The sequence below is a fragment of the Cellulomonas sp. GbtcB1 genome (assembly GCF_019091725.1).
Taxonomy (GTDB): domain Bacteria; phylum Actinomycetota; class Actinomycetes; order Actinomycetales; family Cellulomonadaceae; genus Cellulomonas.
This window is the reverse complement of record NZ_JAGXJG010000003.1, coordinates 1-56,821: the sequence shown is the minus strand read 5'-3', so window position 1 is coordinate 56,821 and position 56,821 is coordinate 1. Positions and strand designations below refer to the sequence as shown.

The following is a 56,821-nucleotide window of genomic DNA, read 5'->3' as shown; positions in this document are numbered from 1 at the left end:
GGCCGAGCACCACCCGGACGTCGACCTGCGGTACCCCGCCGTCGGCGTGCACCTCGTCTCGCACGACGTCGCGGGGCTGACCGACCGCGACCTCGACCTCGCCAGGCGGATCTCCGCCGCGGCCCGCGAGCTCGACATCGCGGCCGAGCCGGTCGCGGACGCCATCCCGGTCGTCGACGAGCAGGGCCGCACCGAGCCCGTCCCGGACGGCGACGAGGTGCAGACCCTGCTCGGCTTCCTCGACTTCCACCGCGCCACTCTGGAGTGGAAGACCCGCGGGCTCGACGCCGCCGGGCTGGCCGCCACCGTCGGCGCGTCGACCATGACCCTCGGCGGCCTGCTCAAGCACCTCGCGTACGTCGAGGACGACTGGTTCTCGCGGGCGCTGCACGGGCGCGACCGGGCCGAGCCGTGGGCCTCCGTCGACTGGTCGGCGGACCGGGACTGGGAGTGGCACTCCGCCGCGGACGACGACCCGGAGGAGCTCCGCTCGCTCTGGCTCGCGGCCGTCGAGCGGTCCCGCGCGGACGTCGCGGCGGCCCTCGCGGCGGGCGGGCTCGGGGCGGAGGCCGCACGCGCCTGGCCCGACGGCCGCACCCCGCACCTGCGGTGGGTCCTCACGCACATGATCGAGGAGTACGCCCGGCACAACGGGCACGCGGACCTGCTGCGCGAGGCCGTCGACGGCGCGGTCGGGGAGTAGCGACACCCGCCGTTCACCCCCGTTCACCGACCCCGGGTACCGTCGAGGGCAGCACACCACCCGCACGACCCCGGAGCCGCACGCCGTGAACGACGCCCGACCCGCCCTGCCCGCCGCCGTCCTCTGGGACATGGACGGCACCCTGGTCAACACCGAGCCGCTCTGGATGGCGGCCGAGACCGAGCTGGTCGAGTCCTGGGGCGGCACCTGGACGCACGAGGACGGCCTGACCCTCGTCGGCAACCCGATGAAGGTCTCCGGACAGATCCTGCAGGATCGGGGCGTCGGGCTGTCCGTCGACGAGATCGTCGACTTCCTCAACAAGCGGGTCGCCGCGGCCGTCGCCGAGGACACCCCGTGGCAGCCGGGCGGCCGCGAGCTGCTCGCCGCGTTGGCCGCCGCCGGCGTCCCGCAGGCGCTGGTGACCTCGTCCTACCTGGAGCTCGCCGAGCCGTTCGCACGGGTCGCGGGCGTGTTCGCCACCGTCGTCGCCGGCGACGAGGTCGAGCGCCCCAAGCCGGACCCGCAGCCGTACCTGCTCGCCGCCGAGCGGCTGGGCGTCGACATCGCCGACTGCGTGGTCGTGGAGGACTCGCCGACCGGCATCACGTCCGGCGTGGCCGCCGGGGCGCGCGTCCTCGCCGTGGAGGTGTTCCGCGAGCTGCCCGACATCGAGGGGCTGAACAAGACCGGGTCCCTGGTCGACGTGTCGCTCGACGACTTCGCGCGGATCCGCTCGGGCTCGGTGCTCGACCTGCTGGGCTGATCCGGCGGGGCGGCGACGCCCGCACGCGGGGCTGCGCGGCCGGCCGACGGGACCCGACCAGGCCGGCGGCGACCCCCGGCCCTACGGTCGTGCCATGACGGTGGGCCGCGACCGGCACTGGGCCGTACTCGGCGTGCCGTCGAGCCGGGCGGCGCACTGGCCCGGCCTCGAGAAGGGTCCCGCCGCTCTGCGGGCCGCCGGCCTCGTCGACGCCCTGGCCTCCGCCGGCGCGTCGGTCACCGACCACGGCGACCGACCCGTCGCCCGCTGGCGCGCGGCCGCCGACGGCGGGGGTCCGGCGGCCCGGGCGCTCACGGGAACGGCGGGCCTGTCCCGCACCTCGACCCGGGACGCGGCCATCGGACGGCCCGCGGCGCCCCATGACGTCGACGGCGTCGCCACGGTGCTCCGGGACGCCCGCGACGCGCTCGCCGGCGTGCTGGCCGCGGGGGAGACGCCGCTCGTGCTCGGCGGCGAGTGCACGCTGGCGATCCCCCTCGTCGCCGCGGCCGTGGCGGCGCACGGCGACGTCGGGCTGGTGTACCTCGACGGCGGCCAGGACCTACAGCTGCCCGCCGACCACCCCGAGGAGCCGATCCTCGACTCGATGGGCGTGGCGCACCTCCTCGACCTGCCGGGCACGGTCGACGCGCTCGCCGACCTGGGAGGGCGCCGGCCGCTGCTCGCGCCGGACGCGCTGTGCTTCCTGGGCTTCGCCGACGACGACGAGGACGTGCACGGCCTCGTGCCGAGCCCACGGATCCCGGCCGCCGACGTGGCCGCCGACCCCGATGGAGCCGCCGCCCGCGCGCTCGCGGCGGTCACCGGGCCGGGCGGTCGTCCGTTCCTGGTGCACGTGGACGTCGACGTGCTCGACGCGCTGCTGCTGCCTGGCGCCGACGTCCCGCAGTACGGCCGGGGACTCACGCTCGACGTGCTGGTCGCGGTGCTCGAGCCGCTGGTGGCGGACTCGCGGTTCGCGGGGATGACGCTCGTCGAGCTCAACCCGGACCACGACCCCGACGGCAGCGGCGCACGTGCGCTGGTCGCCGCGTTCGCGCCGGTGCTGGCCGCGCGCCGGCAGCCCTAGCGCCGCGCCGGGGTGCCCGGGCGTCGCGTCGCCGGACCCGCGCGGGCTCGCGGGGGTTCGACCGGGCTCAGGACGCCTGCGCCGTCGGCACGATCCCGATCGCCCGCTCCACGGCGCCCTCGGGCACCTCCGGCGGCGTCCCGCCCCAGGCGGGGCACACCGCGCGGTGCGCGCACCAGTCGCACAGCCGGGACTTCCGCGGCCGCCACTCGCCGGTGCGCGCCGCCTCCTCGACCTGCGCCCACAGCGAGCGCAGCCGCAGCTCCAGGGTCCGCATCTCGGCCTCGGACGGCGCGTGCCGGAGGATCTGCCCGTCGCCGAGGTAGACGAGCTGCAGCAGCTTCGGCAGCACGCCGCGCTCGCGCCACAGCACGTAGGCGTAGAACCGCATCTGGAACAGCGCCGAGCCCTCGAAGCCAGGGTTCGGCGACTTCCCGGTCTTGTAGTCGACCACCCGGAGCGCCCCGTCGGGCGCGACGTCGATCCGGTCGACGATGCCGCGCAGCTGCGGGCCGTCCTCCATCAGCGTCCGCACGGCGAGCTCGCGGTCGCCGGGCTGCAGCCGGTTCGGGTCCTCCAGCGTGAAGTACGTGTCCAGCAGCAGCCGGGCGCTGCCGAGCCACGCCTCGCGCTCGTCGTCCGTGGCGAACATCGTCAGCACCTCGGGCGACCGCTCCAGCAGCGCGTCCCACGCGACGGGGACGAGCCCGTGCGCGGCCGCGGGGGTGCGCTCGCCGAGCGGGAGGTCGTACAGCCGCTCCAGCACCGTGTGCACGAGCGTGCCGCGGGCGGCGGCGAGGCTGGGCGGCTCCGGCAGCCTGTCGACCACCCGGAACCGGAACAGCAGCGGGCACTGCTGGAAGTCGTTGGCGCGCGACGGCGACAGGCCCGGCACCCGCGGCTCGGGCGCGGCCTCGAAGTCGCCGGCGTCGGCGCCGTCGGCGGACACGGGGGCGAGCAGCTGGGGGTCGGTGGTCGTCACGGTGACGAGCCTAGGCGTCACCACCGACACGCCCGGCGCCCCGCGCCGCAGACCCCGGACGCCCGCGGACGCGCCGGTGCGGGTCGCACGGCCCGGCCACGTAGCCTTCCCCCGTGGCAGAGAGAACGCGGGGCTGGGTCGTCGGGCGCGTGGCGGGGACGCCGGTCGTCCTGAGCCCGAGCAGCCTGCTCGTCGTGGCGGTCATCGCCCTGGTGTTCGCCCCCTCCGTCCGGTACCGCGCGCCGGGCCTCGGCACGGGGTCGACCTACGTGGTGGCGCTCGTCGTCGGCCTGCTCCTGCTGCTGTCCGTCCTCGTGCACGAGCTCGCCCACGGCCTGACCGCGCGCGCCCGCGGGCTCCAGGTCCGCGAGTACGCCCTGACCCTGATCGGCGGCCACACCGCGTTCCACGGGCGGATCACGCCGTTCACCGAGGGGCTGGTCGCGGTCGTCGGCCCGATCGCGAACCTGGTGCTCGCCGGGGTCTTCTGGCTCGTCGCCGGCGTCGCGGACCCGTTCGGCCTCCCCGCGCTCGTGCTGTATGCCGCCGCGTACAGCAACGCGTTCGTCGGGCTGTTCAACCTCGTGCCCGGTCTGCCCCTCGACGGCGGCATGGTGCTCGAGTCGATCGTGTGGGGCGCGACGGGGGACCGGCGGCGCGGCGCGCTCGTCGCGGGCTGGGTCGGCCGGGTGTTCGCGGTGGGCTTCGCCGCCTGGGTGATCCTGCTGCCGATGGTGCGGGGCGGCAGCCCCGACCTGTGGGCCGTCGCCTGGGCCGCCCTCGTGGGCGCCTTCCTGTGGTCGGGCGCCTCGGCGGCGATCCAGGGCGCCCGCGCCGGGCGGGCGGTCGACGCGCTGCACGTCGGCTCCGTCGGCACCCGCGCCGTCGGCGTCCCGGCGACCGCGGTGCTGGCCCAGGCCGACGCCGCCCGCGGGCAGACCGGTGCCGACGCCGTCGTGCTGCTCGCCCCCGACGGCCGCCCCGCGGCGTACGTCGACCCGCAGGCGGCCAACGCCGTCCCCGCCGCGGACCGGGCGCACGTCCCGCTCACCGCCGTCGCCGTCACGCTGCCCGCCGGGGCGGTCGTCGACGCCGCGCTCCGCGGCCCGGAGCTCGTTCAGGCGGTCGCCGCGGTGTCCCGGTTCTCGCCCGTCGCGGCCGCCGTCCGGGACGGCCAGGTGGTCGCGCTCGTGCGCAGCGCGGACGTGGCGGCGGCGCTGCGCCCCTAGGATCGACCCCCGTGACCGAGCAGACCCCCGCGCCCGAGCCCGCCGCCGCCCCCACGCCGACGGGCGCCGACCAGCGCCGCGGCCTGCTCCGGGTGGGGGAGCGCGTCCAGCTGACCGACCCGCGCGGCCGGCTGCACACGATCACGCTCGCGCCCGGCGCGACGTTCCACACGCACAAGGGCTACTTCCGGCACGAGGAGCTCATCGGCGCGCCCGAGGGCACGACCGTGACGAGCAGCGGCGGCGTCGAGTACCTCGCGCTGCGCCCGCTGCTCAGCGACTACACCCTGTCCATGCCGCGCGGCGCTGCCGTCGTCTACCCGAAGGACGCCGGCCAGATCGTCGCGATGGCGGACATCTACCCGGGCGCCCGCGTCGTCGAGGCCGGCGTCGGCTCCGGCGCGCTCACCCTGTCCCTGCTGCGCGCGGTCGGCGACGGCGGACGGCTGCACTCCATCGAGCGCCGCGAGGACTTCGCCGCGATCGCCCGCGGCAACGTGGAGACCTTCTTCGGCGGCCCGCACCCCGCGTGGCGGCTGTCCGTCGGCGACCTGTCCGACGTGCTGCCCCTCGCCGAGGCGACGGGGGAGGTCGACCGCGTCGTCCTCGACATGCTCGCGCCCTGGGAGAACCTCGACGCCGTCGCCGCCGCCCTCGCCCCGGGCGGCGTGCTCATCGCCTACGTCGCCACCGCGACCCAGCTCTCCCGGCTCGCCGAGGACGTGCGCGCCGACGGCCGGTACACCGAGCCGCAGGCCTGGGAGTCGATGGTCCGCGGCTGGCACCTCGAGGGCCTGGCCGTCCGCCCGCAGCACCGGATGATCGGCCATACCGGCTTCCTGCTCACCACCCGCCGGCTCGCCGACGGCGTCCTGCCGCCGCTGCGCAAGCGCCGCCCCGCCAAGGGCTCCCAGCCGGGCGAGGCCGCGCTCGTCGACGAGGTCGGCGACGTCGTGACCAGCAGGTCCTTCCAGGAGGTGCCCGACGCCGAGTGGACCCCCGAGGCCCTCGGCGAGCGCGCCGTCTCCGACAAGAAGGTGCGCAAGGTCCGCCGCGACGTCGGCCAGGCACCCGAGGCCGACTGACCCGGCACCGCCGCGGCGGGGCGTCCCGGCTGCGATTGACACGTGTGGTTAGGGTCTCCCCACGACAGCCCCACAGCGCCGTGAGGTCGACCCGCGATCGGAGGTACCGGCGATGACGGAACCGACAGCCCGCGACCTGCAGCGCGAGCTCGCGCTCCTGGCCGCCAAGAACGAGCGGATGTCCGACGCGCTCGTGGCGGCGCGCGACCAGATCATCGAGCTCAAGCGTCAGATCGACGACCTCGCGAAGCCCCCGGGCACGTTCGCGACGTTCCTCGCCGCGCGCGAGGACGGCACCGTCGACGTCGTGTCGTCGGGCCGCAAGATGCACGTCGGCGCCAGCCCGGCCATCGACGTCCACCGGCTGCGGCCGGGCCAGGAGGTCATGCTCAACGAGGCGCTGACCGTCGTCGAGGCCGGCGGCTACGAGCAGGTCGGCGAGCTCGTGACGGTCAAGGAGCTCATCGGGCGCGAGCGCGCGCTCGTCGTCGGGCGGGGCGACGAGGAGCGCGTCGTGCGGCTCGCCGGCCAGGTGCTGGACGGCTCCGTCCGCGTGGGCGACGCCCTCACCGTCGAGGCCCGCAGCGGCTTCGTGTTCGAGCGCGTCCCGCGGGCCGAGGTCGAGGACCTCGTGCTCGAGGAGGTGCCGGACATCGACTACGCCGACATCGGCGGCCTCGGCCCGCAGATCGAGCAGATCCGCGACGCCGTCGAGCTGCCGTTCCTGCACCCCGACCTGTTCCGCGAGCACGGGCTCAAGCCGCCGAAGGGCGTCCTGCTCTACGGGCCCCCCGGGTGCGGCAAGACCCTCATCGCCAAGGCCGTCGCGCACTCGCTCGCCGCGACGTCCGCCCGCGCGCGCGGCGAGGAGGTCACCGAGGCCAAGTCGTACTTCCTCAACGTCAAGGGCCCCGAGCTGCTCAACAAGTACGTCGGCGAGACCGAGCGGCACATCCGGCTGATCTTCTCCCGGGCGCGGGAGAAGGCCTCGCAGGGGCACCCCGTCGTGGTGTTCTTCGACGAGATGGAGTCGCTGTTCCGCACCCGCGGCACCGGCGTGTCCAGCGACGTCGAGACCACGATCGTCCCGCAGCTCCTCGCCGAGATCGACGGCGTCGAGCGCCTGGAGAACGTCATCGTCATCGGCGCCTCCAACCGCGAGGACATGATCGACCCGGCCATCCTGCGGCCCGGCCGCCTCGACGTGAAGATCAAGATCGAGCGCCCCGACGCCGAGGGCGCGCGGGAGATCTTCGCCAAGTACCTCACCCCGGACCTGCCGATCCACGCCGACGACCTCGCCGAGCACCACGGCTCCACCGCCGCGGCCGTCGACGCGATGATCGCCCGGGCCGTCGAGCGGATGTACTCCGAGAACGAGGAGAACCGGTTCCTCGAGGTCACCTACGCGAGCGGTGACAAGGAGGTCCTGTACTTCAAGGACTTCAACTCCGGCGCGATGATCCAGAACGTCGTCGACCGCGCGAAGAAGTCGGCGATCAAGGACCTCCTCGCGACCGGCCAGCGCGGCCTGCGCGTCGAGCACGTGCTCACCGCGTGCGTCGACGAGTTCAAGGAGAACGAGGACCTGCCGAACACCACCAACCCCGACGACTGGGCGCGCATCTCCGGCAAGAAGGGGGAGCGCATCGTGTTCATCCGCACGATCGTCCAGGACAAGAAGGGCGAGGAGGCCTCGCGCCGGATCGAGAACGTGCAGAGCACGGGGCAGTACCTGTAGCGGTCCCGGCCGTCCGGGGACGGTCAGCGCGTGCTGACCGTCCCCGGACGCGCGGGCTCGAGGGCCTCCACCACCGCGCGAGCGGCCGCGCGCTTCACACCGAGGTTGAGCCGCACCACGGTGCCCCCGTCGGCACGCGCCGAGAGCGTCACCTCGGTCAGCGGGAACCCGCGCAGGCGTGCGGTCACCGACGAGCGGGGGGCGCTGACCAGCACCCGATCGTCCAGCGCGCCGCCCCCGCGGGCGATCAGGAGCACCCGCTCGGAGGTCGCCACGCACCAGACCGCCGGCGACGAGACGACCGCGCCGGCCTGCACCAGACCTCCGCTCAGGGCGATCGACGCCACGCCCAGCACCGTGCTCGCCACCGCCGTCTTTGCGACGTTCCCGATCGCCGACCTCTTGACCTGGGCGACCGTGACCGACCGCACCTGCTCGCCGGGCTCGAGGTAGGGGGCAAGGGCGGTGACGAGGGCGTGCTTGGTGTCCACCGGGTCTCCTGGGTCGAGAGGGCTCGCCCGACGCTAGCGACCGCCACCGCGTGCACGTGCCGGGTCGCGGAGGGTTCACCCGGACGGCGCCGGGGCCACGACCCACACCGGGGCCCTGCCGTGCGCACAGCGACCCCACAGCACCGCGCGGCTTGATGGATGCACCCGGTTCACCGGGCGTTCATCCCCGACCCGCGAGGTGCCCATGCCTGCCGCCGTCCTGTTCGCCGCCGATGTGGTGGCGATCGCCGTCCTGACCTTCGCCCTGTACTTCCCCCGGCACCGCCGGCGCGACCTCGTCGTCGCGTTCCTCGGCGTCAACGTCGGCGTCCTCGCCGTCGCCGGCGCCCTGTCGACGAGCACCGTCGGCGCGGGGCTCGGGCTCGGCCTGTTCGGCGTCCTGTCGATCATCCGGCTGCGGTCCTCCGAGATCGACCAGCGCGAGGTCGCGTACTACTTCGCGGCCCTGGCGCTCGGGCTGATCGGCGGGCTCGGCTCGTCCCTCGGCGCGCTGGCCCTCGTGCTCATGGCGATGGTCCTCGCGGCCCTGTACGTCGGCGACCACCCCCGGCTGCTGCGCGGGTACCGGCAGCAGGTCGTCGTCGTCGACCGGGCGTTCGGCGACCACGCCGCCCTCGTCGCGCACCTGGAGCAGCTGCTCGGCGCCCGGGTGCACGGCGCGACCGTCCAGCGGCTCGACCTCGTCGACGACACCACCGTCGTGGACGTGCGGTACGCCGCGCCGCCCACCGGAGCGCGGGGCGGGGCGGGCCCGCGGGTCCGGACGGGGGCGACGCCGTCCGAGCGCCGCGGGGGCGCTGCGCCCGCGAGCTCCGCGCCCGCCGACGACCCGGCGCGGGTCGGGTCGGCGCTGTCCGGGGCCGCACGATGAGCGGCGCCGGGCCCGAGGTAGCGGAGGTCGCCGTGCCGGCCCTGGACGCGTCGCGGGTCCCGCTCACCGCGGCCGGCGTCGCGCCCGTCGCCGCCGTCCCGCACCTCGCCGGCCTCGCGCAGCTCCCCGTGATCGACCTCGACGAGCTCCAGGCCACCGCCGCGCTCCAGACCCGGGTCGACCGCAAGTACGTCCTCCCGCTCGCCGCCCTGCCCGGTCTCGTCGCGGCCCTGCCGGCCGGCACCCGCCGGCTCGTCATCGCCGGCCGGGACGCCTTCGGGTACGAGTCGGTGTACTTCGACACCCCGGACCTCGAGGCCTTCCACCTCGCCGCGGGCCGCCGGCGCCGCCGGTACAAGGTCCGCACCCGCACCTACACCGACACCGGTGGCTGCTGGCTCGAGGTGAAGACCCGCGGGCCCCGCGGCACCACCGTCAAGGAGCGGCGCGAGCACGACGTGCGCGCCCGCGACGACGTCGGCGACGCGCTCGGCTTCGTCGTCGGCACCCTGCGTGCCCACGGCGTCGACCTGGCGCCCGCCGGGGACGGCGCCGAGCCGCTGCTCGCGCCGACCCTCACCACGCAGTACCGGCGCCGGACCCTGCACCTCCCGGACGGCGCGCGGCTGACCGTCGACACGGGGCTCGAGTGGCTGGGCGCGCGGTCCGTCGCGGCCGTGCCCGGGCACGCCGTCGTCGAGACCAAGAGCGTCGCCGGGGCGTCCGCCGCCGACCGCGCCCTGTGGGCCCTCGGCCACCGGCCCAGCCGCATCTCCAAGTACGCGACCGGGCTGGTCGTCCTCGACCCTGCCCTCGGCGGCCGGCCGTGGCGGCGCACCCTGCGCCGCACGCTCGCCGCCTGACCGGCCTGACCCGCCTGACCCGGGTCGGCCCCGCGCGGTCCCGACCCGCGCGACCCACGACCACCCACGCGACCCCGATCCCCACGAAGGAGCCCACCGTGCGCCGACCCCGCCGCATCGTCACCGCCCTCGCAGCCCCCGCCGTCCTGCTCAGCCTGCTGCTCACCGGCTGCACCGCCGACGCCGTGGCCGGCACGGGCTCCGGCTCGTCCGACGCCGCCGGCACGACCAGCACCACCGTCACCGACGTCGCCGCGGGGGCCACCGCCGAGGAGGTGCTCGCCGCGAACGCGGACGTGCACGAGGTCGCGGACGCCGGCACCGCCACCGGCACGATCACGCTCGACGGCGGCACCGCCACGTCCGACGCCGAGGGCGTCACGGTCGACGGGTCCGTCGTCACGATCACCGCCGGCGGCACCTACACGGTCACCGGCACCCTGGACGACGGCCAGGTCGTCGTCGACGCCGGCGACGCCGTCGTGCACCTCGTGCTGGACGGCGCGGACCTCACCTCGTCCACCGGCGCCCCGCTCGTGATCAGCAGCGCGGGCTCCGCGGTGGTCGAGCTGGCCGACGGCTCCAGCAACGCGCTGACCGACGCCGCGACCTACGCCGACGCCGACGCCGGGGACGCGCCGAACGCCGCCCTGTTCAGCACCGCCGACCTCACGATCACCGGGGACGGCGCGCTCACCGTGACCGGCAACGCGAACGACGGCATCGCGTCGAAGGACGGCCTGGTGATCGAGTCCGGGCAGATCACCGTCGACGCCGTGGACGACGGCATCCGCGGCAAGGACTACCTCGTCGTCTCCGGCGGCACCCTCGACGTCACCGCGGGGGGCGACGGCCTGAAGACGGACGACGACAGCGACGCGACCGAGGGGTTCGTCGTCGTCTCCGGCGGCGACCTGACCGTCGCGGCCGACGGTGACGGCGTGGACGCCGAGACCGACGTCGTGGTCACCGGCGGCATCCTCGACGTCACCGCGGGCGGCGGCAGCGGCACCGGGCCGACCGACGAGACCTCCACCAAGGGCGTCAAGGGCTCCGCGAGCGTCGTGGTCGGCGGCGGCGCGGTCACCGTCGACTCCGCCGACGACGCCGTGCACTCCAACGGCATCGTGTCGATCACCGACGGGGACCTGACCCTGTCCAGCGGCGACGACGGCGTGCACGCCGACGCGGCCCTCGACGTCACCGGCGGCTCGGTCGACGTGCGCACCTCGTACGAGGGCCTGGAGGCCGAGGCGATCACCCTCGCCGGCGGGGACATCACCGTCGTGGCCTCCGACGACGGGATCAACGCCGCGAGCAGCGCCACGGGGTCCACCGAGGACGCCCAGGGCGACTGGGCCGGACCCGGCGGCGAGTCCGCCGGCACCGCCAGCCTCACGATCACCGGCGGCACCGTCGCGGTCGACGCGGGCGGCGACGGCCTGGACGCCAACGGCACCCTCACGATGTCCGGCGGCACCGTCGTCGTGAACGGGCCGACGAACGACGGCAACGGCGCGATCGACGCCGACAGCACCCCGTCCGTCACCGGCGGCACCCTCGTCGCGGCGGGTTCCTCCGGCATGGCCATGGCGCCGGGCACCGACGGGCAGGGCTGGGTGTCCGCGACGTTCGACAGCGCGCAGACCGCGGGCACCACCCTCGCCGTCGTCGACGCCGACGGCACCGTCGTCGCGACCTTCACCCCGACGAAGCAGATCACCTCGCTCGTCATCTCGACCGCGGACCTCACGGCGGGGGAGCAGTACACCGTGGTCTCCGGGGCGGCCCCGTCCGGGGACGCGGTCGGGGGCTACACCGCGTCGGGCGACGCCGCGGGTGCGACCGAGGTGCTCACCGTCACCGCGGGCGAGCACACCTCCGGGATGGGCGGCGGCGGGCAGCCGGGCGGTGGGCAGGGCGCCGGCGGCCAGGGCGGCGGCCGGCCGGGCGGCAACGGCTGACCCGACCGGAGCCGCGAGTGGATCCCTCCGCACGGACACGCCCGGGCGTGGCGGTGCGGAGGGATCCACCCGCGCGCGGCGTCGCCGACCACCGGCCCCGACATAGGGTGGGCCGCGTGACCGTGCGCCGCGTGATGGGGATCGAGACCGAGTACGGCGTGCTGCAGCCCGGCCGCCCGACCGCCAACCCGATGCTCCTGTCCAGCCACGTCGTCGCCGTGCACGCCGCGGCCCGCCAGGGCGGTCGCGCCAAGGCCCGGTGGGACTACGACGACGAGGACCCCCTGCAGGACGCCCGCGGCTTCCACCTGCAGCGGGCCGCCGCGCACCCGTCGCTGCTCACCGACGACCCCGCCCGCCCCGCTCCCTCGGGCGACGGGTCCGTGTCCGACGGTGCCGCCCCCGGCGCCTCGGCCGACGGCCCGCAGGAGGTCGCCCGGTCGCTCGTCGAGGAGTACGAGGACCCGGGCGCGGCCAACGTCATCCTCACCAACGGCGCCCGGCTGTACGTCGACCACGCGCACCCCGAGTACTCCTCGCCCGAGGTCACCAACCCCCTGGACGCCGTCCGCTGGGACCGCGCGGGGGAGCTCGTCATGCTCGCCTCCGTCCGCGCGCTGGCGTCCACCCCGGCCCTGCCCGACGTCGCGCTGTACAAGAACAACGTCGACGGCAAGGGCGCCACCTACGGCACCCACGAGAACTTCCTCGTCGAACGGTCCGTCCCGTTCGTCGACCTGGCCGCGCGGCTCACCCCGTTCCTCGTCACCCGGCAGGTGTTCACCGGCGCCGGGCGCGTCGGCATCGGCCAGCGCGGCGAGGAGGCCGGCTTCCAGCTCTCGCAGCGCGCCGACTACATGGAGGCGGAGGTCGGTCTCGAGACCACCCTGCGCCGCCCCATCGTCAACACCCGCGACGAGCCGCACGCCGACCCCGACAAGTGGCGGCGGCTGCACGTCATCATCGGCGACGCCAACCAGCTCGAGGTCCCCACCTACCTCAAGCTCGGCACGACCTCCCTCGTCCTGTGGCTGATCGAGCGCATCGCCGACGGCTCCGCCGCCGACCTCGGCCGCACCCTCGACCGCCTCGCCCTGGCCGACCCCGTGGGCTCCGTCCACGCCGTCAGCCACGACCTCACCCTGACCCGGAGGCTGCACCTCGCCGACGGGCGGCTGCTCACCGCGATCGAGATCCAGCAGGAGTACCTCGCCGCCGTGCGGACCGCGCTCGGCCGCCCCGCCGTCGGGGGTGACGGACCCGACGCCCAGACCGCCGACGTCCTCGCCCGGTGGGGCTCCCTCCTCGGCCGGCTGGCCACCGACCCGGCGTCCTGCGCCCGCGAGGTCGAGTGGCTCGCCAAGATGCGGCTCCTCGAGGGCCTGCGTCGCCGCGACCACCTCGACTGGGACCACCCGCGCCTCGCCGCAGTCGACCTCCAGTGGTCCGACGTGCGCCCCGAGCGCGGGCTGTACCACCGGCTCGTCGACGCCGGCGCCGTCGAGCGTCTCGTCACCGACGAGGACGTGCGCGCCGCCGTCACCGCCCCGCCCGAGGACACCCGCGCGTACTTCCGCGGCCGCACCATCGCCCGGTTCGGCGCCCACGTCTCCGCGGCCAGCTGGGACTCCGTCGTCTTCGACGTCCCCGGCGCGCCCACCCTCCAGCGCGTGCCCATGCGGGACCCGCTGCGCGGCACGCGGGCCCACGTCGAGACCCTGCTCGAGACCTCCCCGGACGTCGCGAGCCTCCTGGCGGCGCTCGGCTCCTGACCTGCCACGGCGCGCGACGCCGCGACGCGCCAGGCCCCCAGGGGAATGCGCGCCGACCAGGGCCTAGGGTGGTGGCACTGCGGGTCGCACGCCCAGCGCGCGCGGCCCGTGCCCGACTACCGCCGGAGGTGCACATGGCTGGTCAGGAGCGCGCTCGGGACCGTCGCGAGGACGACGAGCCGGTCGACGAGCCCGACGTCGAGCAGGTGACCGCCGCCGCGCAGCAGCGCGACGCCGAGGTCGACGCCCTCCTCGAGGAGATCGACGACGTCCTCGAGACCAACGCCGAGCAGTTCGTGCGCGGGTTCGTGCAGAAGGGCGGGCAGTGACGCGTGCCGACGGACCCGCTGATCCCGGCGGGGCGGCTGCCCGGGGCGTTCACCACCCCCGGGTCGTCGTCCTTCGTCGATTTCCTCGCCCAGCACGCCCCGGACCTGCTGCCCGGGCGGCGCACCCCGCTGCGCGTCGGTGACGTGAGCCCCGGCACGAGCGCCCCGCACGCGACCACCATCGTCGCGCTGTCCTTCGCGGGCGGCGTCGTCATGGCCGGCGACCGGCGCGCCACCATGGGCTCGCAGATCGCCTCCCGGGACATCGAGAAGGTGTTCCCCGCCGACGACTACTCCGCCGTCGGCATCGCCGGCACCGCGGGGCTGGCCGTCGAGCTCGTCCGGCTGTTCCAGCTCGAGCTCGAGCACTACGAGAAGATCGAGGGCACCCTGCTCTCCCTCGACGGCAAGGCCAACCGGCTCGCCACCATGATCCGCGGCAACCTCGGCCTCGCCCTGCAGGGCCTCGCCGTCGTCCCGCTGTTCGCCGGCTTCGACCTCGACCGGGGCGCCGGCCGGATCTTCTCCTACGACGTCACCGGCGGCCGGTACGAGGAGCACCAGCACCACAGCGTCGGCTCCGGCTCCGTGTTCGCCCGCGGCTCCCTCAAGAAGCTCTGGCGGCCCGGGCTCGACGCCGACGACGCCGTGCGGGTCGCCGTCGAGGCCCTCGTCGACGCCGCCGACGACGACTCCGCCACCGGCGGTCCCGACACGTCCCGGCGGATCTGGCCCGTCGTCGCCACCGTCACCGCCGCCGGCTACCTCCGGGTGCCGCAGGACGACCTCGGCGAGGTGGTGGCGCGCGTCCTGGCCGACCGCGCCGAGCAGCACGCCCGCGCCCGCGCGCAGGAGGAGGCCGACCGATGAGCATGCCGTTCTACGTCTCGCCCGAGCAGCTGATGAAGGACCGGGCCGACTACGCGCGCAAGGGCATCGCCCGCGGCCGCTCCGTCGTCGTCCTGGCCTACGAGGACGGCATCGCCTTCGCCACCGAGAACCCGTCCCGCGCGCTGCACAAGGTCTCCGAGATCTACGACCGCATCGCGTTCGCCGCCGTCGGCAAGTACAACGAGTTCGAGAACCTGCGCGTCGCCGGCGTCCGGTACGCCGACCTGCGCGGGTACTCCTACGACCGGCGCGACGTCAACGCCCGCGGCCTCGCCAACGCGTACGCCCAGACCCTCGGCACGGTCTTCACGACCGAGTCCAAGCCGCTCGAGGTCGAGATCGTCGTCGCCGAGGTCGGCGTCGACGCCGCGACCGACCAGATCTACCGGCTGTCCTACGACGGCTCCGTCGCCGACGAGCGCGGGTTCGTCGTCATGGGCGGGCAGGCCGACCGCCTGCGCGAGGAGGTCGCCGGCGCCTGGACGCCCGGGATGCCCCTCGCCGCCGTGCTGCAGCTCGCCGTCCGGGTGCTCGGCGCGCCCGCCGACGGGGCCGACGAGGACGACCGCCGCGTCATCCCCGCCGCCCAGCTCGAGGTCGCGGTCCTCGACCGCACGCGCCCGCGCCGCGCGTTCCGGCGCCTGTCCGGCGTGGTCCTCGAGGACCTGCTGGGCTCGGCCGCAGCACCCGACCTGCCCTGAGGAGCCAGCCCATGGACCGACGCATCTTCGGCCTGGAGACCGAGTACGGCGTCACCTGCGCCGCCGAGGACGGCCGCGGCCTGTCCGCCGACGAGGTCGCGCGCTACCTGTTCCGCAAGGTCGTCGCGTGGGGCCGCTCGTCGAACGTCTTCCTGCGCAACGGCTCCCGCCTCTACCTCGACGTCGGCTCCCACCCCGAGTACGCCACCGCCGAGTGCGACGACTGGCGCCAGCTCGTCACCCACGACCGCGCGGGGGAGCGGATCCTCGAGGGCCTCGTCGCCGACGCCCAGCAGCGGCTCGAGCACGAGGGCCTCTCCGGGCGCATCCACCTGTTCAAGAACAACACCGACTCCGCCGGCAACTCCTACGGCTGCCACGAGAACTACCTCGTCCGCCGGCAGGGCGACTTCTCCCGGCTGTCCGACGTCCTGGTGCCCTTCCTCATCACCCGGCAGATCCTCACCGGGGCCGGCAAGGTCCTCGCCACCCCGCGCGGCGCCGTCTTCTGCCTGTCCCAGCGCGCCGACCACATCTGGGAGTCCGTCTCCTCGGCCACCACCCGGTCCCGGCCCATCATCAACACCCGCGACGAGCCGCACGCCGACGCCGAGCACTACCGCCGGCTGCACGTCATCGTCGGCGACTCCTCCATGTCCGAGACGACCACCATGCTCAAGGTCGGCTCCACCGACCTCGTGCTGCGGCTCGTCGAGGCCGGCCTGCCCATGCGCGACCTCACCCTCGAGAACCCCATCCGGGCCATCCGCGAGATCAGCCACGACGTCACCGGCATGCACCCCGTCACCCTCGTGAGCGGGCGCACCGTCACCGCCGTCGACCTCCAGGAGGAGTACCTCGGCCGCGTCCAGGACTGGGTCGCCGCCGAGACCGACGCCACCCCCGAGGTCAAGCAGGTCCTCGAGCTCTGGGAGCGCGGCCTGCGCGCCCTGCGCACCGGCGACCTGTCCCTCGTCGAGCGCGAGCTCGACTGGGTCATCAAGTACCGGCTCATCGAGCGGTACCGCGCCAAGCACGGGCTCGACCTGTCCGACGTCCGCGTCGCGCGCATGGACCTCGCCTACCACGACATCTCCCGCACCGAGGGCCTGTACAACCTGCTCGCCCAGCGCGGGCTCGTCGAGCGCGTCACCACCGACGTCGAGGTCTTCGAGGCCACCTCCGTGCCCCCGCAGACCACCCGCGCCAAGCTCCGCGGCGAGTTCGTCCAGGCCGCCCAGGAGGCCCGGCGCGACTACACCGTCGACTGGGTCCACCTCAAGCTCAACGACCAGGCCCAGCGCACCGTCCTGTGCAAGGACCCCTTCCGCAACGTCGACGACCGGGTGGAGCGGCTCATCGAGTCCATGTGACCGCGGCCCCGCCGGGTCTTCACCGGACCCGACCGAGGGGGCGTCCGGAGGGGGGTGCCGGGACCCGTACAGTGGGCGCGCACCTTGCAGGACCCTCGGAAGGAACGACGTGCGACGACTCGTGGCCGCCTGCGCCGCCGCGGCGATGCTGCTGCTCGCGGCCTGCTCCGCCCAGGAGCCGGAACCGCCGGAGGTCGTCGTGACCGGCGACGCCGGCGCCGCCCCCACCGTCACCTACCGCACCCCGCTCAGCATCACCGAGCCCAGCCACGAGGTCGTCTGGCCCGGCACCGGGCCCGACCTCGTCGAGGGGCGGCCCGTCCTGCTCGACTTCTGGCTCGAGGACGCGGCCGACGCCTCCCTCGTCAAGGAGTCGTACACCTCCAGCCCGACCCCGCGGCTCCTCACCGAGGAGGACCTCGGCAAGGACCTGTACGCCACCCTGTCCGGCCAGAAGGTCGGCGCGCGCCTCCTCCAGCTGAGCCCCGCCTCCGACGCCAGCGCCTCGTCCTACCCGACCGTCACCGTGCTCGACGTCCTGCCCATCCGCGCCGCCGGCGAGCCCGTCGCCCCGCGCGAGGGCATGCCCGCCGTCACCCTCGACGACGACGGCGCCCCGTCGCTCGCGCCCACCGGCACCGAGCCGCCGTCCGACCTCGTCGTCCAGCCGCTCCTGCGCGGCACCGGCGCCCAGGTCGCCGAGGGCGACGTCATCACCGTCCAGTACACCGGCTTCGTGTGGTCCACCGGCGAGGCCTTCGACTCCACCTGGACCAACGGCAGCCCCAACACCTTCCCGCTCGACGACGTCCCCGCCTGGTCCGAGGCCCTCGTCGAGCAGACCGTCGGCAGCCAGGTCATGGTCGTCGTCCCGCCGTCCTACGCCCTCGGCGCCACCCAGAGCGAAGAGCTCCAGGGGCAGACCATCGTCTTCGTCATCGACCTCCTCGCCACCCGCGCCCCCGCGGCCGACGGCGGCGACACGGGCGCGACCGACGCGCCGGAAGGGGAGTGACCGTGTCCGTCGCCCTGCGGGTCATCCCGTGCCTCGACGTCGATGCCGGCCGCGTGGTCAAGGGCGTCAACTTCGCGAACCTTCGTGACGCCGGCGACCCCGTCGAGCTCGCGCGCCGCTACGACGCCGAAGGCGCCGACGAGGTCACCTTCCTCGACGTCTCCGCCTCCTCCGGCGACCGCGAGACCACCTACGACGTCGTCCGCCGCACCGCCGAGGAGGTCTTCGTGCCCCTCACCGTCGGCGGCGGCGTCCGGTCCGCCGACGACGTCGACAAGCTCCTGCGCGCCGGCGCCGACAAGGTCGGCGTCAACACCGCCGCCATCGCCCGGCCCGAGCTCATCGCCGAGATCGCCCACCGGTTCGGCAGCCAGGTGCTCACCCTCTCCGTCGACTCCCGGCGCGTCACCGGCGACACCCGCACCGACTCCGGCTACGAGGTCACCACCCACGGCGGACGCCGGGGGACCGGCATCGACGCCGTCGCCTGGGCCGTGCGGGCCGCCGAGCTCGGCGCGGGGGAGATCCTGCTCAACTCCATGGACGCCGACGGCACCGAGGCCGGCTTCGACCTCGACATGCTGCGCGACGTCCGGCGCGAGGTGCGCATCCCGCTCATCGCCTCCGGCGGGGCCGGGGTCGTCGAGCACTTCGCCGCTGCCGCCGACGCGGGCGCCGACGCCGTCCTCGCCGCCAGCGTGTTCCACTTCGGGCAGCTCACCGTCGGCCAGGTCAAGGACCACCTGCGCGCCACCGGGCACACCGTGCGCTGACGCGCGGCCGACCTGCCGGCCGAACGCCTGCGCCGGCGCGGGCGGGTCTGGCAGGGTCGGGGCATGCGGAGCGCCGACGCCTCGACCAGCCGACTCCGGACCTCCCTCGTGGCCGCGGTGACCCTCGCCGCCTGCGGGGTGGTCCTCGCCGTCTTCGCCCTGCAGGACGGGCGGACGGTGCCCCTGGTCATCGCGTGCCTCCAGGTCGCCGCGGCGGTCTGGATCCTCGTGGACAACACCCGCGAGCTCCGGCGACGTGGGGCTGCGCGCGACCGGTGAGGTGCGGTGCTGCGCCCCGGCACGGCACGATGGGGCGATGCAGCGCATCGGACTGACCGGGGGGATCGCGGCCGGCAAGTCGGTCGCGGCCGAGCGCCTCGCCGCGCGGGGCGCCGTCCTCATCGACTACGACCAGCTGTCGCGCGACGCCGTCGCGCCGGGATCCGCCGGGTTGGCGGCCGTCGTCGAGGCGTTCGGGGACGGCGTCCTCCTGTCCGACGGCACCCTCGACCGGCCCGCGCTCGGTGCGGTGGTCTTCGCCGACGCCGACGCGCGCGAACGACTCAACGGCATCGTGCACCCCGTCGTGCGCCGGCTCGCCGCCGAGCGGGAGGCCGCCGCGGCGACCGCCGATCCCGGCGCCGTCGTCGTGCACGACGTGCCGCTGCTCGTCGAGACCGGGCGCGCCGACGCGTTCCACCTCGTCGTCCTCGTGCATACCCCGTCCGTCCTGCGCGTCGAGCGGCTCGTCCGGACCCGGGGTCTCGAGCGCGACGAGGCCGAGCGGCGCATCGCCGCCCAGGCCACGGACGACGAGCGCCTCGCCGTCGCCGACGTCGTCCTCGACGGCTCCGGCGCGCCCGAGGACCTGCAGCAGCAGGTCGACGCGCTGTGGGACCGACTCGCCGCCGAGCGGCACGACGAGCAGGAGGTGGACGCCCCGTGACCCGAGGCGCCGAGCAGACCGACGACGGGACGATGCCGGATCGCCTGGCGGGAGCGAACCGGGGTGCGGGCGGCGGGGCGGTGCCGACCGTGCTGCTCACCGGCTTCGAGCCGTTCGAGGAGCAGGAGGTCAACGCCTCCTGGGCCGCTGTGCGCGAGGTCGCGGAGTCGTGGGACCAGACCGCCGAGGGTGCTGCCCTCGTCACGGCCCTCCTGCCCGTCTCCTTCGCGCGTGCCCCGCGGCGCCTGGCGGAGCTCCTGCTCGACGTCCGGCCGGACCTCGTCGTGGCCGTCGGCGAGGCAGGCGGACGGTCGGCCGTGTCGGTGGAGCGCGTGGCCGTGAACGTCCAGGACGCCCGCATCGCCGACGAGGACGGCGCTGAGCCCGTCGACGTGCCCGTGGTCCCCGGTGGCGACGCGGCGTACTTCTCGACCCTGCCGGTCAAGGCCTGCCTGGCGGCGCTGCGCGAGGCGGGCGTCCCGGGCGAGGTCTCGAACAGCGCCGGTACGTTCGTCTGCAACACGATCGCCTACGCCCTGGCCGACCAGCTCGCCGCAGGACACGCCCCGGGGGCGCGCGGCGGCTTCGTGCACGTGCCGAGGCTGCCCGAGCAGGTACCCGTCGGCGCGGCGTCGCTGGGCGTAGAGGCGGCAGCGGAGGGGTTGCGGGCCGTGCTGCGCGCTGCGCTGCGGACGACCGAGGACGTCCGGCTGGCTGCGGGCACGCTGGCCTGATCCTGCTGGGCGGCTATGGAGGCGCCCGCCGGGCGCGTCGGGGCCGCCCCGCGCCGATCATGCTGCTCGGCGCGGCTGCTGCTCGGGTCGTTCCTAGTACGGCGGCGGTGCTGGGGGATGCGGCCGTCCGGTCAGGTGGATGGTCGGCTCCTCGGTGCCGGGCCTGACGCGGAACGCGTGGCCGGTGGGGGTGCGCCAGATGAACTCGCCGGCGGTGGGTTGGCGCACGCGCAGGATGCCGGCGGTCTTGAGCCGGTGGTGGGTGCGGCACAGCGGCCCGAGGTTGTGGGCGCACGTCGACCCGAGCGGTCGGGGCGGTGAGCCGTCGGCCGCCGGGTGGTACTCCACTGTGTGGTCGAGGTCGCACCGTGCGGCGGGCACGGGGCAGCCGGGTGCGGTGCAGTACTTGTCGCGGTGCCGCACGTGGTCGGCCAGCGCGGCGGGCGGCCGGTAGGTGGTGCGTCCGACGTCCAGGACGGTCCCGGACAGCGGGTCGGTGACGATCCGTTGCCATGTGGAGCCGAGGTCCAGGGCCATCGCGCGGGCCTGCTGGGCGTCGATCGGGCCGTACCCGGCGAGCTCGCCGGGCTCGTCGTCGGCGCCCATGAGCGTCGACAGCGCCAGGGTGACGTGCACGACGGTCCGCGTGCCGCTCGGGCACACGTGCCCGGGGTGGGCCGGGGCGGCCTCCGCCGGGGCGGTCTCCGCCGGGGCGGTCTCCGTCGGTTCGCCCTCCCTCGCGTCGCCCTCCCGCTCCTCACCGTCCGGCGGCGCGACCCCTGTCAGCGCGGCCACCGCCGCAGCGCCGGCCGGCGCCCCGCGGGCGTCCAGGTCCTCGTAGGCCCAGCCGCGCTGGGACGGCAGCACGGTGCCGTCAGGTGCCACGACGTTCTGGGACCGGCCCAGCAGCCGGTCGACGAGCTCGTCCGCCCGGAGCTGGTCCAGCGTCCGCGCGTCCCCGGCCTCGCGGGACCGTCGGGCGAGGGCGTCGAGCATGCCGTCGACGCGCACGGCCTCGGCCGCCGGGAGCACGGCCCACAGACCTGCCATCCCGTCCTGCAGGATGCGCGGCCGGGAGACCACCCGGCAGTCGCGAGCGGCCCGGTGCCGGTCGGCGACTCCCTCCGGGTCGACCCGGTTCAGCGCCCGGGCGACGTCGGCGCGGACCTGCTTCACCGAGCGGCCCGCCACGCGCGGCAGCACCTCGGCCTCGACGGCGGCTGCGACGTGCGCGGGCTCGTCGCCGGCGCCCTGCACGATCGCGCGCGCCTTGGCCGGGTCGATCCGCCCGTCGGCCAGGGCGGCACCGGTGTCGGCCAGGGCGTCGCCGTAGGCGCGGCCCTCACGGATGAGCATCTTGGCCTCGCCCGGCGGGACCAGGAGCCGCGCGGACAGGTCGGCGGCGGCGATGTCGGCGTGCACGAACGCGGTGCCCTCGGGCAGCGACCGGCACACCGCTGCCAGGTCGGGGTGCCGGAGGTCGGGGTGCCGCGCCAGCGCGGCGGCCGCGGTGGTCTCGAGGGCGTGCGCGTGCGCGGCGATCCGCCGGGCCTGGACGACGACCTCGGGCAGCTCGTAGGACGGCAGCGCTCCCAGGTCGAGGCCCTCCAGCTCGGCCAGCAGGGCCGCCCCGGCGGGCATCGCGTCCAGCCGCTCCCCGAGGCCGTCGCCCGGAACCGCGCCACCGGCGACCGCGTCGGCGTCGCCGCCGTCGAGGTCGGGTGCATTGCGTTCCTGCACGTCATCGGACATGTGAGCCACGCTATGACCCGCCGCCGACACGCTCCCGGAGCGCGCGCCGCCGCCTGGGGACGACGCACGACACCGAGCCTGTGGAGGACTCGGCGCCCGCTCACCGAGCGCCACCGGCCCCGCGCCACGCGCACCGGGACCGCGGTGCTCCGCCACCGGGCGCCCCGCGCACCCCGCCGCGCCCCGGCCGCGCCGCCGCCTCGAGCCGCCACGCGGCCACGCCCTCGGCGAACCCGACCCCCTGCCCGGGGCGTGTGTCAGACCCGCGTCGTACGGTTGACGCATGCGTCCCGTGACCGACCTGCAGCGCACCGTCGCCCCGTTCGAGGTGGTGTCCGAGTACCAGCCCTCCGGTGACCAGCCGCAGGCCATCGCGGAGCTCGCCCAGCGCATCCAGGCGGGGGAGAAGGACGTCACGCTCCTGGGCGCCACGGGTACCGGCAAGTCGGCCACGACGGCCTGGCTGATCGAGAAGCTGCAGCGCCCCACGCTCGTGATGGCGCCGAACAAGACGCTGGCGGCCCAGCTGGCCAACGAGTTCCGCGAGCTGCTGCCCAACAACGCCGTCGAGTACTTCGTCTCGTACTACGACTACTACCAGCCCGAGGCGTACATCGCGCAGACGGACACGTACATCGAGAAGGACTCGTCGATCAACGACGAGGTGGAGCGCCTTCGGCACTCGGCGACGTCCTCGCTGCTGACCCGACGCGACGTGGTCGTGGTCGCCTCGGTGTCCTGCATCTACGGCCTGGGCACCCCGCAGGAGTACGTCGACCGCATGGTGACGCTCGACGTCGGCGACCAGGTGGACCGCGACGCGCTGCTGCGCCAGTTCGTCTCGATGCAGTACTCCCGCAACGACATGGCGTTCACCCGCGGCACGTTCCGGGTGCGCGGCGACACCGTGGAGATCATCCCGGTGTACGAGGAGCTGGCGATCCGCATCGAGTTCTTCGGCGACGAGATCGAGGCGATCCAGACGCTGCACCCGCTGACGGGCGAGGTCGTCCGGAACGAGAAGCAGGTGCACGTCTTCCCGGCGACCCACTACGTCGCGGGCCCGGAGCGCATGGAGCGCGCGATCAACGGCATCGAGCACGAGCTCGAGGAGCGCCTCAAGGACCTGGAGCGGGCGAACAAGCTCCTCGAGGCCCAGCGGCTGCGCATGCGCACGACCTACGACATCGAGATGATGCGCCAGATCGGGTCGTGCTCGGGCATCGAGAACTACTCGCGGCACATCGACGGCCGCGCGCCGGGGACGGCGCCGAACACGCTGCTCGACTACTTCCCCGAGGACTTCCTGCTCGTCATCGACGAGTCGCACGTGACGGTCCCGCAGATCGGCGCGATGTTCGAGGGCGACATGTCCCGCAAGCGGAACCTCGTCGACTTCGGGTTCCGGCTGCCGAGCGCGATGGACAACCGACCGCTGCGCTGGGAGGAGTTCGTCGATCGGATCGGCCAGACGGTCTACCTGTCGGCGACGCCCGGCGACTACGAGCTGGCGATGTCCGACGGCGTGGTCGAGCAGATCATCCGCCCGACCGGCCTGGTCGACCCGGAGGTGGTCGTGAAGCCCACGAAGGGCCAGATCGACGACCTGCTGGAGGAGATCCGGCTCCGCGTGGAGAAGGACGAGCGCGTGCTCGTCACGACGCTCACCAAGAAGATGGCCGAGGACCTCACGGACTACTTCCTGGAGAAGGGCGTCCGGGTCCGGTACCTGCACTCCGAGGTGGACACGCTCCGCCGCGTGGAGCTGCTCCGCGAGCTCCGCATGGGCGAGTACGACGTGCTGGTCGGCATCAACCTGCTCCGCGAGGGCCTCGACCTGCCCGAGGTGTCGCTGGTCGCGATCCTCGACGCGGACAAGGAGGGCTTCCTCCGGTCGGGCAAGTCGCTGATCCAGACGATCGGCCGCGCGGCCCGCAACGTCTCGGGCCAGGTCCACATGTACGCGGACAAGATCACGCCCGCGATGCAGCTCGCACTGGACGAGACGGACCGCCGCCGCGAGAAGCAGATCGCCTACAACACCGAGCGCGGCATCGACCCGCAGCCGCTCCGCAAGAAGATCGGCGACATCACCGACCTCCTCGCGCGCGAGGACGCGGACACGGCGGAGCTGCTGGGCGGCGCTGGCCGGCAGGCCAGCCGCGGCAAGGCGCCGGTCCCGGGCCTCGGCTCGAAGGCAGGGCCGCCGACGGAGCGCACGAAGCTCGCGGGCGCGGCGGCGGGCGAGCTCGCCGGTCTCATCCAGGAGCTGACCGACCAGATGCACGTCGCGGCGGGGGAACTGCAGTTCGAGCTGGCGGCGCGCCTGCGCGACGAGATCTCCGGGCTGAAGAAGGAGCTGCGGCAGATGCACGCCGCGACGGCCTGACCTGCGGCCCCGGCGCACGACCTGCCACGCCATCCGAGGAGCGGCGGGACGCACCACCGACGATCGGAGGCACGCATGGCGCTCGAGGTGCAGGTCGTGATCGACGCGCGCTCGCCCCGCGCGCTCGGCGCGTTCTGGGCGTTCGCGCTCGGGTACGTCGAGGAGCCGCCACCGGCGGGCTTCGACTCGTGGGACGCGGCCCTCGACGCCTGGGGCTTCCCGCCCGAGGACCGGGGCCTGGCCTACGCGGTCGTGGACCCCGCCGGCGCAGGCCCGCGGGTGTTCTTCCAGCGCGTACCCGAGGGCAAGACGGTGAAGAACCGGGTGCACCTGGACGTGCGCTACTCGGCTGCCCAGGGCGTCGACCGGGAGGACCGCGCGGCCAAGCTCGCGGCGGCGAAGGAGCACGCGGCAGCGCTCGTCGAGGCCGGCGCGACGGTGCTGCGCGAGGTCGACGACCCCCGCGAGGGCGCCTGGGTGGTCATGGCCGACCCGGAGGGCAACGAGTTCTGCGTGACGTGACACGCACGGGCGGGCGCCCCGGGTGCTCCCTTCCGACTGCCCGCAGGCTGGTCAGGACGGAATGCACCCAGGCCTGCAGCACCCAGGGGTCCCGCCCACTGACGCGCGGCGAGCGGGGCTGCGCCCCGAGCCGCGAACTCGATGCTGCTCACGTGCGTTCCTGTCCGTCGTCGGTCATCGCCACTCCGGGGAGATCTGGCTGAGCTGGCGGTGGAGGCTCCAGTCACCGGGGCGGTCCGCCTCGGTGAACCACGGAGCGCCTCTCGCGATCCAGCGGTCCCGGTAGCGGCGGACGGCCGTGGTGCTGACGTCGTCGACGCCCGACTCGGCCCCGCAGCACGAGCAGATCACGTACTGGGCGGATCCCGCGCCGCGGAAGCGCTCGTCGTCCTCGTCGAGGCCGCACACGCGACAGCGCGTCTCCGCCGTCGCGGACACGCCCCGCCCCGGCCCCCGGGGTTCGTGCTGCAGCCGCACCTGCCAGCCCGTGTCGGAGCGGAGCAGGCCGGACTCGCGGCGCGCGTGGTCGAAAGTCACGCGGTCGCCGTCAACGGTGACGTGCAGGACGGGACGCCGGAACCGGCGGGGCCTCTCGACGACGCCGCCGCGGTCCAGGTACGCCATCGCGGCGGCCGTGGACACCCGGAGTGCCGCGACGACCTCGGTGTCGGTCGGCTCCTTGTCGGGTTCCCACAGGAAGTACCCGGCGTCGACCCACACCGAGAAGTACCAGTCGCCGGGCGACTCGACGACGGCGGTGCGGCCGTGCTTCTCGAGCCGGAGCGCCGCCACGTCCTGCCGCGTCAGGACGGTGCGGCGGAGGTCGGTCCGGTGGCGGGTCAGGGCGTCGAGGAGACGGACGAGATCGTCGGTCGTCACGACGCCGCGGCCGTGCATCCCGCCGGCCCGCGCGGGCGGATCGTGAGCGCGGGGCGCCGAGACCCGCTCCGAGCTCCCACGAGGGTCCCTCCCGCTGGTCCGACGTCGTTGCTGCCCCTGCCCTGACAGCCGGACGCTAGCGCGCGTGCACCGGGAGCGGACACCGGACCTGCTCGGGTTCACCCGAGCGCCGCGGGCGGCCTTCGCCTGACCCGTGAGCTGGACGACGGCGGCATGACGCGCGTCACACACCGCTCCCTGGGCGCCGCGAGGTGCGCGTAGGACCCATGACCTATGCTGGCGCACGCAGTGGAGGGGAGTATCCCGACACGACGCCCCCGTCATCACGGTCGTCGACGACGCCGACCCGGGACGTCGGCCCGGTTCACGGGTGGGAGAGACCTCCGGTACTCAGCCGTATCTTCAGCCGTCTGTACCGGAGGAATGCTCTATGTCCGTCGACCTGTGGGTCTGGATCGCGACCGCCGTCGCGATCGTCGGGATGATCCTGTTCGACTTCTTCGCGCACGTCCGCACGCCGCACGCGCCGTCGTTCCGCGAGGCCGCGACCTGGTCCGCGGTCTACGTGGGCCTGGCGATCGTGTTCGGTGTGGGGCTCGGCTTCGTCTGGGGCTGGGACCACGGGACGGAGTACTTCGCGGGGTACGTGACCGAGAAGAGCCTCTCGGTCGACAACCTGTTCGTCTTCCTCATCATCATGACGAAGTTCGCGGTGCCCCGGGAGTTCCAGCAGAAGGTGCTGCTGGTGGGCGTCGTGATCGCGCTGGTGCTGCGCACGGTGTTCATCCTGCTCGGCGCCGCGGCGATCGAGCAGTGGTCCTGGGTGTTCTACATCTTCGGCGCGTTCCTCGTGTACACGGGCGTGAAGCTGGCCAAGGAGAAGCACGACGACGAGGAGCTGGCGCATGCCGGCGAGGAGAAGGACGGCGTCGCGGTCCGCCTGCTCAAGCGCGTGTTCCCGACGGTGGACGAGTACCACGGCGACCGCCTGACCACGAAGATCGACGGCAAGCGGTTCATCACCCCGATGCTCGTCGTCATGGTCGCGATCGGCGCCACCGACGTGCTGTTCGCGCTGGACTCCATCCCGGCGATCTACGGCCTGACGCAGGAGCCGTACATCGTGTTCACGGCGAACGCGTTCGCCCTGCTCGGCCTGCGCCAGCTGTACTTCCTCATCGGCGGGCTGCTGGAGCGCCTGGTGTACCTCAACAAGGGCCTGGCGTTCATCCTGGCGTTCATCGGCCTGAAGCTGGTGTTCCACGCGATGCACGTGAACGAGCTGCCGTTCATCAACGGCGGCGAGCACATCGAGTGGGCCCCCGAGATCCCCACGTGGCTGTCGCTGCTCGTGATCCTGGGTACGCTCACCGTCGCGACCGTCGCGAGCCTGGCCAAGACCCGGCGCGACCGGGACGCCGCTCCTGCCCTGACCGACGAGCAGGAGCCCGCCGCCACCAAGGAGCACTGACCCGCGCATGGACGTCTCCCCGCTCGTCTGGGTCGTGTCCCTCGGCCTCGCTGCCGCCGTCCTGATCGTGGACGTGGCGGTGGTGGGCCGCAGGCCGCACATCCCGACGACGGCGGAGTGCCTGCGGTACCTGGGGATGTACATCGGGCTCGCGCTCGTGTTCGCCGTGGTCGTCGCCCTCGTGTGGGGCGGCGGCCCGGCGGGCGAGTTCGTCGCCGGCTGGCTGACGGAGTACTCGCTGTCGGTCGACAACCTGTTCGTGTTCCTGCTGATCATGAGCCGGTTCGCGGTGCCGCGGCAGTACCAGCAGACGGCGCTGCTGATCGGCATCATCCTGGCGCTGGTGTTCCGCGGGGTGTTCATCGGGATCGGCGCCGCCGCGATCGCGTCGTTCTCCTGGGTGTTCTACCTGTTCGGCGCGTTCCTGGTGTGGACGGCCGTGAAGGTCGCCCGCGAGGGCGTGGGGGAGGACGCGGACGAGGCGGCGGAGGACTACAGGGCGCCGGCGCTGGTGCGCGTGGTGCAGCGGTTCCTGCCGACGACCGACGGGTACGACGGCGTCCGGCTGACCGCGAAGGTCGACGGCCGCCGGCACGTGACGCCGATGCTGCTCGTGCTGGTGGCGATCGGGGCGACGGACCTGCTGTTCGCGTTCGACTCGATCCCCGCGGTGTTCGGTCTGACCCAGGAGCCGTACCTCGTCCTGATGGCGAACGTGTTCGCGCTGATGGGGCTGCGCCAGCTGTACTTCCTGCTCGGCGGCCTGCTGACCCGGCTGCGCTACCTCAACATCGGCCTGGGCGTGCTGCTCGGGTTCATCGGGGTGAAGCTCGTGCTGCAGGCGCTGCACGAGAACACGCTGCCGTTCGTCAACGGCGGCGAGCCGGTCGGCTGGGCGCCGGAGCTGCCGTCGTGGGTGTCGCTGGCGGTGATCGTGGTGACCCTGGGGCTCACCGCGGTCACGAGCATCGCGGCGTCGCGCCGGGACGAGCGCCGGGCCGCCGCGGCGGCACCCGCCGGGCGCACGGCGGACACCGAGGACGCCGACCGCCGCGCCTGACCGGCCCGGTCCGTCAGGAGCCGGCCGAGGCCCAGGGTCCGAGGATCAGGTTCCACGCCCGGATCTCGACGTCGGCGATGACGCCGGCGCGCGCGAACGGGTCGTCGGCGAGGAGCACCTCGAGCGCGGCGCGGTCCGTGGTCTCGAAGACGAGCAGCGCGCCGGGCGCGCCGTCGGTGAAGGGTCCGGAGCCCCGCAGCAGGCCGCGGTCGGCGAGGCCCCGCAGGTAGGCGCGGTGCTCCGGGCGGACCTCGTCCTGCAGGTCGGTGCGCTGGTCGTACGTGTACCGGACGGCGAAGGTGGCCATGCCGCCATCCTGCCGCACCGGGCGCCGCTCCCGGCGGCGCACCGCCCTCCGACCCGGCCCCGCGGGCCCGGACGGCGGTGGCAGAGTGGGCGGCATGACCCGTACCGCGGCACCGCGCACCCTGCTTACCGACGACCTGCTGGCCCGCGCGGCGGAGCGCGCGCCGGTGCACGACCGGGAGAACACGTTCCCGCACGCGGACCTGGACGACCTGCGCGAGGCGGGATACCTGCGGGCGTTCGTGCCGGAGGCGATGGGCGGCGCCGGGCTGACGCTCGAGGAGGTCGCACGGGAGCAGGTCCGGCTGGCCGGGGCGGCGCCGGCGACGGCGCTGTCCGTGAACATGCACCTGGTGGTGACGGGGATGGCCGCGGTGCTGGCGGCGCGCGGCGACGACTCGCTGGAGTTCGTGCTGCGGGACGCGGCGGCGGGGGAGGTGTTCGCGTTCGGGAACTCCGAGGCGGGGAACGACCTGGTCATGTTCGCCTCGCGCACCCGGGCGGAGCGGCAGCCCGACGGGGGCTACCGGTTCCACGGGACGAAGATCTTCACGTCGCTGTCGCCGGTGTGGACCCGGCTCGCGACGTTCGGCCTGGACGAGGACCACCCGGACGGCCCCCGCCTGGTGCACGGGGTCGTGTCCCGGGCGGACGGCGGGATCGAGACGAAGGACGACTGGGACACGCTCGGCATGCGGGCGACGCAGTCCTGCACGACGGTGCTCGACGGGGCGTACGCGGCGCCGGGGCGGGTGTTCCGCGCGCTGCCGCCCGGCCCGAGCGCCGACCCGTACGTGCTCGCGCTGTTCCAGGTGTTCGAGATCCTGCTGGCCGCGGTGTACACCGGCATCGGGCGGCGGGCGCTCGAGCTCGCGGTGGCGGCCGCGCACCGGCGGACGTCGATGAAGAACGACGGCCGGAGCTACGCGCAGGACCCGGACATCCGGTGGCGCGTGGCGGACGCGGCGATCGCGCAGGACGGGATCGAGCCGCAGGTCTGGGCGCTGGCCCGGGACGTCGACGAGGCGGTGGACCACGGGGCGCTGTGGTTCGCGAAGGTGGTCGGCCTGAAGGTGCGCGCCACGGAGACGGCCCGGGAGGTCGTGGACCGGGCGATCCGGGTGTCGGGCGGCGGGTCGTACTTCTCCCGGAGCGAGCTGGGCCGGCTGTACCGGGACGTGCTCGCCGGGCTGTTCCACCCGTCCGACGACGAGTCGGCGCACAGCACGGTCGCGAACGCGTGGCTGGGGCCGGTCGACCGCTGACACCCGCGGCTCACGGGGACGACGACGCCCCGCACGCCTCGGGACGCACGACCACCCCCGGACGCGCGACGGCCCCGGGGCGTGCTGCCCCGGGGCCGTCGTGCGCAGGCGGGAGGCGTCAGCCGCCGATCTCGCTCTCGCAGCTGATCGCGTACTCGACGCGGTTGCCGCAGGTCGAGCCGAACGACTCGTACTCGGTGCCGAGGTCGGACTCCCAGTACAGGTCGTCGCACGCCGTGCCGCTGCCGCCCTGGCAGGCGTCCCACAGGGCGTCGAGCTCGGGGTCGTCGCCGTAGGTCTGCGCGCCGGTGCTGCTCCCGAGGTCGGTGCCCTCGTCCGTGCCCTCGTCGGTGCCCCCGGTCGCGCCGGAGTCGCAGAAGCTGCTGCCGTCGGTGGTGCCGCCGCAGGTCCGGCCGAACTCCTCGTACTCGGAGCCGGAGGGCGCCTCGGACCACAGGGAGTCGCACGCGGCGAGGTCGCCGGCCGCGCAGGCGTCCCAGAACCCGTCGAGCTCGGCGTCGTCCCCGTAGGCCCACCGGGTGGGGTCGACGGAGGTGCACAGGGTGCTGCCGTCGGTGCGCCCGCCGCAGGTGTTCCCGAACTCCTCGTCGTCGGAGCCGGACGACGAGTCGAAGTACAGGTCGTCGCACGCCTCCATGTCGCCGGACGCGCAGGACGACCGCAGGTCGGCCATGCGGTTGTTGTGCGAGGCGATCGCGGCCCCCACGGTCACGCCGACGACGACCCAGCTGAGCACGCCCAGGCCGCCGAGGACGAGGCCGGCGATGGCGAGGCCGCGGCCCTGGGTGCCGTCCCTCTTGGTGCGGCGCAGGCCGAGGATGCCGAGCACGATCGCCACGACGCCGGTCCCGAGGATGCCGGTGACGAGGGCGGCGATGGACACGCCGTCGGTCCGCGGCGCCTGCTGGTACTGGTTCGGCGAGTACGGGGCCTGCGGGTAGCCGCCGCCGGGGTAGCCGCCACCGGACGCGGGGTACCCCCCGGGGGCGGGGTAGCCACCGCCCGCGCCGGGGTAGCCCGCACCCGGGGCCGGGTACCCGGCGCCCGGCTGCTGCGCCTGGTCGCCGCCCGGCTGCGCGGACGCGCCGCCCTGCCCGGGGTAGCCGGGCGCGGGGTAGCCGCCCTCCTGCGGGGCGGAGCCCTGCCCGGCACCGGGCGCGGCGTACGGCGAGGACGCCGGGTACGCGGCGGTCGGCGCGTCGGAGCCGGGCGCGCCCGACGTCGGGTACGCGGCCGTCGGCGCGTCCTGGCCGGGGGCGCCGTACGGGGAGGCCGTGGGGTACGCCGCGGTGGGCGTGGTCGGGTACGCCGCCGTGGGGGCGTCGGAGCCGGACGTCGGCGGGGTGGGCCACGACGGGGCGGCCTCGTAGCCGGAGGGTGCGGGGCCGGAGGCCGGGGTGGCCTCGTAGCCCGAGGGCGCGGGGGCGGCGGGCCGCTCGGTGCCGCTGCCCGGCGTGGGCCAGGCGCTGCTGCCGGGCTGCTGCTCGGGCTGCTGCCCGGGTTCCGGCGTGGCACTGCCGTCGTTCGACATGGACGTCCTCTCGCTCCTGGTGACGGACCTGTGCGTCACTATGGCAGACGGCCTTCTCACCAGGGCGACGGCGTCCACGCCCGACATGTCCTGTTCACCCGCGGGCGGGGCCGGGCACGCCGGGATCAGCCGGGCGCCGGGTCACCAGCCCCGCGCGCGCCACTCCGCCAGGTGCGGCCGCTCGGCCCCGAGCGTGGTGTCCCGACCGTGCCCGGGGTAGACCCAGGTGTCGTCGCGGAACCGCCCGAACACCCGGTCCTCGAGGTTGGTCATGAGCGCGCCGAACGCCGCCGGGTCGGTGGTCCGGCCGGGCCCGCCGGGGAACAGTGAGTCGCCGGTGAGCAGGTGGACCCGGCCCGGGACGGCGTCGGGCGCGCGGGCGTCGTCGGGCTCGCGGTAGGCGAGCGCGACCGCGCCGGGCGTGTGCCCGCGCAGCGCGACGACCTCGAGCCGGAGGGCGCCCACCGCGAGGACGTCGCCGTGCGCGAGCGCTCGCGGCACGGTGGTGCCGGCGGACTCGGCCACGGCGTCCGCGTCGGCGGCCCCGGCGGCGTGCGCGGCGCCCGTCGCGGCGAGGACCCCGGCGAGGGCGCCGAGGTGGTCCCGGTGCCGGTGGGTCGTGACGACGAGCACGAGCGGCCCGGCGGGCGCCTCGCCCGGCGACCCGGCGCGCGTCAGGTCGAGCAGCCGGTCCGGCTCGGCGGCCGCGTCGACGAGCAACCGCGCCCCGGTGCGCCGGCAGGCGAGCACGTACGCCTCGTTGTCCATCGGCCCGACGGACAGCTTGCGCAGCACGACCTCGTCGAGCACCCGGACGGCCGCCGGCCCTCCCGGCACGACGTCCCCGGTGTACCCGGCTCCCGCGCCGCCCCCGACGCCCGCGAGCCCGTTCACGCCCGCCCCACCGCCTCGCCGCGCGGCTCCGGCGTCCCACCGCGCCCGAGCGCCTCGTCGTGGCTGTGCACCGCCCGCACGAGGGCGAGGTGCGACAGCGCCTGCGGCACGTTGCCGATCATCCGCCCGGACGCGGGGTCGTACTCCTCGGCGAGCAGCCCGACGTCGGTGCGCAGGCCGTCGAGGACGTCGAGCACCGCGGTGGCCCCGTCGACGTCGCCCTGCCGGGCGAGCGCGTCGGCGAGCCAGCCGGAGCAGGCGAGGAAGGGGTGCTCGGAGCCGCGCAGGCCGTCGTCGGTGCGGTCGGTGCGGTACCGGAGCAGGAGGCCGGGGGCGACCTCGAGCTCGGCCCGCACCGCGGCCACGGTGCCGACCAGCCGGGGGTCGTCGGGCGGCAGGAAGCCGACGAGGACGAGCTGGAGCAGGGCCGCGTCGGTGTGGGTGGCGCCGTAGTGCTGCACGAAGGTGTTCCGGTCCGCGTCCCAGGCGTGCGCGAGGACGTCGGCGTGCACGGCGTCCCGCTCGCGGCGCCACCTCTCGACGGGCCCGGGCAGGCCGTGCTCCTCGACGGCGCGGACGGCGCGGTCGAGGGCGACCCAGGCCATCACCTTGGAGTGCGTGAAGTGCCGGGGCGCGCCGCGCACCTCCCAGATCCCGCTGTCGGGCCGGCGCCACGTGCGGCACAGGTGCTCGACGAGGTGCGTCTGCAGGGACCAGGAGTCGTCGCCCTCGGCCACGCCGGAGGTCCGGGCGAGGTGCAGCGCCGCCATGACCTCGCCGAGGACGTCGTTCTGCACCTGCCCGACCGCGGCGTTGCCCACCCGCACGGGCCGGGATCCGGCGTAGCCGGGCAGGTGGTCGAGCGTGCGCTCGGTCAGCTCCCGGGACCCGTCGACGCCGTACATGATCTGCACCTGCGCGGGGTCGCCGGCGACGGCGCGGAGCAGCCACCGGCGCCAGGCCTGGGCCTCGTGGCGGTAGCCGTGCTCCAGGAGGGCCTCGAGGGTCATGGCGGCGTCCCGGAGCCAGCAGTACCGGTAGTCCCAGTTCCGCTCGCCGCCGGGGTCCTCGGGGAGCGAGGTGGTCGCGGCCGCGACGATGCCGCCGGTCTCGGAGTCGGTGAGCAGCCGGAGCACGAGCAGGGACCGCACGACGGCGTCCCGGTAGGTCCCGCGGTACCGGGCGGACCGGGCCCAGCGCGCCCACTGGTGCTCGGTCGCCTCGACGCGGTGCGCGAGCCGGGGCGCCCGGGGCACGGGCTTCCAGGAGGGCACCCAGGTGAGCGAGAGGCCGACGCTCCCGCCCTCGGCGAGCGTGAACTCGTCGGCGTGCCCGCGGTGCGGACCGCCGCCCGGGCGGGGGAGCCGGTCGCCGCGCAGCACGAGGCTGTCCGGCCCGGCGACGGCGCGGATCACCTCGTCCCCGTCCGGGTCGGTGACGCGGTGCACCCAGGGCACGACGGCGCCGTACCCGAACCGCACGACCCACTCGTGCCGCAGCCGCACGGACCCGCGGGTGACCGTGACCCGCCGGACGAGGTCGCACCGGCCGTCGCCGAGCGGCATGGCGTCGAGCAGCACGGCCGTCCCGGTAGGCGTCTCGAACGTGGTCTCCAGCACGAACGAGTCGTCGAGGTACCGGCGCGTGACCCGGGTGGCGTCGGGCGCCGTCAGCAGCCAGCGGCCGTGCTCCGGGCCGCCGAGGAGCGCGGCGAAGCACGCGGGGGAGTCGAACCGCGGTGGGCACAGCCAGTCGACGGAGCCGGTGCGGGACACGAGCGCGGCGGTCCGGCCGTCGCCGAGCACGGCGTACTCGCCGATGGGCGTCGGGGTCGTGGGGGCGGCGTCCGTCCCGGGGGTGGGGTCCGTCACGACGGCGCGGTCGGTCACGGTCCTCATCATGCGCCGACCAGGGGCGACGGCGCAGGTCGGGCCGCCTTTACGGTTCGAACACATGTGCGCATGTCGGTGGTCCGCCGTAGCATGCTGCGCGTGAATGATCGTCTGGTGGTCCAGGGGGCCCGCGAGCACAACCTGCGCAACGTCGACCTGGATCTCCCGCGCGACAGGCTCATCGTGTTCACGGGCCTGTCCGGGTCCGGGAAGTCGTCGCTGGCCTTCGACACCATCTTCGCGGAGGGGCAGCGCCGCTACGTCGAGTCGCTGTCCGCGTACGCGCGCCAGTTCCTCGGCCAGATGGACAAGCCCGACGTCGACTTCATCGAGGGCCTGTCGCCCGCGGTGTCGATCGACCAGAAGTCGACCAACCGCAACCCGCGGTCGACCGTCGGCACGATCACCGAGGTCTACGACTACCTGCGCCTGCTGTTCGCCCGCGCCGGGACGCAGCACTGCCCCGTGTGCGGCGAGCGCGTGACCGCGCAGACGCCCCAGCAGATCGTCGACCGGCTGCTCGAGCTGCCCGAGGGCACCCGCTACCAGGTGCTCGCGCCGGTGGTGCGCGGCCGCAAGGGCGAGTACGCCGACCTGTTCAAGGAGCTGCAGGCCAAGGGCTTCGCCCGCGCCCGCGTGGACGGCGAGGTCGTGCAGCTCGCGGAGCCGCCGACGCTGGAGAAGAAGCTCAAGCACGACATCGAGGTCGTCGTCGACCGCCTGGTGTCGCGCGAGGGCGTCCAGCGCCGCCTGACCGACTCGGTGGAGACCGCGCTCGGCCTCGCCGGCGGCCTGCTGGTCGTCGACATGGTCGACCTCGACGCGGACGACCCGGAGCGGGAGCGCCGGTTCTCCGAGAACCGCGCGTGCCCGAACGACCACCAGCTCACGCTGGAGGAGATCGAGCCCCGGACGTTCTCGTTCAACGCGCCGTACGGCGCGTGCCCGGAGTGCACCGGCATCGGCTCGCGCCTCGAGGTCGACCCCGAGCTGGTCGTCCCGGACGACGACCTGTCGCTGCGCGACGGCGCGGTGGCCCCGTGGGCGCAGATCTCGTCCGAGTACTTCGAGCGCGTGCTGACCGCGCTGGCCGACGACCTCGGGTTCTCGATGGACCAGCCGTGGCGGGCGCTGCCGGAGCGCGCGAAGAAGGCGGTGCTGTTCGGCGAGAACCACAAGGTGCACGTCAAGTACAAGAACCGCTGGGGCCGTGAGCGCCAGTACTCCACGGGCTTCGAGGGCGTGGTGACGTTCCTGGAGCGCCGGCACGGCGAGACCGAGTCCGAGTGGAGCAAGGAGAAGTACGAGGCCTACATGCGGGAGGTGCCGTGCCCCGTGTGCGAGGGGACGCGGCTCAAGCCCGAGGTGCTGGCCGTGCGCGTCGGCGGGAAGTCCATCGCCGAGGTCTGCGCGCTGCCCATCCGCGAGGCCAAGGAGTTCCTCGACGGCCTCGAGCTGGGCGTGCGCGAGCGGCAGATCGCCGAGCAGGTGCTCAAGGAGATCCAGGCCCGGCTCGGCTTCCTGCTCGACGTCGGCCTCGACTACCTGTCGCTCATGCGCGCCGCGGCGACGCTGTCCGGCGGCGAGGCCCAGCGCATCCGGCTCGCGACCCAGATCGGCTCCGGCCTGGTGGGCGTGCTCTACGTGCTCGACGAGCCGTCGATCGGCCTGCACCAGCGGGACAACCGCCGCCTCATCGACACGCTGACCCGGCTGCGGGACCTCGGCAACACGCTGATCGTGGTCGAGCACGACGAGGACACGATCCGCACCGCGGACTGGATCGTCGACGTGGGCCCCGGTGCGGGCGAGCACGGCGGCAAGGTCGTGCACTCCGGCGACCTCGCGGGCCTGCTGGCGTCGCGCGAGTCGATGACCGGCGCGTACCTGTCCGGCCGCCGCTCGATCCCCATGCCCGCGCAGCGGCGCAAGGTGGACAAGAAGCGCCAGGTCACCGTCCACGGCGCGCGCGAGCACAACCTCAAGAACGTGGACGTGTCGTTCCCGCTCGGGACGTTCACGGCCGTGACCGGCGTGTCGGGCTCCGGCAAGTCGACGCTGGTGAACTCGATCCTCTACACGGTCATGGCGAACGAGCTGAACGGCGCCCGCCGGGTGGCCGGCCGGCACAAGCGGGTCAGCGGCCTGGACCAGCTCGACAAGGTCGTGCACGTCGACCAGGGCCCGATCGGCCGCACCCCGCGGTCGAACCCGGCCACCTACACCGGCGTCTGGGACCGGATCCGCAAGCTGTTCGCCGAGACGACCGAGGCGAAGGTCCGCGGCTACACCGCCGGGCGGTTCTCGTTCAACGTCAAGGGCGGCCGCTGCGAGGCGTGCTCCGGCGACGGCACGCTGAAGATCGAGATGAACTTCCTGCCCGACGTGTACGTGCCCTGCGAGGTGTGCCACGGCGCGCGGTACAACCGCGAGACGCTCGAGGTGCACTTCAAGGGCAAGACGGTCGCGGACGTGCTGGACATGCCGATCGAGGAGGCCGCGGAGTTCTTCGCCGCGGTGCCCGCGATCGCCCGGCACCTCACCACGCTCGTCGACGTCGGCCTCGGCTACGTCCGGCTCGGCCAGCCGGCCCCGACGCTGTCCGGCGGCGAGGCGCAGCGCGTCAAGCTCGCGACCGAGCTCCAGCGCCGGTCCACCGGCCGCACGGTCTACGTGCTGGACGAGCCGACCACCGGCCTGCACTTCGAGGACATCCGCAAGCTCCTCGGCGTGCTGCAGGGCCTGGTCGACAAGGGCAACAGCGTGATCGTCATCGAGCACAACCTCGACGTGATCAAGAACGCCGACTGGGTCATCGACATGGGCCCCGAGGGCGGCTCGGGCGGCGGCACGGTCGTCGCGCAGGGCACGCCGGAGCAGGTCGCCCGCGTCGCGGCCAGCCACACGGGGACGTTCCTGGCGGAGGTGCTGGACGAGCCGGCGGCGGAGCGCGCGAGCGCCTGAGCCGCCCGGGCGTCAGCCCGCCGAGCCGGCGCCCGCGGTCTCCAGGACCGCCGGCGCCGGCTCGGTCAGCACCGGGAACGTCACCGACCGGGCGATGAAGCAGTGCTCGTGCGCCCGCCGGTGCAGGTCGGCCAGCTGCGCGTCGAGCGCCGCGCCGTCGGCCGCGGCGGACCCGCCGGGCCGCACGGTCACCTGCGGGCGCAGCACGACCTGGGTGAACTGGCCGTGGCCGGCCGCCTCGACCCTCATCGTCCCGCCGGCCCGGTCCGTGTAGCCGACGACCGCCACGCCCGACGTGGCGGCGAAGTGGAGGAACCAGAGCATGTGGCACTCGGCCAGCGCGGCGACGAGCAGCTCCTCGGGGTTGTGCCGCGCCGGGTCGCCCCGGAACGCCGGGTCGGCCGACGCGAGCACGGTCGGCTTCCCCGCGACCCGCACCTCGTGGTCGCGGCTGTACGCCGCGTACCCGGTGGTGCCGGTGGCGCCCGCGCCCGTCCAGACGACGTCGGCGGCGTACTCGTGCAGCAGTCCCATGCGGGCGACGGTACCGGCGCACGGGGCCGCCGGCGCGGCTGTCGGACCGGCGAACTACGGTGGCACGCATGGCTGATCCCGCCACCTACCGCCCCGCCCCGGGGGAGATCCCCGACCAGCCCGGCGTCTACCGGTTCCGCGACAAGGACGGCCGGGTCGTCTACGTCGGCAAGGCCAAGAGCCTGCGGTCCCGGCTGAACTCGTACTTCCAGGACGTCGCCGGGCTGCACCCGCGCACGCAGCAGATGGTCACGACGGCCGCGTCGGTGCAGTGGACGGTCGTCGGGACCGAGGTCGAGGCGCTGGCGCTGGAGTACTCCTGGATCAAGGAGTTCGACCCGCGGTTCAACGTGAAGTACCGCGACGACAAGTCGTACCCGTACCTGGCCGTGACGCTGGCCGACCAGTTCCCGCGCGTGCAGGTCATGCGCGGCGCGAAGCGGCCCGGCACCCGGTACTTCGGCCCGTACGCGCACGCGTGGGCGATCCGCGAGACCGTCGACCTGCTGCTCCGCGTGTTCCCGGTGCGCACCTGCTCGGCGGGGGTGTTCAAGCGCGCCAAGCAGCAGGGCCGGCCATGCCTGCTCGGCTACATCGACAAGTGCTCGGCCCCGTGCGTCGGGAAGATCTCCCAGGAGGACCACCACGTCCTCGCCGAGGAGTTCGCCGACTTCATGGCGGGCGACACGGCCCGGTTCACCAAGCGGCTGACCCAGCGCATGCAGGAGGCGTCCGCGGAGCTCGACTTCGAGCGCGCGGCGCGGCTCCGGGACGACATCGGCGCCCTCAAGCGCGCCACGGAGAAGAACGCCGTGGTGCTGCAGGACGGCACGGACGCCGACATCTTCGCCCTCGCCGGCGACGAGCTCGAGGCCGCCGTCCAGGTGTTCCACGTGCGCGACGGCCGGATCCGCGGCCAGCGCGGCTGGGTGGTCGAGAAGGTCGAGGACGTGACCGACGCGCAGCTCGTCGAGCACCTGCTCCAGCAGGTGTACGGCGACGCGCCCGCCGGCGACGACGGCGCGGCGGCGCAGGGCGCTGTCGCCGGCTCGGTGCCGCGCGAGGTGCTGGTCCCGGTGCTGCCGGACGACCTCGACCAGGTGCAGGCCTGGCTGTCCGGGCTGCGCGGCAGCCGGGTGCAGGTGCGGGTGCCGCAGCGGGGCGACAAGCACGAGCTCGCCGAGACGGTCCGGAAGAACGCCGAGCACGCGCTCGCGCTGCACCGCACCCGCCGGGCCGGCGACCTGACGACCCGCAGCCAGGCGCTGCAGGAGATCCAGGAGGCGCTGGGCCTGGACTCGGCCCCGCTCCGCATCGAGTGCTACGACGTGTCGCACAACCAGGGGACGTACCAGGTGGCGTCGATGGTCGTGTTCGAGGACGGGCTGGCCCGCAAGAGCGAGTACCGGACGTTCGGGATCCGCGGCCCCGAGGGCTCGGGCGCGCGCGACGACACCGCCGCGATGCACGAGGTCATCACCCGCCGGTTCCGCCGGTACCTCGCCGAGCGCGAGCAGGCGGGCGACCTGGAGCTCGGCCTGGGGGAGGACCAGCTGGCCGAGGCGCTGGCGGACGCCGACGCCGGGCCGGTGCGGTCCGGCCCGATCGACGAGTCCACCGGGCGCCCGCAGCGCTTCGCCTACCCGCCCAACCTGGTCGTGGTCGACGGCGGCCCGCCGCAGGTCGCGGCCGCGGCGGCGGCGCTGGCGGAGCTCGGGATCGACGACGTCGCGCTGTGCGGCCTGGCCAAGCGGCTCGAGGAGGTGTGGCTGCCGGGGGAGGACTACCCGGTGATCCTGCAGCGCTCCTCGGAGGGGCTGTACCTGCTGCAGCGCGTCCGCGACGAGGCGCACCGGTTCGCGATCACCGCGCACCGCAAGAAGCGCAGCAAGGGGATGACGGTCTCGGCGCTCGACACCGTCCCGGGGCTCGGCCCCGCGCGGTCGGCCGCGCTGCTCAAGCACTTCGGCTCGCTCAAGCGGCTGAAGGCCGCCTCGGCGGAGGAGATCGCGACGGTGCCCGGCATGGGCGCGCGGACCGCGGCCGCGGTGGTGGCGGCGCTGGCCGGCGGCACCGAGCCCACCGGCGTCCCGGCGCCCGCCACGGGCGCGCAGGCCCCGGACGCCGACGCGGCAGCCCCGGCCACGGACCTGCCGTCCCGTGCCACCGACGTGGCGGCGCCGACCGCCGACACGCCTGGCATGCTGGGGTCATGAGCGACGAGACCTCGCCGATCACCGTCCCCCACGGCATCCCCGCGATCGAGGCCGCCACCGCGGCGCCCCGCGTCCGGCAGCCCCACGTCCTGATCATCACCGGCATGTCCGGCGCGGGCCGCACCCGCGCGGGCGCGGTGCTCGAGGACATGGGCTGGTACGTCGTCGACAACCTGCCCGCGCAGATGCTCACGCACCTCGTCGGCATGCTGACCCACGGCGGGCCGCCGAGCGCGGACCTGCGGATCGCGGCGGTCGTCGACGTCCGCGGGCGCGAGTTCTTCGCCGACCTCCTCGCGGTGCTCGCGCAGCTCCGCGAGTCGGGCATCGACTACCGGATCCTGTTCCTCGACGCCTCGGACGAGGTGCTGGTGCGCCGGTACGAGCAGGTGCGCCGCCCGCACCCGCTGCAGGGCGAGGGCCGGATCCTCGACGGCATCACGGCGGAGCGCAGCCTGCTCTCGGACATCCGGGAGCGCGCGGACGTGCTGATCGACTCCTCGGAGACGAACGTGCACGAGCTCGGCCGGATCGTGCGGGCGGCGGTGTCCTCGGAGCAGGAGGAGGACGCGCTGCGGGTCAACGTGCTCTCGTTCGGCTTCAAGTACGGCATCCCGCTCGACGCGGACCACGTGGTCGACGTCCGGTTCCTGGCCAACCCGTACTGGATCACCGAGCTCCGGCACATGTCGGGCCGGGACGCGCCCGTGCGCGACTACGTCCTGGGCCTGCCCGGCGCCGTCGACTTCGTGGACCGGTACGTCGACGCGCTCGAGCCCGTCCTCGCCGGGTACCTGGCGGAGGAGAAGCGCTACGTGACGATCGCGGTCGGCTGCACCGGCGGCAAGCACCGGTCGGTCGCGATCAGCGAGGCCATCGCCGAGCGGCTGCGGTCCCGGGGGCAGCGCGTCACCGTGGCGGCGCGCGACCTCGGCAAGGAATGAACCCGTCCCGCGACGGGCACCCCGCGTTCGTCGCCCTGGGCGGCGGGCACGGGCTGTCCGCCTCCCTGTCGGCGCTGCGCCGCGTGACGGACAGGCTCACGGCCGTCGTGACCGTCGCGGACGACGGCGGGTCCTCCGGCCGGCTGCGCGACGAGCTGGACGTGCTCCCGCCCGGCGACCTGCGCATGGCGCTGTCCGCGCTGTGCGACGACTCCGACTGGGGCCGCACGTGGCGCGACGTGCTGCAGCACCGGTTCACCTCGGCGGGCGACCTGGACAAGCACGCGGTCGGCAACCTGCTGATCGTGGCGCTGTGGGAGCTGCTGGGCGACACGGTAGACGGTCTGGACTGGGTCGGCCGGCTGCTCGGCGCCCGCGGCCGCGTGCTCCCCATGGCGGCGGTGCCGCTGGCGATCGAGGCCGACGTCCGGCGGTCCGACGGACGCGTCGAGGTGGTGCGCGGGCAGAGCCACGTCGCCGTCGCGCGCGACCCCATCGAGGGCGTGCGGCTCGTGCCCGACCGCCCGCCGGCGCTGCCCGAGGCGGTCGCCGCGGTGGAGCAGGCGGACTGGGTCGTGCTGGGACCCGGCTCCTGGTACACGTCCGTGATCCCGCACCTGCTGGTGCCGGACCTCGCCGAGGCGCTGCACCGGACGCCCGCCCGCAAGATCGTGCTGCTCAACCTCAGCCCGGACGCGGAGACCGCCGGCATGGGGCCGTGCGAGCACCTGGACGCGCTGCGCCAGCACGCCCCGGACCTCCGGCTGGACGCGGTCATCGCCGACCCCGGCGCCGTGGAGGACGTCGACGAGCTCGAGGAGCGCACGCGCGCGCAGGGCGGGCGGCTGCTGCTGCGCCAGGTGCGGCGCGGGGACGGCACGCCCCGGCACGACGCGCTGCGGCTGGCCGCGGCGATCAGCGACGTGGTCGAGGGCTACCTCGGCGACGTCGGCGCACCCCAGGGGATGGCAGGATGACCGCATGGCTCTGACGGCACAGGTGAAGGACGAGCTTGCGCGGCTCCAGGTCGACAAGACGTCGTGCCGGAAGGCGGAGGTGTCGGCGACGCTCCGGTTCGCGGGCGGGCTGCACATCATCTCGGGGCGGATCGTCATCGAGGCCGAGCTCGACACCGGGATGGCCGCGCGCCGGCTCCGGGCCGCCATCGCCGAGGTGTACGGCCACCAGTCCGAGGTCATCGTGGTGTCCGGCGGCGGGCTGCGCCGCGGGAACCGGTACGTCGTGCGGGTCGTGAAGGACGGGGAGTCGCTCGCGCGGCAGACGGGCCTGCTCGACAACCGCGGGCGCCCGGTGCGCGGGCTGCCGCCGCAGATCGTCTCCGCCGGCGTGCAGGAGGCCGAGGCGGCGTGGCGCGGCGCGTTCCTGGCGCACGGCTCGCTGACCGAGCCCGGCCGGTCGTCCGCGCTCGAGGTGACCTGCCCCGGCCCGGAGGCCGCCCTGGCGCTGGTCGGGGCCGCGCGCCGCATGCAGATCCCGGCCAAGGCGCGCGAGGTGCGCAACGTCGACCGCGTGGTCATCCGCGACGGCGACGCCATCGCCGCGATGCTGGCCCGGCTCGGCGCGCACGAGACGCTGCTGGTGTGGGAGGAGCGCCGGGTCCGCCGCGAGGTGCGGGGGACCGCGAACCGCCTGGCCAACTTCGACGACGCGAACCTGCGCCGGTCGGCGCGGGCCGCGGTCGCCGCGGGCGCGCGCGTGGAGCGCGCGTTCGAGATCCTCGGCGCCGACGTGCCCGAGCACCTGCGCGAGGCGGGGGAGCTGCGGCTCGCCCACAAGGAGGCCTCGCTCGAGGAGCTCGGCAAGCTCGCCGACCCCGTGCTCACCAAGGACGCGGTGGCGGGCCGGATCCGCCGCCTGCTGGCGACGGCCGACAAGCGCGCGGCCGACCTCGGCATCCCGGACACCGAGTCCGGGCTGAGCCCCGACCTGCTGGACCTCTAGCAGGCCGCGGGGCAGCGGGTGAACGGCCGTCCGCACCACGGACGGCCGTCCCGCCGGCCAGACCTAGGTCCCTGCGGCACCCTGCGCTCGGGTATAGGCTCTAGGCCATCCGGAGATGTTCTGAGGGTCAAGTTCCTGTGACCGCGGCGTTTCCGGAGCGCACACCGGCGTGCGCAGTCCATCACCGCAACAGTGTGCGCTGGCCTGTGCCGGCGCGTGCCGAGGAGGGCAAGTGACCATCAAGGTCGGCATCAACGGCTTCGGCCGCATCGGGCGCAACTTCTACCGGGCCATCGTGGCGTCGGGCGCCGACATCGAGATCGTCGGCGTCAACGACCTGACGGACAACAAGACGCTGGCTCACCTGCTCAAGTACGACACCGTGCTGGGCCGCTTCCCGCTGAGCGTCGACTTCGACGACGACAACATCATCGTCGACGGCAAGAACATCCGCGCCCTCGCCGAGCGCGACCCGGCCAACCTCCCCTGGGCCGAGCTGGGCGCCGACATCGTCATCGAGTCGACCGGCTTCTTCACCGACGCCGAGAAGGCCAAGGCGCACATCGCCGCCGGTGCCAAGAAGGTCATCATCTCCGCCCCGGCGAAGAACGAGGACGGCACCTTCGTCGTCGGCGTGAACCACGAGTCGTACGACCCGGCCACGCAGCACATCATCTCGAACGCGTCGTGCACCACGAACTGCCTCGCCCCGCTGGCGAAGGCGCTCAACGACTCGATCGGCATCGAGCGTGGCCTCATGACCACGATCCACGCCTACACGGGTGACCAGAACCTGCAGGACGGCCCGCACAAGGACCTCCGCCGCGCCCGCGCCGCCGCGCAGAACATCGTCCCGACCTCGACCGGCGCCGCCAAGGCCGTCGCGCTCGTGCTGCCGGAGCTGAAGGGCAAGCTGGACGGCTACGCCCTGCGCGTCCCGACCATCACCGGCTCGGCGACCGACCTCACCTTCACCGCCTCGAAGGAGGTCACGGTCGAGGAGGTCAACGCCGCGGTCAAGGCTGCCGCCGAGGGCCCGCTCAAGGGCGTCCTGGCGTACGTCGAGGACGAGATCGTGTCCTCCGACATCGTCACCGACCCGCACCAGAGCATCTTCGACTCGAAGCTGACCAAGGTGTCGGGCGACCTGGTGAAGGTCGTGTCCTGGTACGACAACGAGTGGGGCTACTCCAACTCCCTCGTGACCCTCACCTCCTACGTCGGCGAGCGTCTCTGACCCTCAGCCGTCCGTAGCGACGCACATGCGCCCGCGCACGCCGGGGTCGGCCTTCCGACCCCGGCGTGTCGCGGGCGCCGTCATGGACAGCCCCGGTCGTCGGCCCCGACGGCCCCGCGGAGCAAGGTAGGCAAGCATGAAGACCATCGAGGACCTCGGCGACCTGCGCGGCAAGCGCGTGCTCGTCCGTTCCGACTTCAACGTGCCGCTCGACGGCACGACCATCACCGACGACGGCCGCATCCGCGCCGCGCTGCCCACGCTGAAGGGCCTGCTCGACGCCGGCGCCCGCGTGGTCGTCACCGCGCACCTCGGCCGGCCGAAGGGCGAGCCCGACGCGAAGTACTCGCTGGCCCCCGTCGCCGCCCGCCTGGGCGAGCTGCTCGGCCAGCCGGTCGCCCTCGCGGAGGACGTCGTCGGCGAGTCCGCCAAGGCCACGGTCGCGGCGCTCGAGGACGGGCAGATCGCGCTGCTCGAGAACATCCGGTTCGACGCGCGCGAGACCTCCAAGGACGAGGCCGAGCGCGGCGCGCTGGCCGACGAGCTCGCGGCCCTCGCGGACGCGTTCGTGTCCGACGGCTTCGGCGTCGTGCACCGCAAGCAGGCGTCGGTCTACGACGTCGCGCTGCGCCTCCCGCACGCGGCGGGCTCCCTCGTCCTCACCGAGGTCGAGGCGCTGCGCAAGGCCGTCGAGGACCCGGAGCGCCCCTACGTGGTCGTGCTCGGCGGCTCGAAGGTCTCCGACAAGCTCGGCGTCATCGCGAACCTGCTGACCAAGGCCGACAAGCTGCTCATCGGCGGCGGCATGGTCTTCACCTTCCTCAAGGCCCAGGGCCACGAGGTCGGCTCCTCGCTGCTCGAGGAGGACCAGGTCGAGACCGTCAAGGGCTACCTCGCCCAGGCGCAGGAGTCCGGCGTCGAGATCGTGCTGCCCGTCGACATCGTCGCGGCCGACGGCTTCGCGGCCGACGCCCCGCACGAGACCGTCGACGCGGACAAGATCCCGGCCGGCAAGATGGGCCTGGACATCGGTCCGAAGTCGGGCGAGCTGTTCCGCGCGGCGATCCTCGACGCGAAGACCATCGCCTGGAACGGCCCGATGGGCGTGTTCGAGTTCCCGGCGTTCGCCGAGGGCACCAAGGCCGTCGCGCAGGCGCTCGTCGACACCGACGGCTTCTCCATCGTCGGCGGCGGCGACTCGGCCGCGGCCGTCCGTCGACTCGGCTTCGACGAGGCCGGCTTCGGCCACATCTCGACCGGCGGCGGCGCGTCGCTGGAGCTCCTCGAGGGCAAGACCCTCCCCGGCATCGCGGTCCTGGAGGACTGATCCACATGGCACGTACCCCCCTCATCGCGGGCAACTGGAAGCTCAACCTCGACCACCACGAGGCCGTGCACCTGGTGCAGAAGCTCGCCTGGACCCTCAAGGACGCCAAGCACGACTTCGGCACCGCCGAGGTCGTCGTCCTGCCGTCGTTCACCAACATCCGCTCCGTGCAGACCCTGGTCGACGCGGACAAGCTGGAGATCGGCTACGGCGCGCAGGACGTGTCCGCGCACGCCTCCGGCGCCTACACCGGCGAGGTCTCGGCGGCGCAGCTCGCCAAGCTCGGCGTCACCTACGTGGCCACCGGCCACTCGGAGCGTCGCGAGTACCACGGCGAGTCCGACGCGGTCGTGGCGGCCAAGACGGTCGCCGCGCTCGGTGCCGGCATCACCCCGATCGTCTGCGTCGGCGAGGGCCTGGAGATCCGCAAGGCGGGCACCCACGTCGAGTACACGCTGACGCAGCTCGAGGGCTCGCTCGCGGGCGTCACCGAGGAGCAGGCGAAGACGGTCGTCATCGCCTACGAGCCCGTCTGGGCCATCGGCACCGGCGAGGTCGCCACCCCCGAGGACGCGCAGGAGGTCTGCGAGGCCATCCGCGGCAAGCTCGCCGAGCTGTACTCGGCTGAGGTCGCCGACGCCGTGCGCGTGCTCTACGGCGGCTCGGTGAAGTCCGGCAACGCCGCCCAGATCATCGGCAAGCCCGACGTCGACGGCGCGCTCGTCGGCGGTGCGTCGCTCGACGCCGAGGAGTTCGCCAAGATCGCGCGCTTCCAGGAGCACGCGGGCGCCTGATCCACCCCGAGGTCGGGGCGCGCGGCGGCAGCACGCCCGCGCGCGCCCCGGCCGACCGGGCGACCCGCGGCCCGATCTGGCCTGTCGTGCTGGATTCCTGCGCCGCGCGTCGCCTACCCTGGACCGCGGTCCACCCGACCGACCCCGCCCGGGGTCCCCGACAGCGAGAAGAGCCAGACCCGCCGTGACAGCCCTCACCATCGCCCTCCAGGTCCTCCTGGTGGTCACGAGCCTGCTGCTCGTCCCGCTCGTCCTGCTGCACAAGGGCAAGGGCGGCGGTCTGTCCGACATGTTCGGCGGCGGCATCACCAGCAGCGCCGGGTCCTCCGGCGTGGCCGAGCGCAACCTCAACCGCATCACCGTGGGCGTCAGCCTCGTGTGGGCGGTCGTGATCGTGCTGCTCGGTCTCATCGAGCGCGTGAGCTGAGGGAGAGACCTCATGGCGAGCGGAAGTGCGATCCGGGGGTCCCGCGTCGGCGCGGGCCCCATGGGCGAGGCCGAGCGCGGCGACGCCGCGCCCCGCGTGTGGATCTCCTACTGGTGCGCGAACGGCCACGAGACCCGGCCGTCGTTCGCCGAGGAGGCCGCCGCCGAGGCGCCCGAGACCTGGGACTGCCCACGCTGCGGGTTCCCGGCCGGCCAGGACGAGGCGAACCCGCCGTCGCCCGTGCGCAACGAGCCGTACAAGACCCACCTGGCCTACGTGAAGGAGCGCCGGTCCGCCGAGGACGGCGAGGCGATCCTGGACGAGGCGCTGGCCGCGCTCCGCGCGCGTCGGCGCGGCGGGGTGCGCTGAGGCAGCACCCGCACGCAGCACCCGGCCGAGGGCCCCGCAGCACCGCTGCGGGGCCCTCGCCGCGTCTCCCCACGAGGTCGGCGGTTCCGCCCGAGGTCGCCGGTTGCGCCACCCTTCCGGTGGCCGGAACCGACGACCTCGGCCGGCGCCGGGCGTGAGGTCGTCGCATCGCGGCGAGGTCGTCACTCATTTCCGCCGACCTCGCGCGGATGTGACGACCTCACGCCGCTGCGCCTCGCGCCGGTCCGCCTCGGGCCGCTCCGGTGGCACCGCACGGGCGCACGTGCGAGCTCATGCTCCGCGAGACGCGACGAGGGCCCCGCAGCCGGGTGGCTGCGGGGCCCTCGTGACGCCAGGGGAGCGGGGTCGGCTACGCCGCGCCCTGCGACGCGCCGACCTCGGCGACCGCGGCCGCGTCGACCAGCCACAGCGTCGCCTCCGTGCCGCGGGCGCCCGCGGCGGGCGTGACCCGGACGTCCGCGTCGGACAGCGCCGACGCGACGGCCTCCGCCTTCTCGGCGCCCGCCGCCACGACCCACACCTCGCGCGCGGCGCGGATGGACTCGAACGTCAGCGACACGCGCTCGGGCGGCGGCTTGGGGGAGCCGTGCACCCCGACGGTCGGAACGCCGGTGACGTCGACGCCCTCGTGGCCCGGGAACAGCGACGCCACGTGGCCGTCGGGCCCCATGCCGAGCATGAGCACGTCGAACGTCGGCACGTCGGCCCCCTCGGGCGCGAACGCGGCGAGCTCGGCGGCGTAGGCCGCGGCCGAGTCCTCCGGGGTCGCGATGCCCGCGGCGACGTCGAGCGGCCGCATCGGGTGCACGTTGGCGGCCGGGAGGGCGTCGCCGAGCCCGTCGATCAGCGCGGACCGCGCCTGGGTCTCGTTCCGGTCGGCGTCGCCGTCGGCGAGGAACCGCTCGTCGCCCCACCACAGGTGCACGCCGGACCAGTCGACGGCCGCGCGGGCCGGCGACGCAGCCACCGCAGCGAGCGTCTTGATCCCGACGGTCCCGCCGGTGAGCACGACGTGCACGGGCGCGGCCGCCGACTGCAGGTCGACGAGCCGCGTGATGAGCCGCGCGGCCGTGGCCTCGGCGAGGGTGGTCGCGTCCGGGTGCACGAGCACCGTCCGCGGTGCCCCCGTCATGCGCCCACCTTCGTCAGGCCCTTGCGCAGCACCTCGCCGTAGACCTCGTCGGCGTCGAGCCGCCGGAGCTCCTCGGCCAGGCACTCCCGCAGCTGCCGGATCGGCAGGGCGATCCGGTGCTCGGGCTGGTCGGGCTGGCGCAGCGCGGCGGTCTTGCCGTCGGGCCGGTCGAGCACGATCGGGCCGGACTTCCGCTCGAGCCGCACCTGCGTGATCGCCGGGGCGTCCGCCTGGCGCTCGATGTCGACGGGGCAGTTCAGCGCCCAGCCCAGCCACGCCGCCATGAGGTCGACGGAGGGGTGGGTGCTCTCGCCGGCCACGACCGCGCGGGTGACGGGCTCGAACGGCGGCTGGTCCAGCGTCGCCGCGATGAGACCGCGCCACAGGGTGGTGCGGGTCCACGCGAGGTCGGTGTCGCCCTCGGTGTAGCCGCCGGCCAGCCGGTGCAGCGCGTCGGACGGGTTGGTGCACTCGGTGGTGTCGGTGATCCGGCGCCGGGCGAGCTGGCCGAGCGGGTGCTGGGCCGGGTCGTCGGGCACCTGGTAGGGCCACCAGGCGACGATCGGCGCGTCCGGCAGCAGCAGGGGGAGCACGAGGGTGTCCAGGTGCCGGGCCTGCGCGGCGGACGGGTGCAGCAGCACGACCTCGGAGGCCCCGGCGTCGCCGCCGAGCCGGATCTGCGCGTCGAGCTCGGAGTCGGCGGCCTCGGGGCCGGACTCGGTGAGCACGATGACGCGGCAGGGGTGCTCGCGGCTCGCGTCGTTGGCGGCCTCGATGGCGGCCTCCGGGTCGTTGGCGCCGACGTCGATGAGGAGCGTCAGCACGCGCCCGAGGGCGACGGCGCCGCCCTCCTCGCGCTCCTGCACCAGCCGCTTGTTGATGTCGCGGGTGGTCGTCTTGGGCAGGTCGATGATCACGGTCGCCTCCAGGTCCGTCCGTCGCGCTCCATCATGCGGTCGGCCGACTCCGGCCCCCAGGTGCCGGCGCGGTACGGCTCCGGCTTGCCCTTGCTCGCCCAGTACTGGGTGATGGGGTCGAGGATCTTCCAGGAGAGCTCGACCTCCTCGTGCCGCGGGAACAGCGGCGGGTCGCCCAGCAGGACGTCGAGGATGAGGCGCTCGTAGGCCTCCGGGGACGACTCGGTGAACGCGTGGCCGTAGCCGAAGTCCATCGTGACGTCGCGGACCTCCATCGCGGTGCCCGGCACCTTGGCGCCGAACCGCAGGGTGACGCCCTCGTCGGGCTGCACGCGGATGACCAGCGCGTTCTTGCCGAGCTCCTCGGTCGCGGTGGACTCGAAGGGCAGGTGCGGCGCCTTCTTGAACACGACGGCGATCTCGGTGACGCGGCGGCCGAGGCGCTTGCCGGTGCGCAGGTAGAACGGGACGCCGGCCCAGCGGCGGGTGTCCACGTCGACGCGGATGGCGGCGAAGGTCTCGGTGGTCGAGTTGGGGTCGAAGCCGCCCTCGTCCAGGTAGCCGACGACCTTCTCGCCGCCCTGCCAGCCCTCGGCGTACTGCCCGCGGGCGGTGTGCTTGCCGATGTCCTTGGGCACGCGGACGGCGGAGAGGACCTTGATCTTCTCGGCGGTCAGGTCGTGCGCGTCGAACGTGACCGGCTCCTCCATGGCCGTCAGGGCCAGGAGCTGCAGCAGGTGGTTCTGGATGACGTCGCGCGCGGCGCCGATGCCGTCGTAGTACCCGGCGCGGCCGCCGACGCCGATGTCCTCGGCCATCGTGATCTGCACGTGGTCGACGTAGTTGGCGTTCCAGATCGGCTCGAACAGCTGGTTGGCGAACCGCAGCGCCAGCAGGTTCTGGACCGTCTCCTTGCCGAGGTAGTGGTCGATCCGGAACACGTCGTCCGGGTGGAACACCGAGGACACGACGTCGTTCAGCTCGCGGGCCGACTGCAGGTCGTGGCCGAACGGCTTCTCGATGACGACGCGGCGCCAGGCGTCCTCGACCGACTCGGACAGGCCGGAGCGGGCGAGCTGCTTGCAGACGACGGGGAACGCGCTCGGCGGGACCGAGAGGTAGAACGCGTGGTTGCCGCCGGTGCCGCGGGTGACGTCGAGGTCCTCGACGGTCTGCCGCAGCCGGTCGAACGCGTCGTCGTCGTCGAAGGTGCCCTGGACGAACCGGATGCCCTCGGACAGCTGGCGCCAGGTGGACTCGCGGAACGGGGTGCGGGCGTGCTCCTTGACGGAGTCGTGCACGATCTGCGCGAAGTCCTGGTCCTCCCAGTCGCGCCGGGCGAACCCGGTGAGCGCGAAGCCGGGGGGCAGCAGGCCGCGGTTGGTGAGGTCGTACACCGCGGGCATGAGCTTCTTGCGGGCGAGGTCGCCGGTCACCCCGAAGATCACCAGGCCCGAGGGCCCGGCGATCCGGGGGAGCCGGCGGTCGCGCGGGTCGCGGAGCGGGTTGTGCTCCGCGGTGACCTTCGCGGGCCTCACTCGGCCACCTGCTCCAGGCCGCCGCGGACGGTGTCGAGCAGCTCGGCCCAGGACTTCTCGAACTTGTCGACGCCCTCGCGCTCGAGCTGGTCGGTGACCTCGTCGATCGCGATGCCGAGGCCGGCGAGCCGGTCGATGACGTCCTGCGCCTCGGCCTGGGTGCCGGTGACGGTGTCGCCCCGGAAGTCGCCGTGGTCGAAGACGGCCTGGAGCGTGGCCTCGGGCATGGTGTTGACGACGCCGGCGACGACGAGCTCGTCGACGTACCGGGTGTCGGGGTACGCCTTGTCCTTGACGCCGGTGGACGCCCACAGCGGACGCTGCGGCTTCGCGCCGGCGGCGGCGAGCGCCTGCCAGCGGTCGGAGGCGACGACCTCCTCGTAGACGCCGTACGCGAGGCGGGCGTTGGCGATGGCGGCCTTGCCGCGGAGGTCGGCGGCCTCGGGGGAGCCGATCTCGTCCAGGCGCGGGTCGATCGCCGCGTCCACGCGGGACACGAAGAACGACGCGACGGAGGCGATGGGCGCGAGGTCGTGGCCGTTGGCCTTGGCCCGCTCCAGGCCCTCGACGAACGCGTCCAGCACGGCGCGGTACCGCTCGAGCGAGAAGATCAGCGTGACGTTGACGCTGATGCCGTCGGCGAGCACCTCGGTGATCGCCGCCAGCCCGTCGAGCGTCGCGGGGATCTTGATGAACAGGTTCGGCCGGTCGATCGTCGACCACAGCGCGCGGGCCGAGTCGACGGTGGCCTGCGCGTCGCGCGCCAGGCGCGGGTCGACCTCGATGGACACGCGGCCGTCCACGCCGTCGGTGGCGTCGTACACGGGGCGCAGCACGTCGGCCGCCTCGCGCACGTCGTCGGTCGTGATCGCGAAGACGGCGCCGTCCACGTCGGTGCCCTGCGCCCGCAGCTGCTTGAGCTGCTCGTCGTAGGACTCGCCCTTGGCCAGCGCGCTCGCGAAGATCGTCGGGTTGGTCGTGACCCCGACCACGCGGCGCTCGGCCACGAGGTCCTTCAGGTTCCCGGTGCGCAGCCGCTCCCGGGACAGGTCGTCCAGCCATACCGCGACGCCCGCGTCGGCCACCTGGTCGAGCGGCGTGATGCCCTCTGTCATCGTCGTGCCACCTCACTTCTCGCCCCGGACTCCGGGCCGGGGCGTCGACGGTCGGGCCCGTCCTGACCAGGCCGGGCGCCGCTCACGCCCGGTCCTGATTCCCCCGGGGCCGGGCGTGCGTTTCGAGCCTAGACCCGCGGGGCGGGGGTCCGCCGTCCGGTCCACCGGCGTGGGAGCCCGGGGCGACGGACGTCACACGACCGGGACCCTGGTCCCAGGCGGTTCACGGCCGCATCTGCTGCCGGGAGGGCCGTACGATGGTCGAGATCATCCGCGGGGCCGTCCGGCCGGCGCGGTCGAGCGACGGGCGGAGGACCGGAGCGTGCGCACGATGAGCCCAGCCGCTCCCGCCGGGGCCTCGTCGCGGGCCCCCGGTGCCCAGGCCCAGGACGGCCGGAGCGCGCTGCGGCGCCGCGTCGCCGCCTACGTGGCCCTCACCAAGCCGCGGGTCATCGAGCTGCTGCTCGTCACGACGCTGCCGACGATGATCCTGGCGCAGGGCGGCTTCCCGCCGATCGGGCTGGTGCTGGCGACGCTGGTCGGCGGCGCTGCCGCGGCCGGCGCGGCGAACGTGCTCAACTGCTACATCGACCGCGACATCGACCAGGTGATGAACCGGACCAAGCGGCGTCCGCTGGTCACGGGGGAGATCACCCCGGGCGCCGCGCTGGTGTTCGGCCTCGCGCTGGGCGTCGGCTCGCTGCTGTGGCTCGCGCTGCTGGTCAACGTGCCGTCCGCGCTGCTCACCGGCGGCGCGATCCTCATCTACGTCGTCGGCTACACGATGATCCTCAAGCGGCGCACGCCCCAGAACATCGTGTGGGGCGGCGCCGCCGGCTGCATGCCGGTGCTCATCGGCTGGTCGTCGGTGACCGGCGGGCTGTCCTGGGCCGCGGTGCTGCTGTTCGGGGTGATCTTCTTCTGGACGCCGCCGCACTACTGGCCGCTGTCGATGAAGTTCCGCAAGGACTACGCGGCCGCGGGCGTCCCGATGCTCCCGGTCGTCGCGGCCGAGTCGAAGGTCGCGAAGGAGATGATCGCGTACACCGTCGCGATGATCGCCTGCTCGCTGCTGCTGGTCCCCGTCGCCGGGATGACCTGGGTGTACGCGGTCGTCGCGACCGTCCTCGGCGTGTGGTTCCTCTGGTCGAACGTCGCGCTGTACCGTCGCGCCCAGGACCCGAGCCGCGGCAAGCTCCGCGCGATGTCGGTGTTCCACGGGTCGATCACGTACCTGTCGCTGCTGTCGGTCGCGGTGGCGGTCGACGTGTTCCTCCCGCTCTGACCCACCGGAGGGACCGCGGGGAGGCACCGGCATGACGGAGGAGCAGCCGTCGGCCTCCGCGCTGCGCGCCGCCCTGGACGGGTATCTCGCCCACCTCACGGTCGAGCGCGGGCTGTCCGCCAACACGCTGGCCGCCTACCGGCGCGACCTGACCCGGTACGTCGACCACCTCGCCGCCGCGGGCCGCGCGTCCGTCGCGGAGGTGGCGGAGGCCGACGTCGAGGACTTCCTCACCGCCGTGCGCACCGGCTCAGACGGGCGGGCGGTGCTGTCGGCGTCGTCCGCGAAGCGCGCCGTCGTGGCCGTGCGCGGCTGGCACCGGTTCTCGGTCCTGGAGGGGCTGACCGCCGCCGACCCCGCGCGCGCCGTGCGGCCGCCCAAGCAGTCCCAGGTGCTGCCCAAGGCGATCGGCACCGACGAGGTGCTGCGGCTGCTGGAGGCGGCGTCGCTCGGGGACGGGCCGGTGCCGCTGCGCGACCGGGCGCTGCTCGAGCTCGTGTACTCGACCGGGGCGCGCATCTCCGAGGCCGTGGGCCTCGACGTCGACGACCTCGACCTCACCGAGGGACGGGCCGCGGTCCGGCTGCTCGGCAAGGGGAGCAAGGAGCGCGTCGTCCCGGTCGGGGCGTACGCCGTCGAGGCGCTGGAGGCGTACCTGGTCCGCGCCCGCCCGGCGCTGGCGGCGGCAGGTCGCGGGGGAGCGGCGGTGTTCCTCAACACCCGGGGGGCCCGGCTGTCCCGGCAGAGCGCGTGGGCGGTGCTGCGCACGGCCGCCGAGCGGGCCGGGCTGCCGGGCGCCGACCACGTGTCGCCGCACACGCTGCGGCACTCGTTCGCGACCCACCTGCTGGCCGGCGGCGCCGACGTCCGGGTGGTGCAGGAGCTGCTGGGGCACGCCTCGGTGACAACCACGCAGATCTACACGAAGGTGACGCCGGACACGCTGCGCGAGGTGTACGCGACGAGCCACCCGCGCGCCAGGCGGGACAGCGCCGTCCGGGCCGCCGCGGGCGCCGCGCGCACCGGCGCGGGAGACGGCTGACCGGCCGGGTGCTCCGGTAGGTTGTGCGGGTGGCACGCGAGGAGACGACCGAGATCGCAACCGACCCGGTGGGCAGGCCCCTGCCCGACTTCCCCGCCCCCGCGCCGCTCGCCGCCCACGGTCCCGCCCGCGTCATCGCGATGTGCAACCAGAAGGGCGGCGTCGGCAAGACGACCACCACGATCAACCTCGCCGCGGCGCTGGCCGAGTACGGCCGCCGGGTGCTCATCGTCGACTTCGACCCGCAGGGCGCGGCGTCGGTCGGCCTGGGCGCCAACCCGCACGAGCTCGACCGCACGGTCTACGACCTGCTGGTCGACCGGCACGCGCGGGTCGAGGAGCTGATCCGCCCCACGGAGATCCCCAACCTGGACCTCCTGCCGGCCAACATCGACCTGTCCGCCGCCGAGGTGCAGCTGGTCAGCGAGGTGGCCCGCGAGTCGATCCTGTCCCGGGTGCTGCGGCCCGTGCTCGACGACTACGACGTGGTGCTGGTCGACTGCCAGCCGTCGCTCGGCCTGCTGACCGTCAACGCGCTCACCGCCGCGCACGGCGTGCTCATCCCGCTGGAGTGCGAGTTCTTCGCGCTGCGCGGCGTGGCGCTGCTGGTCGAGACGATCGAGAAGGTCCGCGACCGGCTCAACCCGCGCCTCGAGGTCGACGGCATCCTCGCCACCATGTACGACCCGCGCACCCTGCACGCGCGCGAGGTCGTGGCCCGGGTGTACGAGGCGTTCGGCGACACGCTGCTGCACACCGTCATCGGCCGCACCGTGAAGTTCCCGGACGCCTCCGTGGCGGCGGAGCCGATCACGACGTACTCGCCGACGCACGCCGGGGCGCACGCGTACCGGCAGCTCGCGCGGGAGCTCGTCGCCCGTGGCGACGCCGCCTGAGACGGCGCCGACCGCCGAGGCCGTTGCCGCCGACCCCGGCGGGACCGGTGCGCCCGACGACGCGCCGCGGCCCGGGTCCGGCGCCTTCGAGGTGCACCTGGAGAACTTCTCCGGGCCGTTCGACCTGCTGCTGGGGCTGATCTCGAAGCACAAGCTCGACATCACCGAGGTCGCGCTCGCCGCGGTCACGGACGAGTTCATCGCCTACATCCGCGCGGCCGAGCGCGCCGAGGCCGAGGGCGGGCGCCCGTGGGACCTCGGGCAGGCGTCCGAGTTCCTGCTGGTGGCGGCCACGCTGCTCGACCTCAAGGCCGCGCGGCTGCTGCCCGCGGGCGAGGTCGAGGACGCCGAGGACCTGGAGCTGCTGGAGGCGCGCGACCTGCTGTTCGCCCGGCTGCTGCAGTACCGCGCGTACAAGGTGGTGGCCGCGGACCTCGGGACCCGGCTCACCGAGCAGGGCCGTCGCCTGCCGCGGACGGTGCAGCTGGAGCCGCACCTGGCCGCGATGCTGCCCGAGCTGATCTGGCAGATCGGGCCGGAGGAGCTCGCGGCGCTGGCCGCGAAGGCGCTCGCGCCGCCGCCCCCGCCGCCCGGCGTCGACCTCAGCCACCTGCACGCGCCCGCGGTGAGCGTCCGGGAGCAGGCCGCGGTGCTCGCGGACCGGCTCCGGCACGGCGGGGCCGCCTCGTTCCGGACGCTGACCGCCGACGCCGACTCGACGCTGCTGGTGGTCGCGCGGTTCCTCGCGCTGCTGGAGCTGTTCCGGGAGGGCGCCGTGGCGTTCGACCAGGTGACGCCGCTGGGGGAGCTGACCGTGCGGTGGACCGGGGCCGAGGACGGCGACGTCGCGGTGGCCTCGGACTTCGACGAGGGGGACGACGTGGTGCCGGCCGACGCGGCCGCGCCCGAGGCGCAGGGGGAGGACGCATGACCGAGGACCCGACGGCCGCGGTGCCCGAGGGCGCGCCCGCTGACGGACTCCCCGACGGGCTCGGCGAGGGCGAGCTGCCCCCCGAGCCCACGGCGGAGGCCCCCGACGTCCACGACCTGCCCGGCGGCGCCCTCGCGGCGCTGGAGGCCGTGCTCATGGTCGCGGACGAGCCGATCCCGGCTGTGCGCCTCGCCACGGTGCTCGGGCTGCCGACCGGCGAGGTCGTCGACCTGCTGCGCACCCTCGCCGAGGAGTACCGCGGCGAGCACGGCGGCCGCCCCCGCGGGTTCGAGCTGCGCCAGGCCGGCGAGGGCTGGCGGATCTACTCGGCGCCGGCGTTCCACCAGGTCGTCGGGCAGTTCGTGCTGGACGGGCAGACCGCCCGGCTGACCCAGGCGGCGCTGGAGACCCTGGCCGTGATCGCGTACCGGCAGCCGGTCACGCGCGGGCAGGTCTCGGGCGTGCGCGGGGTCAACGTGGACGGCGTGGTGCGCACGCTGACGGCCCGCGGGCTGGTCACCGAGGCGGGCACCGACCCGGGCTCGGGTGCGCTGCTGTACCGGACCACGGGATACTTCCTCGAGCGGATGGGCCTCACGAGCCTCGACGAGCTGCCCCCGCTCGCCCCGTACCTGCCCGAGATCGACGCGTTCGACGGGCTGGACGGGGCCGCAGTGACGACAGGAGACGTGTGATGAGTGCAGCAGGACAGGGCGGTCGCGGCCGCGGTGGCGCGGGCGGCGGTGCCCGCGGGGCCGGCGGGTCCGGCGGTCGGTCCGGGGGAGCCGGGCGCGGCGGCGCGGGCCAGGGCGGCGGTCGCTCCGGCG

The 56,821-nt window shown here is 74.4% G+C and carries 52 protein-coding genes (1 of these 52 cut by a window edge); 39 read left to right on the top strand and 13 right to left on the bottom strand.

The annotated features are described in order from the left end of the window. The 3 genes from KVT14_RS23100 to KVT14_RS02100 all read left to right on the top strand — a co-directional run. Positions 1 to 703 carry the 3' portion of a DinB family protein gene (locus KVT14_RS23100; RefSeq protein WP_306795679.1) on the top strand. 152 nt of this gene lie to the left of the window's left edge, so the window shows 703 of its 855 coding nt (coding positions 153-855); the start codon falls outside the window, past its left edge; its stop codon occupies positions 701 to 703. 85 nt (positions 704 to 788) lie between these two features. Then, on the top strand, positions 789 to 1,469 hold the full coding sequence (locus KVT14_RS02105) for an HAD family phosphatase (RefSeq protein ID WP_308160827.1): 681 nt from the start codon (positions 789 to 791) through the stop codon (positions 1,467 to 1,469). A 94-nt stretch (positions 1,470 to 1,563) separates the two neighbouring features. After that, positions 1,564 to 2,559 (top strand): arginase family protein, encoded by a 996-nt coding sequence (locus tag KVT14_RS02100; protein WP_217614149.1) that lies wholly within the window; start codon positions 1,564 to 1,566, stop codon positions 2,557 to 2,559. Between the two features lie 67 nt (positions 2,560 to 2,626). Here KVT14_RS02100 and KVT14_RS02095 read toward each other — a convergent pair whose 3' ends face one another. After that, the gene (locus tag KVT14_RS02095) at positions 2,627 to 3,454 is read right to left on the bottom strand and encodes a RecB family exonuclease (protein WP_308160835.1); all 828 of its coding nucleotides are present in this window, start codon (positions 3,452 to 3,454) and stop codon (positions 2,627 to 2,629) included. A 200-nt stretch (positions 3,455 to 3,654) separates the two neighbouring features. On the opposite strand from KVT14_RS02095, the gene KVT14_RS02090 reads away from it, so the two are divergent. The 3 genes from KVT14_RS02090 (at position 3,655) to arc (ending at position 7,596) form a co-directional block, all read left to right on the top strand. Next, positions 3,655 to 4,770 carry a site-2 protease family protein gene (locus tag KVT14_RS02090; protein WP_217614148.1) on the top strand — a complete coding sequence of 372 codons (1,116 nt, stop codon included), beginning with the start codon at positions 3,655 to 3,657 and terminating at the stop codon, positions 4,768 to 4,770. 11 nt (positions 4,771 to 4,781) lie between these two features. After that, positions 4,782 to 5,855, top strand: a complete 1,074-nt coding sequence (locus KVT14_RS02085; RefSeq protein ID WP_217614147.1) for a tRNA (adenine-N1)-methyltransferase — start codon at positions 4,782 to 4,784, stop codon at positions 5,853 to 5,855. 112 nt (positions 5,856 to 5,967) lie between these two features. After that, positions 5,968 to 7,596, top strand: coding sequence for a proteasome ATPase (arc, locus tag KVT14_RS02080; RefSeq protein WP_166939190.1), 1,629 nt, complete (start codon positions 5,968 to 5,970; stop codon positions 7,594 to 7,596). Positions 7,597 to 7,619: 23 nt separating this feature from the next. Here the strand turns inward: arc and KVT14_RS02075 are convergent, their stop codons facing one another. After that, positions 7,620 to 8,087, bottom strand: a complete 468-nt coding sequence (locus KVT14_RS02075) for a hypothetical protein (protein WP_217614146.1) — start codon at positions 8,085 to 8,087, stop codon at positions 7,620 to 7,622. Positions 8,088 to 8,292: 205 nt separating this feature from the next. On the opposite strand from KVT14_RS02075, the gene KVT14_RS02070 reads away from it, so the two are divergent. The 13 genes from KVT14_RS02070 to pcp all read left to right on the top strand — a co-directional run bounded on the left by KVT14_RS02070 (position 8,293) and on the right by pcp (position 20,340). Then, a complete protein-coding gene (locus tag KVT14_RS02070; protein ID WP_217614145.1) occupies positions 8,293 to 8,979 on the top strand; it encodes a DUF4956 domain-containing protein in 687 nt (228 codons plus the stop codon). A gap of 32 nt (positions 8,980 to 9,011) precedes the next feature. Beyond that, on the top strand, positions 9,012 to 9,842 hold the full coding sequence (locus KVT14_RS02065; RefSeq protein WP_308160826.1) for a polyphosphate polymerase domain-containing protein: 831 nt from the start codon (positions 9,012 to 9,014) through the stop codon (positions 9,840 to 9,842). Positions 9,843 to 9,940: 98 nt separating this feature from the next. Then, the gene (locus KVT14_RS02060; protein WP_217614143.1) at positions 9,941 to 11,806 is read left to right on the top strand and encodes a carbohydrate-binding domain-containing protein; all 1,866 of its coding nucleotides are present in this window, start codon (positions 9,941 to 9,943) and stop codon (positions 11,804 to 11,806) included. Positions 11,807 to 11,922: 116 nt separating this feature from the next. Then, entirely contained in the window at positions 11,923 to 13,578 is a 1,656-nt protein-coding gene (dop, locus tag KVT14_RS02055) for a depupylase/deamidase Dop (RefSeq protein ID WP_308160825.1), read from the top strand. Between the two features lie 134 nt (positions 13,579 to 13,712). Continuing rightward, on the top strand, positions 13,713 to 13,907 hold the full coding sequence (locus KVT14_RS02050) for a ubiquitin-like protein Pup (protein ID WP_217614142.1): 195 nt from the start codon (positions 13,713 to 13,715) through the stop codon (positions 13,905 to 13,907). An 18-nt stretch (positions 13,908 to 13,925) separates the two neighbouring features. Beyond that, the gene (gene prcB, locus KVT14_RS02045; protein ID WP_217614206.1) at positions 13,926 to 14,777 is read left to right on the top strand and encodes a proteasome subunit beta; all 852 of its coding nucleotides are present in this window, start codon (positions 13,926 to 13,928) and stop codon (positions 14,775 to 14,777) included. Then, positions 14,774 to 15,499: a proteasome subunit alpha gene (prcA, locus tag KVT14_RS02040; protein ID WP_217614141.1), complete on the top strand. Its 726-nt coding sequence runs from the start codon at positions 14,774 to 14,776 to the stop codon at positions 15,497 to 15,499. Before prcB ends, prcA begins: the two co-directional genes overlap by 4 nt. Positions 15,500 to 15,510: 11 nt before the next feature. Beyond that, the gene (gene pafA / locus KVT14_RS02035) at positions 15,511 to 16,872 is read left to right on the top strand and encodes a Pup--protein ligase (protein WP_217614140.1); all 1,362 of its coding nucleotides are present in this window, start codon (positions 15,511 to 15,513) and stop codon (positions 16,870 to 16,872) included. Between the two features lie 109 nt (positions 16,873 to 16,981). Beyond that, positions 16,982 to 17,887, top strand: coding sequence for an FKBP-type peptidyl-prolyl cis-trans isomerase (locus tag KVT14_RS02030; RefSeq protein ID WP_217614139.1), 906 nt, complete (start codon positions 16,982 to 16,984; stop codon positions 17,885 to 17,887). A gap of 2 nt (positions 17,888 to 17,889) precedes the next feature. Continuing rightward, entirely contained in the window at positions 17,890 to 18,660 is a 771-nt protein-coding gene (gene hisF, locus KVT14_RS02025; protein ID WP_217614138.1) for an imidazole glycerol phosphate synthase subunit HisF, read from the top strand. 63 nt (positions 18,661 to 18,723) lie between these two features. Next, a complete protein-coding gene (locus KVT14_RS02020) occupies positions 18,724 to 18,939 on the top strand; it encodes a hypothetical protein (protein WP_217614137.1) in 216 nt (71 codons plus the stop codon). Positions 18,940 to 18,976: 37 nt separating this feature from the next. Next, positions 18,977 to 19,606: a dephospho-CoA kinase gene (gene coaE, locus KVT14_RS02015; RefSeq protein WP_217614136.1), complete on the top strand. Its 630-nt coding sequence runs from the start codon at positions 18,977 to 18,979 to the stop codon at positions 19,604 to 19,606. Beyond that, on the top strand, positions 19,603 to 20,340 hold the full coding sequence (gene pcp / locus KVT14_RS02010; RefSeq protein ID WP_308160824.1) for a pyroglutamyl-peptidase I: 738 nt from the start codon (positions 19,603 to 19,605) through the stop codon (positions 20,338 to 20,340). Before coaE ends, pcp begins: the two co-directional genes overlap by 4 nt. Before the next feature lie 93 nt (positions 20,341 to 20,433). On the opposite strand, the gene KVT14_RS02005 is transcribed toward pcp, so the two are convergent. After that, complete coding sequence (locus KVT14_RS02005; protein WP_217614135.1) at positions 20,434 to 22,092, bottom strand: HNH endonuclease signature motif containing protein; 1,659 nt, start codon at positions 22,090 to 22,092, stop codon at positions 20,434 to 20,436. Positions 22,093 to 22,375: 283 nt separating this feature from the next. Between KVT14_RS02005 and uvrB the strand changes: the two genes are divergently transcribed. Together uvrB and KVT14_RS01995 are read left to right on the top strand one after the other, a co-directional pair. Further along, positions 22,376 to 24,481, top strand: coding sequence for an excinuclease ABC subunit UvrB (gene uvrB, locus KVT14_RS02000; RefSeq protein ID WP_217614134.1), 2,106 nt, complete (start codon positions 22,376 to 22,378; stop codon positions 24,479 to 24,481). Between the two features lie 75 nt (positions 24,482 to 24,556). Next, positions 24,557 to 25,003: a VOC family protein gene (locus KVT14_RS01995; protein ID WP_217614133.1), complete on the top strand. Its 447-nt coding sequence runs from the start codon at positions 24,557 to 24,559 to the stop codon at positions 25,001 to 25,003. A 174-nt stretch (positions 25,004 to 25,177) separates the two neighbouring features. Here KVT14_RS01995 and KVT14_RS01990 read toward each other — a convergent pair whose 3' ends face one another. Next, entirely contained in the window at positions 25,178 to 25,882 is a 705-nt protein-coding gene (locus KVT14_RS01990; protein ID WP_217614132.1) for a hypothetical protein, read from the bottom strand. Between the two features lie 451 nt (positions 25,883 to 26,333). Here KVT14_RS01990 and KVT14_RS01985 point away from each other — a divergent pair, with 451 nt between their 5' ends. Both KVT14_RS01985 and KVT14_RS01980 read left to right on the top strand, forming a co-directional pair. Beyond that, entirely contained in the window at positions 26,334 to 27,374 is a 1,041-nt protein-coding gene (locus tag KVT14_RS01985) for a TerC family protein (RefSeq protein ID WP_217614131.1), read from the top strand. Between the two features lie 7 nt (positions 27,375 to 27,381). After that, positions 27,382 to 28,434 carry a TerC/Alx family metal homeostasis membrane protein gene (locus tag KVT14_RS01980; RefSeq protein WP_217614130.1) on the top strand — a complete coding sequence of 351 codons (1,053 nt, stop codon included), beginning with the start codon at positions 27,382 to 27,384 and terminating at the stop codon, positions 28,432 to 28,434. A 13-nt stretch (positions 28,435 to 28,447) separates the two neighbouring features. Here KVT14_RS01980 and KVT14_RS01975 read toward each other — a convergent pair whose 3' ends face one another. After that, the gene (locus tag KVT14_RS01975) at positions 28,448 to 28,741 is read right to left on the bottom strand and encodes a YciI family protein (RefSeq protein ID WP_217614129.1); all 294 of its coding nucleotides are present in this window, start codon (positions 28,739 to 28,741) and stop codon (positions 28,448 to 28,450) included. A gap of 94 nt (positions 28,742 to 28,835) precedes the next feature. Between KVT14_RS01975 and KVT14_RS01970 the strand changes: the two genes are divergently transcribed. Continuing rightward, a complete protein-coding gene (locus tag KVT14_RS01970; protein WP_217614128.1) occupies positions 28,836 to 30,005 on the top strand; it encodes an acyl-CoA dehydrogenase family protein in 1,170 nt (389 codons plus the stop codon). Between the two features lie 118 nt (positions 30,006 to 30,123). Here the strand turns inward: KVT14_RS01970 and KVT14_RS01965 are convergent, their stop codons facing one another. The 3 genes from KVT14_RS01965 to KVT14_RS01955 form a co-directional block, all read right to left on the bottom strand. Then, positions 30,124 to 31,557, bottom strand: coding sequence for a DUF4190 domain-containing protein (locus KVT14_RS01965; protein ID WP_217614127.1), 1,434 nt, complete (start codon positions 31,555 to 31,557; stop codon positions 30,124 to 30,126). A gap of 141 nt (positions 31,558 to 31,698) precedes the next feature. Next, the gene (locus KVT14_RS01960) at positions 31,699 to 32,451 is read right to left on the bottom strand and encodes an MBL fold metallo-hydrolase (RefSeq protein WP_217614126.1); all 753 of its coding nucleotides are present in this window, start codon (positions 32,449 to 32,451) and stop codon (positions 31,699 to 31,701) included. Further along, positions 32,448 to 34,322 (bottom strand): glycoside hydrolase family 15 protein, encoded by a 1,875-nt coding sequence (locus tag KVT14_RS01955; protein ID WP_308160834.1) that lies wholly within the window; start codon positions 34,320 to 34,322, stop codon positions 32,448 to 32,450. Before KVT14_RS01955 ends, KVT14_RS01960 begins: the two co-directional genes overlap by 4 nt. Before the next feature lie 120 nt (positions 34,323 to 34,442). Here KVT14_RS01955 and uvrA point away from each other — a divergent pair, with 120 nt between their 5' ends. Then, entirely contained in the window at positions 34,443 to 37,307 is a 2,865-nt protein-coding gene (gene uvrA / locus KVT14_RS01950; protein ID WP_217614125.1) for an excinuclease ABC subunit UvrA, read from the top strand. A gap of 12 nt (positions 37,308 to 37,319) precedes the next feature. On the opposite strand, the gene KVT14_RS01945 is transcribed toward uvrA, so the two are convergent. Beyond that, positions 37,320 to 37,841, bottom strand: a complete 522-nt coding sequence (locus KVT14_RS01945) for an OsmC family protein (protein WP_217614124.1) — start codon at positions 37,839 to 37,841, stop codon at positions 37,320 to 37,322. Between the two features lie 68 nt (positions 37,842 to 37,909). On the opposite strand from KVT14_RS01945, the gene uvrC reads away from it, so the two are divergent. From uvrC to KVT14_RS01900, 9 genes are all read left to right on the top strand, one after another. Next, on the top strand, positions 37,910 to 40,057 hold the full coding sequence (gene uvrC, locus KVT14_RS01940) for an excinuclease ABC subunit UvrC (RefSeq protein WP_217614123.1): 2,148 nt from the start codon (positions 37,910 to 37,912) through the stop codon (positions 40,055 to 40,057). Continuing rightward, positions 40,054 to 41,001, top strand: a complete 948-nt coding sequence (rapZ, locus tag KVT14_RS01935; protein WP_217614122.1) for an RNase adapter RapZ — start codon at positions 40,054 to 40,056, stop codon at positions 40,999 to 41,001. The genes uvrC and rapZ overlap by 4 nt, the downstream gene beginning before the upstream one ends. Further along, positions 40,998 to 41,978 carry a uridine diphosphate-N-acetylglucosamine-binding protein YvcK gene (yvcK, locus tag KVT14_RS01930; RefSeq protein WP_217614121.1) on the top strand — a complete coding sequence of 327 codons (981 nt, stop codon included), beginning with the start codon at positions 40,998 to 41,000 and terminating at the stop codon, positions 41,976 to 41,978. The genes rapZ and yvcK overlap by 4 nt, the downstream gene beginning before the upstream one ends. Positions 41,979 to 41,982: 4 nt before the next feature. Next, on the top strand, positions 41,983 to 42,963 hold the full coding sequence (gene whiA / locus KVT14_RS01925) for a DNA-binding protein WhiA (RefSeq protein WP_217614120.1): 981 nt from the start codon (positions 41,983 to 41,985) through the stop codon (positions 42,961 to 42,963). A gap of 232 nt (positions 42,964 to 43,195) precedes the next feature. Next, positions 43,196 to 44,200 (top strand): type I glyceraldehyde-3-phosphate dehydrogenase, encoded by a 1,005-nt coding sequence (gene gap / locus KVT14_RS01920; protein WP_217614119.1) that lies wholly within the window; start codon positions 43,196 to 43,198, stop codon positions 44,198 to 44,200. Between the two features lie 136 nt (positions 44,201 to 44,336). Continuing rightward, positions 44,337 to 45,527 carry a phosphoglycerate kinase gene (gene pgk / locus KVT14_RS01915; RefSeq protein ID WP_147796637.1) on the top strand — a complete coding sequence of 397 codons (1,191 nt, stop codon included), beginning with the start codon at positions 44,337 to 44,339 and terminating at the stop codon, positions 45,525 to 45,527. Positions 45,528 to 45,532: 5 nt separating this feature from the next. Then, entirely contained in the window at positions 45,533 to 46,321 is a 789-nt protein-coding gene (tpiA, locus tag KVT14_RS01910) for a triose-phosphate isomerase (RefSeq protein WP_217614118.1), read from the top strand. Between the two features lie 184 nt (positions 46,322 to 46,505). Next, positions 46,506 to 46,748 (top strand): preprotein translocase subunit SecG, encoded by a 243-nt coding sequence (gene secG, locus KVT14_RS01905; RefSeq protein ID WP_146837079.1) that lies wholly within the window; start codon positions 46,506 to 46,508, stop codon positions 46,746 to 46,748. A 12-nt stretch (positions 46,749 to 46,760) separates the two neighbouring features. Then, positions 46,761 to 47,117: an RNA polymerase-binding protein RbpA gene (locus tag KVT14_RS01900; protein ID WP_147796638.1), complete on the top strand. Its 357-nt coding sequence runs from the start codon at positions 46,761 to 46,763 to the stop codon at positions 47,115 to 47,117. 370 nt (positions 47,118 to 47,487) lie between these two features. On the opposite strand, the gene pgl is transcribed toward KVT14_RS01900, so the two are convergent. Genes pgl through tal form a run of 4 tightly spaced genes read right to left on the bottom strand, consistent with a single transcriptional unit; the run spans position 47,488 to position 51,840 of the window. Next, entirely contained in the window at positions 47,488 to 48,270 is a 783-nt protein-coding gene (gene pgl / locus KVT14_RS01895) for a 6-phosphogluconolactonase (protein ID WP_217614117.1), read from the bottom strand. Further along, positions 48,267 to 49,187 carry a glucose-6-phosphate dehydrogenase assembly protein OpcA gene (locus tag KVT14_RS01890; RefSeq protein ID WP_147796640.1) on the bottom strand — a complete coding sequence of 307 codons (921 nt, stop codon included), beginning with the start codon at positions 49,185 to 49,187 and terminating at the stop codon, positions 48,267 to 48,269. The genes pgl and KVT14_RS01890 overlap by 4 nt, the downstream gene beginning before the upstream one ends. Beyond that, on the bottom strand, positions 49,184 to 50,725 hold the full coding sequence (gene zwf, locus KVT14_RS01885) for a glucose-6-phosphate dehydrogenase (RefSeq protein WP_217614116.1): 1,542 nt from the start codon (positions 50,723 to 50,725) through the stop codon (positions 49,184 to 49,186). Before zwf ends, KVT14_RS01890 begins: the two co-directional genes overlap by 4 nt. Continuing rightward, positions 50,722 to 51,840, bottom strand: coding sequence for a transaldolase (tal, locus tag KVT14_RS01880; RefSeq protein ID WP_217614115.1), 1,119 nt, complete (start codon positions 51,838 to 51,840; stop codon positions 50,722 to 50,724). The genes zwf and tal overlap by 4 nt, the downstream gene beginning before the upstream one ends. Before the next feature lie 331 nt (positions 51,841 to 52,171). Here tal and KVT14_RS01875 point away from each other — a divergent pair, with 331 nt between their 5' ends. The 5 genes from KVT14_RS01875 to scpB are packed head-to-tail and all read left to right on the top strand — an operon-like array spanning position 52,172 to position 56,689. Then, positions 52,172 to 53,125 carry a heme o synthase gene (locus KVT14_RS01875; protein WP_217614114.1) on the top strand — a complete coding sequence of 318 codons (954 nt, stop codon included), beginning with the start codon at positions 52,172 to 52,174 and terminating at the stop codon, positions 53,123 to 53,125. 31 nt (positions 53,126 to 53,156) lie between these two features. Further along, on the top strand, positions 53,157 to 54,167 hold the full coding sequence (locus tag KVT14_RS01870) for a site-specific tyrosine recombinase XerD (RefSeq protein WP_217614113.1): 1,011 nt from the start codon (positions 53,157 to 53,159) through the stop codon (positions 54,165 to 54,167). 29 nt (positions 54,168 to 54,196) lie between these two features. After that, the gene (locus tag KVT14_RS01865) at positions 54,197 to 55,063 is read left to right on the top strand and encodes a ParA family protein (RefSeq protein WP_217614112.1); all 867 of its coding nucleotides are present in this window, start codon (positions 54,197 to 54,199) and stop codon (positions 55,061 to 55,063) included. Further along, positions 55,047 to 55,994, top strand: a complete 948-nt coding sequence (locus KVT14_RS01860; protein WP_217614111.1) for a ScpA family protein — start codon at positions 55,047 to 55,049, stop codon at positions 55,992 to 55,994. The genes KVT14_RS01865 and KVT14_RS01860 overlap by 17 nt, the downstream gene beginning before the upstream one ends. Continuing rightward, complete coding sequence (gene scpB / locus KVT14_RS01855; protein ID WP_217614110.1) at positions 55,991 to 56,689, top strand: SMC-Scp complex subunit ScpB; 699 nt, start codon at positions 55,991 to 55,993, stop codon at positions 56,687 to 56,689. Before KVT14_RS01860 ends, scpB begins: the two co-directional genes overlap by 4 nt. Positions 56,690 to 56,821: the final 132 nt, after the last annotated feature.

Bases quoted from the DNA above. Each gene is read 5' to 3' on its own strand.
- KVT14_RS02100 (WP_217614149.1), top strand. From the start codon at position 1,564: ATGACGGTGGGCCGCGACCGGCACTGGGCCGTACTCGGCGTGCCGTCG.
- arc (WP_166939190.1), top strand. From the start codon at position 5,968: ATGACGGAACCGACAGCCCGCGACCTGCAGCGCGAGCTCGCGCTCCTG.
- KVT14_RS02070 (WP_217614145.1), top strand. From the start codon at position 8,293: ATGCCTGCCGCCGTCCTGTTCGCCGCCGATGTGGTGGCGATCGCCGTC.
- KVT14_RS02050 (WP_217614142.1), top strand. From the start codon at position 13,713: ATGGCTGGTCAGGAGCGCGCTCGGGACCGTCGCGAGGACGACGAGCCG.
- prcA (WP_217614141.1), top strand. From the start codon at position 14,774: ATGAGCATGCCGTTCTACGTCTCGCCCGAGCAGCTGATGAAGGACCGG.
- pafA (WP_217614140.1), top strand. From the start codon at position 15,511: ATGGACCGACGCATCTTCGGCCTGGAGACCGAGTACGGCGTCACCTGC.
- KVT14_RS02020 (WP_217614137.1), top strand. From the start codon at position 18,724: ATGCGGAGCGCCGACGCCTCGACCAGCCGACTCCGGACCTCCCTCGTG.
- coaE (WP_217614136.1), top strand. From the start codon at position 18,977: ATGCAGCGCATCGGACTGACCGGGGGGATCGCGGCCGGCAAGTCGGTC.
- KVT14_RS02005 (WP_217614135.1), bottom strand. From the start codon at position 22,092: ATGTCCGATGACGTGCAGGAACGCAATGCACCCGACCTCGACGGCGGC.
- uvrB (WP_217614134.1), top strand. From the start codon at position 22,376: ATGCGTCCCGTGACCGACCTGCAGCGCACCGTCGCCCCGTTCGAGGTG.
- KVT14_RS01995 (WP_217614133.1), top strand. From the start codon at position 24,557: ATGGCGCTCGAGGTGCAGGTCGTGATCGACGCGCGCTCGCCCCGCGCG.
- KVT14_RS01985 (WP_217614131.1), top strand. From the start codon at position 26,334: ATGTCCGTCGACCTGTGGGTCTGGATCGCGACCGCCGTCGCGATCGTC.
- KVT14_RS01980 (WP_217614130.1), top strand. From the start codon at position 27,382: ATGGACGTCTCCCCGCTCGTCTGGGTCGTGTCCCTCGGCCTCGCTGCC.
- KVT14_RS01975 (WP_217614129.1), bottom strand. From the start codon at position 28,741: ATGGCCACCTTCGCCGTCCGGTACACGTACGACCAGCGCACCGACCTG.
- KVT14_RS01970 (WP_217614128.1), top strand. From the start codon at position 28,836: ATGACCCGTACCGCGGCACCGCGCACCCTGCTTACCGACGACCTGCTG.
- KVT14_RS01965 (WP_217614127.1), bottom strand. From the start codon at position 31,557: ATGTCGAACGACGGCAGTGCCACGCCGGAACCCGGGCAGCAGCCCGAG.
- KVT14_RS01945 (WP_217614124.1), bottom strand. From the start codon at position 37,841: ATGGGACTGCTGCACGAGTACGCCGCCGACGTCGTCTGGACGGGCGCG.
- uvrC (WP_217614123.1), top strand. From the start codon at position 37,910: ATGGCTGATCCCGCCACCTACCGCCCCGCCCCGGGGGAGATCCCCGAC.
- rapZ (WP_217614122.1), top strand. From the start codon at position 40,054: ATGAGCGACGAGACCTCGCCGATCACCGTCCCCCACGGCATCCCCGCG.
- yvcK (WP_217614121.1), top strand. From the start codon at position 40,998: ATGAACCCGTCCCGCGACGGGCACCCCGCGTTCGTCGCCCTGGGCGGC.
- whiA (WP_217614120.1), top strand. From the start codon at position 41,983: ATGGCTCTGACGGCACAGGTGAAGGACGAGCTTGCGCGGCTCCAGGTC.
- pgk (WP_147796637.1), top strand. From the start codon at position 44,337: ATGAAGACCATCGAGGACCTCGGCGACCTGCGCGGCAAGCGCGTGCTC.
- tpiA (WP_217614118.1), top strand. From the start codon at position 45,533: ATGGCACGTACCCCCCTCATCGCGGGCAACTGGAAGCTCAACCTCGAC.
- KVT14_RS01900 (WP_147796638.1), top strand. From the start codon at position 46,761: ATGGCGAGCGGAAGTGCGATCCGGGGGTCCCGCGTCGGCGCGGGCCCC.
- pgl (WP_217614117.1), bottom strand. From the start codon at position 48,270: ATGACGGGGGCACCGCGGACGGTGCTCGTGCACCCGGACGCGACCACC.
- tal (WP_217614115.1), bottom strand. From the start codon at position 51,840: ATGACAGAGGGCATCACGCCGCTCGACCAGGTGGCCGACGCGGGCGTC.
- KVT14_RS01875 (WP_217614114.1), top strand. From the start codon at position 52,172: ATGAGCCCAGCCGCTCCCGCCGGGGCCTCGTCGCGGGCCCCCGGTGCC.
- KVT14_RS01870 (WP_217614113.1), top strand. From the start codon at position 53,157: ATGACGGAGGAGCAGCCGTCGGCCTCCGCGCTGCGCGCCGCCCTGGAC.
- scpB (WP_217614110.1), top strand. From the start codon at position 55,991: ATGACCGAGGACCCGACGGCCGCGGTGCCCGAGGGCGCGCCCGCTGAC.